At 49.0% G+C, this 57,671-nt stretch carries 54 protein-coding genes, 3 rRNA genes and 2 pseudogenes (2 of these 59 cut by a window edge); 25 read left to right on the top strand and 34 right to left on the bottom strand.

Annotated features, from left to right (window positions below):
* The 4 genes from EJO50_RS14995 to EJO50_RS14980 form a co-directional block, all read right to left on the bottom strand.
* Window positions 1–91, bottom strand: partial view of an ABC transporter ATP-binding protein gene (locus EJO50_RS14995; RefSeq protein WP_125975497.1) — the start only. 671 nt of this gene lie to the left of the window's left edge; only the first 91 of its 762 coding nucleotides appear in the window; it begins with the start codon at window positions 89–91; its stop codon lies off the left edge, out of view.
* A gap of 154 nt (window positions 92–245) precedes the next feature.
* Window positions 246–1,634, bottom strand: coding sequence for an alpha/beta hydrolase (locus tag EJO50_RS14990; RefSeq protein WP_164521525.1), 1,389 nt, complete (start codon window positions 1,632–1,634; stop codon window positions 246–248).
* A gap of 637 nt (window positions 1,635–2,271) precedes the next feature.
* On the bottom strand, window positions 2,272–3,576 hold the full coding sequence (locus EJO50_RS14985; protein WP_125975494.1) for a hemolysin family protein: 1,305 nt from the start codon (window positions 3,574–3,576) through the stop codon (window positions 2,272–2,274).
* Window positions 3,577–3,718: 142 nt separating this feature from the next.
* A complete protein-coding gene (locus EJO50_RS14980; RefSeq protein ID WP_125975492.1) occupies window positions 3,719–4,699 on the bottom strand; it encodes a patatin-like phospholipase family protein in 981 nt (326 codons plus the stop codon).
* A gap of 202 nt (window positions 4,700–4,901) precedes the next feature.
* On the opposite strand from EJO50_RS14980, the gene creB reads away from it, so the two are divergent.
* From creB to tyrS, 11 genes are all read left to right on the top strand, one after another.
* Window positions 4,902–5,585, top strand: a complete 684-nt coding sequence (creB, locus tag EJO50_RS14975; RefSeq protein ID WP_125975490.1) for a two-component system response regulator CreB — start codon at window positions 4,902–4,904, stop codon at window positions 5,583–5,585.
* Window positions 5,585–7,018, top strand: coding sequence for a two-component system sensor histidine kinase CreC (creC, locus tag EJO50_RS14970; RefSeq protein ID WP_125975488.1), 1,434 nt, complete (start codon window positions 5,585–5,587; stop codon window positions 7,016–7,018). Before creB ends, creC begins: the two co-directional genes overlap by 1 nt.
* A gap of 149 nt (window positions 7,019–7,167) precedes the next feature.
* Window positions 7,168–7,356: a hypothetical protein gene (locus EJO50_RS14965; RefSeq protein WP_125975486.1), complete on the top strand. Its 189-nt coding sequence runs from the start codon at window positions 7,168–7,170 to the stop codon at window positions 7,354–7,356.
* Between the two features lie 9 nt (window positions 7,357–7,365).
* Window positions 7,366–7,872, top strand: a complete 507-nt coding sequence (locus EJO50_RS14960) for a hypothetical protein (protein WP_125975484.1) — start codon at window positions 7,366–7,368, stop codon at window positions 7,870–7,872.
* A gap of 97 nt (window positions 7,873–7,969) precedes the next feature.
* The gene (gene creD / locus EJO50_RS14955; RefSeq protein ID WP_125975482.1) at window positions 7,970–9,382 is read left to right on the top strand and encodes a cell envelope integrity protein CreD; all 1,413 of its coding nucleotides are present in this window, start codon (window positions 7,970–7,972) and stop codon (window positions 9,380–9,382) included.
* A gap of 415 nt (window positions 9,383–9,797) precedes the next feature.
* Complete coding sequence (locus EJO50_RS14950) at window positions 9,798–10,514, top strand: 16S rRNA (uracil(1498)-N(3))-methyltransferase (RefSeq protein WP_125975480.1); 717 nt, start codon at window positions 9,798–9,800, stop codon at window positions 10,512–10,514.
* Window positions 10,515–10,648: 134 nt separating this feature from the next.
* Window positions 10,649–12,391, top strand: a complete 1,743-nt coding sequence (gene msbA, locus EJO50_RS14945; RefSeq protein WP_125975478.1) for a lipid A export permease/ATP-binding protein MsbA — start codon at window positions 10,649–10,651, stop codon at window positions 12,389–12,391.
* Window positions 12,392–12,669: 278 nt separating this feature from the next.
* Window positions 12,670–13,158, top strand: a complete 489-nt coding sequence (gene purE, locus EJO50_RS14940; protein WP_125975476.1) for a 5-(carboxyamino)imidazole ribonucleotide mutase — start codon at window positions 12,670–12,672, stop codon at window positions 13,156–13,158.
* A complete protein-coding gene (locus EJO50_RS14935; RefSeq protein ID WP_125975474.1) occupies window positions 13,155–13,415 on the top strand; it encodes a hypothetical protein in 261 nt (86 codons plus the stop codon). The genes purE and EJO50_RS14935 overlap by 4 nt, the downstream gene beginning before the upstream one ends.
* 4 nt (window positions 13,416–13,419) lie before the next feature.
* Complete coding sequence (locus EJO50_RS14930; RefSeq protein WP_125975472.1) at window positions 13,420–14,559, top strand: 5-(carboxyamino)imidazole ribonucleotide synthase; 1,140 nt, start codon at window positions 13,420–13,422, stop codon at window positions 14,557–14,559.
* A gap of 247 nt (window positions 14,560–14,806) precedes the next feature.
* A complete protein-coding gene (tyrS, locus tag EJO50_RS14925; protein ID WP_125975470.1) occupies window positions 14,807–16,072 on the top strand; it encodes a tyrosine--tRNA ligase in 1,266 nt (421 codons plus the stop codon).
* Between the two features lie 69 nt (window positions 16,073–16,141).
* On the opposite strand, the gene pssA is transcribed toward tyrS, so the two are convergent.
* Both pssA and pncB read right to left on the bottom strand, forming a co-directional pair.
* Window positions 16,142–17,479 (bottom strand): CDP-diacylglycerol--serine O-phosphatidyltransferase, encoded by a 1,338-nt coding sequence (pssA, locus tag EJO50_RS14920; RefSeq protein ID WP_125975468.1) that lies wholly within the window; start codon window positions 17,477–17,479, stop codon window positions 16,142–16,144.
* Between the two features lie 120 nt (window positions 17,480–17,599).
* A pseudogene (gene pncB / locus EJO50_RS14915) lies at window positions 17,600–18,807 on the bottom strand (nicotinate phosphoribosyltransferase).
* A gap of 665 nt (window positions 18,808–19,472) precedes the next feature.
* Here pncB and EJO50_RS14910 point away from each other — a divergent pair.
* From EJO50_RS14910 to fabI, 3 genes are all read left to right on the top strand, one after another.
* Window positions 19,473–20,849: a bifunctional enoyl-CoA hydratase/phosphate acetyltransferase gene (locus EJO50_RS14910; RefSeq protein WP_125975466.1), complete on the top strand. Its 1,377-nt coding sequence runs from the start codon at window positions 19,473–19,475 to the stop codon at window positions 20,847–20,849.
* 33 nt (window positions 20,850–20,882) lie between these two features.
* Entirely contained in the window at window positions 20,883–22,064 is a 1,182-nt protein-coding gene (locus tag EJO50_RS14905; protein WP_125975464.1) for an acetate/propionate family kinase, read from the top strand.
* Between the two features lie 76 nt (window positions 22,065–22,140).
* On the top strand, window positions 22,141–22,929 hold the full coding sequence (gene fabI / locus EJO50_RS14900) for an enoyl-ACP reductase FabI (RefSeq protein ID WP_125975462.1): 789 nt from the start codon (window positions 22,141–22,143) through the stop codon (window positions 22,927–22,929).
* A gap of 225 nt (window positions 22,930–23,154) precedes the next feature.
* Here the strand turns inward: fabI and rrf are convergent.
* From rrf to EJO50_RS14870, 6 genes are all read right to left on the bottom strand, one after another.
* Window positions 23,155–23,267, bottom strand: a 5S ribosomal RNA gene (gene rrf, locus EJO50_RS14895).
* Between the two features lie 133 nt (window positions 23,268–23,400).
* Window positions 23,401–26,693 (bottom strand): 23S ribosomal RNA (locus EJO50_RS14890).
* 306 nt (window positions 26,694–26,999) lie between these two features.
* Window positions 27,000–28,533: ribosomal RNA gene (locus tag EJO50_RS14885) — 16S ribosomal RNA — on the bottom strand.
* Together the 16S, 23S and 5S rRNA genes form the textbook arrangement of a ribosomal RNA operon.
* A gap of 463 nt (window positions 28,534–28,996) precedes the next feature.
* Complete coding sequence (locus EJO50_RS14880; protein WP_125975460.1) at window positions 28,997–30,703, bottom strand: proline--tRNA ligase; 1,707 nt, start codon at window positions 30,701–30,703, stop codon at window positions 28,997–28,999.
* A gap of 108 nt (window positions 30,704–30,811) precedes the next feature.
* A complete protein-coding gene (locus tag EJO50_RS14875) occupies window positions 30,812–31,492 on the bottom strand; it encodes an N-acetylmuramoyl-L-alanine amidase family protein (RefSeq protein ID WP_164521524.1) in 681 nt (226 codons plus the stop codon).
* On the bottom strand, window positions 31,467–31,808 hold the full coding sequence (locus tag EJO50_RS14870) for a hypothetical protein (RefSeq protein ID WP_125975456.1): 342 nt from the start codon (window positions 31,806–31,808) through the stop codon (window positions 31,467–31,469). Before EJO50_RS14870 ends, EJO50_RS14875 begins: the two co-directional genes overlap by 26 nt.
* Window positions 31,809–32,179: 371 nt before the next feature.
* Between EJO50_RS14870 and EJO50_RS14865 the strand changes: the two genes are divergently transcribed.
* From EJO50_RS14865 to EJO50_RS14855, 3 genes are all read left to right on the top strand, one after another.
* Window positions 32,180–33,499: a sodium-dependent transporter gene (locus EJO50_RS14865; protein ID WP_125975454.1), complete on the top strand. Its 1,320-nt coding sequence runs from the start codon at window positions 32,180–32,182 to the stop codon at window positions 33,497–33,499.
* A 73-nt stretch (window positions 33,500–33,572) separates the two neighbouring features.
* On the top strand, window positions 33,573–34,250 hold the full coding sequence (gene tsaA / locus EJO50_RS14860) for a tRNA (N6-threonylcarbamoyladenosine(37)-N6)-methyltransferase TrmO (RefSeq protein WP_125975452.1): 678 nt from the start codon (window positions 33,573–33,575) through the stop codon (window positions 34,248–34,250).
* Window positions 34,247–35,122: a patatin-like phospholipase family protein gene (locus EJO50_RS14855; protein ID WP_125975450.1), complete on the top strand. Its 876-nt coding sequence runs from the start codon at window positions 34,247–34,249 to the stop codon at window positions 35,120–35,122. Before tsaA ends, EJO50_RS14855 begins: the two co-directional genes overlap by 4 nt.
* Before the next feature lie 121 nt (window positions 35,123–35,243).
* Here the strand turns inward: EJO50_RS14855 and dinB are convergent, their stop codons facing one another.
* From dinB to rplM, 11 genes and pseudogenes are all read right to left on the bottom strand, one after another.
* Window positions 35,244–36,317 carry a DNA polymerase IV gene (dinB, locus tag EJO50_RS14850; RefSeq protein ID WP_233702112.1) on the bottom strand — a complete coding sequence of 358 codons (1,074 nt, stop codon included), beginning with the start codon at window positions 36,315–36,317 and terminating at the stop codon, window positions 35,244–35,246.
* A 140-nt stretch (window positions 36,318–36,457) separates the two neighbouring features.
* Window positions 36,458–36,607, bottom strand: a complete 150-nt coding sequence (locus tag EJO50_RS17200; RefSeq protein ID WP_164521523.1) for a hypothetical protein — start codon at window positions 36,605–36,607, stop codon at window positions 36,458–36,460.
* A 35-nt stretch (window positions 36,608–36,642) separates the two neighbouring features.
* The gene (locus tag EJO50_RS14845) at window positions 36,643–37,539 is read right to left on the bottom strand and encodes a hypothetical protein (RefSeq protein ID WP_125975448.1); all 897 of its coding nucleotides are present in this window, start codon (window positions 37,537–37,539) and stop codon (window positions 36,643–36,645) included.
* Window positions 37,540–37,650: 111 nt separating this feature from the next.
* Complete coding sequence (locus EJO50_RS14840) at window positions 37,651–38,253, bottom strand: malonic semialdehyde reductase (protein ID WP_233702110.1); 603 nt, start codon at window positions 38,251–38,253, stop codon at window positions 37,651–37,653.
* Window positions 38,250–39,745: pseudogene (pap, locus tag EJO50_RS14835) on the bottom strand (polyphosphate:AMP phosphotransferase). Before pap ends, EJO50_RS14840 begins: the two are co-directional and overlap by 4 nt.
* Before the next feature lie 149 nt (window positions 39,746–39,894).
* On the bottom strand, window positions 39,895–40,245 hold the full coding sequence (gene erpA, locus EJO50_RS14830; protein WP_125975446.1) for an iron-sulfur cluster insertion protein ErpA: 351 nt from the start codon (window positions 40,243–40,245) through the stop codon (window positions 39,895–39,897).
* A gap of 86 nt (window positions 40,246–40,331) precedes the next feature.
* Entirely contained in the window at window positions 40,332–40,736 is a 405-nt protein-coding gene (locus EJO50_RS14825) for a bactofilin family protein (RefSeq protein WP_125975444.1), read from the bottom strand.
* Window positions 40,737–40,738: 2 nt separating this feature from the next.
* The gene (locus EJO50_RS14820) at window positions 40,739–41,446 is read right to left on the bottom strand and encodes a DUF6776 family protein (RefSeq protein WP_125975442.1); all 708 of its coding nucleotides are present in this window, start codon (window positions 41,444–41,446) and stop codon (window positions 40,739–40,741) included.
* On the bottom strand, window positions 41,447–42,475 hold the full coding sequence (gene argC / locus EJO50_RS14815; RefSeq protein WP_125975440.1) for an N-acetyl-gamma-glutamyl-phosphate reductase: 1,029 nt from the start codon (window positions 42,473–42,475) through the stop codon (window positions 41,447–41,449). It abuts the gene before it with no gap.
* Between the two features lie 183 nt (window positions 42,476–42,658).
* Entirely contained in the window at window positions 42,659–43,051 is a 393-nt protein-coding gene (gene rpsI / locus EJO50_RS14810; protein ID WP_125975438.1) for a 30S ribosomal protein S9, read from the bottom strand.
* A 34-nt stretch (window positions 43,052–43,085) separates the two neighbouring features.
* On the bottom strand, window positions 43,086–43,514 hold the full coding sequence (rplM, locus tag EJO50_RS14805) for a 50S ribosomal protein L13 (RefSeq protein ID WP_099399337.1): 429 nt from the start codon (window positions 43,512–43,514) through the stop codon (window positions 43,086–43,088).
* 328 nt (window positions 43,515–43,842) lie between these two features.
* On the opposite strand from rplM, the gene EJO50_RS14800 reads away from it, so the two are divergent.
* The gene (locus tag EJO50_RS14800; RefSeq protein ID WP_125976554.1) at window positions 43,843–44,262 is read left to right on the top strand and encodes an OsmC family protein; all 420 of its coding nucleotides are present in this window, start codon (window positions 43,843–43,845) and stop codon (window positions 44,260–44,262) included.
* A 46-nt stretch (window positions 44,263–44,308) separates the two neighbouring features.
* Here the strand turns inward: EJO50_RS14800 and EJO50_RS14795 are convergent, their stop codons facing one another.
* Both EJO50_RS14795 and coq7 read right to left on the bottom strand, forming a co-directional pair.
* A complete protein-coding gene (locus EJO50_RS14795) occupies window positions 44,309–45,121 on the bottom strand; it encodes a formate/nitrite transporter family protein (protein ID WP_125975436.1) in 813 nt (270 codons plus the stop codon).
* A gap of 126 nt (window positions 45,122–45,247) precedes the next feature.
* The gene (gene coq7 / locus EJO50_RS14790) at window positions 45,248–45,883 is read right to left on the bottom strand and encodes a 2-polyprenyl-3-methyl-6-methoxy-1,4-benzoquinone monooxygenase (protein ID WP_125975434.1); all 636 of its coding nucleotides are present in this window, start codon (window positions 45,881–45,883) and stop codon (window positions 45,248–45,250) included.
* 176 nt (window positions 45,884–46,059) lie between these two features.
* Between coq7 and EJO50_RS14785 the strand changes: the two genes are divergently transcribed.
* From EJO50_RS14785 to EJO50_RS14775, 3 genes are all read left to right on the top strand, one after another.
* Window positions 46,060–46,629, top strand: coding sequence for a peptidylprolyl isomerase (locus EJO50_RS14785; protein ID WP_125975432.1), 570 nt, complete (start codon window positions 46,060–46,062; stop codon window positions 46,627–46,629).
* Window positions 46,630–46,648: 19 nt separating this feature from the next.
* Window positions 46,649–47,152: a peptidylprolyl isomerase gene (locus EJO50_RS14780; protein ID WP_125975430.1), complete on the top strand. Its 504-nt coding sequence runs from the start codon at window positions 46,649–46,651 to the stop codon at window positions 47,150–47,152.
* Window positions 47,153–47,216: 64 nt separating this feature from the next.
* Window positions 47,217–47,948 (top strand): UDP-2,3-diacylglucosamine diphosphatase, encoded by a 732-nt coding sequence (locus EJO50_RS14775; protein WP_125975428.1) that lies wholly within the window; start codon window positions 47,217–47,219, stop codon window positions 47,946–47,948.
* Between the two features lie 9 nt (window positions 47,949–47,957).
* Here the strand turns inward: EJO50_RS14775 and EJO50_RS14770 are convergent, their stop codons facing one another.
* Genes EJO50_RS14770 through rnhA form a run of 5 tightly spaced genes read right to left on the bottom strand, consistent with a single transcriptional unit; the run spans window position 47,958 to window position 50,993 of the window.
* A complete protein-coding gene (locus EJO50_RS14770; protein WP_125975426.1) occupies window positions 47,958–48,668 on the bottom strand; it encodes a hypothetical protein in 711 nt (236 codons plus the stop codon).
* 14 nt (window positions 48,669–48,682) lie between these two features.
* Complete coding sequence (ispF, locus tag EJO50_RS14765) at window positions 48,683–49,156, bottom strand: 2-C-methyl-D-erythritol 2,4-cyclodiphosphate synthase (RefSeq protein ID WP_125975424.1); 474 nt, start codon at window positions 49,154–49,156, stop codon at window positions 48,683–48,685.
* A 3-nt stretch (window positions 49,157–49,159) separates the two neighbouring features.
* Window positions 49,160–49,837 carry a 2-C-methyl-D-erythritol 4-phosphate cytidylyltransferase gene (gene ispD / locus EJO50_RS14760; protein WP_125975422.1) on the bottom strand — a complete coding sequence of 226 codons (678 nt, stop codon included), beginning with the start codon at window positions 49,835–49,837 and terminating at the stop codon, window positions 49,160–49,162.
* On the bottom strand, window positions 49,834–50,550 hold the full coding sequence (gene dnaQ, locus EJO50_RS14755; protein ID WP_125975420.1) for a DNA polymerase III subunit epsilon: 717 nt from the start codon (window positions 50,548–50,550) through the stop codon (window positions 49,834–49,836). Before dnaQ ends, ispD begins: the two co-directional genes overlap by 4 nt.
* Window positions 50,550–50,993, bottom strand: coding sequence for a ribonuclease HI (rnhA, locus tag EJO50_RS14750; protein ID WP_125975418.1), 444 nt, complete (start codon window positions 50,991–50,993; stop codon window positions 50,550–50,552). The genes dnaQ and rnhA overlap by 1 nt, the downstream gene beginning before the upstream one ends.
* Window positions 50,994–51,018: 25 nt before the next feature.
* Between rnhA and EJO50_RS14745 the strand changes: the two genes are divergently transcribed.
* Window positions 51,019–51,303 (top strand): hypothetical protein, encoded by a 285-nt coding sequence (locus EJO50_RS14745; protein ID WP_125975416.1) that lies wholly within the window; start codon window positions 51,019–51,021, stop codon window positions 51,301–51,303.
* An 8-nt stretch (window positions 51,304–51,311) separates the two neighbouring features.
* Here EJO50_RS14745 and EJO50_RS14740 read toward each other — a convergent pair whose 3' ends face one another.
* The gene (locus EJO50_RS14740) at window positions 51,312–52,085 is read right to left on the bottom strand and encodes a class I SAM-dependent methyltransferase (protein WP_125975414.1); all 774 of its coding nucleotides are present in this window, start codon (window positions 52,083–52,085) and stop codon (window positions 51,312–51,314) included.
* Window positions 52,086–52,091: 6 nt separating this feature from the next.
* Between EJO50_RS14740 and gloB the strand changes: the two genes are divergently transcribed.
* The gene (gene gloB, locus EJO50_RS14735) at window positions 52,092–52,844 is read left to right on the top strand and encodes a hydroxyacylglutathione hydrolase (protein WP_125975413.1); all 753 of its coding nucleotides are present in this window, start codon (window positions 52,092–52,094) and stop codon (window positions 52,842–52,844) included.
* Window positions 52,845–52,988: 144 nt separating this feature from the next.
* Window positions 52,989–54,500: a LysM peptidoglycan-binding domain-containing protein gene (locus EJO50_RS14730; RefSeq protein WP_164521522.1), complete on the top strand. Its 1,512-nt coding sequence runs from the start codon at window positions 52,989–52,991 to the stop codon at window positions 54,498–54,500.
* Window positions 54,501–54,563: 63 nt separating this feature from the next.
* Here EJO50_RS14730 and EJO50_RS14725 read toward each other — a convergent pair.
* Together EJO50_RS14725 and EJO50_RS14720 are read right to left on the bottom strand one after the other, a co-directional pair.
* A protein-coding gene (locus EJO50_RS14725; RefSeq protein ID WP_125975409.1) for an IS3 family transposase occupies window positions 54,564–55,930 on the bottom strand; the annotation gives its coding sequence in 2 pieces (ribosomal slippage) (window positions 54,564–55,409 and window positions 55,412–55,930; 1,365 coding nt in all).
* A gap of 76 nt (window positions 55,931–56,006) precedes the next feature.
* The gene (locus EJO50_RS14720) at window positions 56,007–56,723 is read right to left on the bottom strand and encodes an LOG family protein (protein WP_125975407.1); all 717 of its coding nucleotides are present in this window, start codon (window positions 56,721–56,723) and stop codon (window positions 56,007–56,009) included.
* Between the two features lie 306 nt (window positions 56,724–57,029).
* Between EJO50_RS14720 and EJO50_RS14715 the strand changes: the two genes are divergently transcribed.
* On the top strand, window positions 57,030–57,506 hold the full coding sequence (locus tag EJO50_RS14715; RefSeq protein ID WP_164521521.1) for an SRPBCC family protein: 477 nt from the start codon (window positions 57,030–57,032) through the stop codon (window positions 57,504–57,506).
* On the opposite strand, the gene EJO50_RS14710 is transcribed toward EJO50_RS14715, so the two are convergent.
* Window positions 57,503–57,671 carry the final stretch of an HAD-IIA family hydrolase gene (locus EJO50_RS14710; protein WP_125975403.1) on the bottom strand. Its footprint extends 605 nt past the window's final position, so the window shows 169 of its 774 coding nt (coding positions 606–774); its start codon lies off the right edge, out of view — the gene reads right to left on this strand; its stop codon occupies window positions 57,503–57,505. The two genes, EJO50_RS14715 and EJO50_RS14710, sit on opposite strands and share 4 nt — an antisense overlap.

Genomic DNA, 57,671 nt, shown 5'->3' with positions numbered 1-57,671 from the left:
CCTTCACTGCCTGCACCACACTCTTAGAACGCCGCCAGCCCAGGCCCGCTTCACGAACAAATTGCTTAGATAATTGCTCGACAATAATCATGCTGTTTTCGCAAACATTGAACCATTCCTTTAAGAACCCAAACCTTGAACCACTGAGGTCACAGAAAACACAGAGTTACACGAAGAAAAGCATTCCAGGTTTTCTCCGTGTCCTCCTTTACTCCGTGTTTCAAGGTTTGGGTTTGGCACTTGGTTTAACCTTTAGGCAAGACCCACACCACAGGCCTTGGGATAGGTTTTACGCAGCTTAGGTCAGTTTTTTGCGCATCTTCTGCGTTTATAAAGCGATACACCAGATCATCCACGCAACTTTGCATCAGCATGCCGTGGCCGGATTTGCCCAGCACCACATGCCTCGCCTTAGCGCCCAGCGCTTTGGCAACGTGGGTCGCGTGCTGAGGCGGCGTCACCGGATCCAGCCCGCCACTCAGCAGCAAAACCGGGGATGCGCTTTTAGCCAGAGTATAAAAAGCCGCAGGCACAGCGCCGCGCGGCCAACTGGCGCAGACTTTGCGGTAGGTTTCACTGCGAAAGCGGCCAAAATCATCATCCAGCACCGGCAGGCGGCCAGCCTCCTCAGCGCACCAGACCGAGTAATGCATGCCTGCGAAGATCTTGCCCGCATTGGGTAAAGCCGTCTGCCCGCTAAGCGCCAGCAGCGGGTTAAACCGCCCGGCCTTTGCTTCGGTAATAGCAAAAGGCAGGCCTGCGCTGTTCACCGGTGAGTAAAGCACGGCCGACACCATGCCCAGCACGCTGTCGCGGCTGATGGTCACATTGGCTTCGGTATTTAAACGGGGATGTTTTAACACGGTAGCTTTAGGCGTACTGGCCAGCAAATCACGCCAGCTCTGTGCCAGGTTTGGGTATACGCGTTGGCAACGCGCATCACTTTTACAATCAGTAAACAGGCTGTCCAGCGCCTTTTGTATATCGCTGCCCGATATGGCGTAATCAGGCGGCAACACGCCATCGAGCACCACACGCCGCACCGCTTGCGGATATTGGCGTAAATACTCCAGCCCTACCCGGGTACCGTAGGAAACGCCAACCAGATTAACCGCAGGATAACCTTCGGCCAGACGCACAGCTTCTAAATCCTGCACGGCAATCGAAGTGGTAAAAAAGCGCAGATCACCATAAGGCAGTTTTTGAAGAGAGGCCTGGCAGCGCTTAATTTCGTGCAGCGCCCCCTCGCTATCAGTCAGCTTGCTTAAATCTTGCGACTCCGGGCATTGCAGCGGTGCAGAGCGGCCCGTGCCACGCTGATCGACAAAGACCACATCACGGCGTAATTGCAATTTACTGAATAAGTGCTCAGCCCAGCCTGCCACATTGATCGCACTCTGCCCAGGCCCGCCAGCCAGAAAGAAAACCGGATCGGCCAGCTGATTTCTATCCTGCGCACGCAGCACCAGATAATGAATCTGGATTTGCCTACCCTGAGGATCCGCAGGATCAAGCGGCCTGGCAATCTGCCCGCATTGTACTTCCTGAGGAAAGCCATCAATGCGGCAAGGCTTGGTGGCAGCTTGTGCTGAAGAAAGTAAACCAAGAAACAGCAGAAAGACAAAAGCTTGCATCGGCATCTAGATGGGTTAATAAGATTGATGCAAGCATGTCAAAGAAACGGAGGGAAGTCTAGGGCAGGTGCCAGCTAATACAATGGGGCAGCGCAAAACCCACATCTTGAAACACGGAGGGCACGGAGAACGCGGAGCTTCACGAAGAAAAATATTTCTTGAACTCAACTCATTATTTTGAGTTTTGAGTATTTATCAAATCTGACCATCTGAATTGTTGCCACTGCTCGTGGCGCGGAGCTTTTACTCCCCCTGAAAACGCGCCGAGGCGGGGTTTCTTTGATGTCTATTTGAGCGAGCCTGCGAGCAAGTTTCGCAGCAGCCAACTCGCTTGGGCCGCCACAGGGGCTTTCGTGCTTTGCTATTGTCGCTTGGCTTCGTTTCTTGACGAAGCAAGAAGGAAGGCCCCTCAGTGGCTAACCGCCCAAAAATCAACGTGCCGAGGGCACTAAAAAGGTCTTTTTGTCTTTTTGCCTGGTGGCAATGACGCTTCATGATAAAAGCGCAAATCTTCACTCAATTATGTTTCAACATTTAACGCAGACAGAGCCTTTACCAAGGGGAAGCCAAGGTCAAAATCACTTAAGTGAACGGCATTACGGTTAGGGAGGGCACGTTTTTTGTACCCCCCCATCAATCAACTCACCATTTCCCGCGGATAAATCCTCACCAGCACGATTCTTGGCCCGTTCATTTTTTTAACCACGGCGTCAAAATGTTCGAACTGAACCCGCTGGCCTTCCGAGGGCAAATCACCCAACTGCTGCATGATCAGGCCACCTACCGAATCGACATCGGTGTCTTCAATATCAATGCCTAAGGCACGCTCCAAAGTAAAGATGGTTAAGCTGCCTTTGCCGATCATCGAGCCGTCATCCAGCTTGGTCCATTCATTTTGTGCCTGACGAAATTCATCGCGAATCTCGCCAACCAAAGCACCCAGCAGATTGTCCAGCGTGATAAAGCCCAGGGGCTGGCCATCCTGATAAGCCACTACCGCAAAATGCGGTGCACCCTGCTGAAAACGCTTAAATAGCTCGGACGCAGATAAGCGTGGTGATACGGTTTGCACTGGGCGCGCCAGCTTTTTCAGCCGATCAGGCATCTCTCCCTTACGCATAGCAAAGAAAATATCTTTTAAGTGCACCACCGATTGCACCTGACCATTTTCATCCAGCAAGGGATAGCGGCTGTAACGATGCTGCACAATTTTATCCAGGCTGGTTTCGATATCGGCGCTGGCCGACAAAGCCACCGCCTCGCTGAAGGGATGCATTAAATCGGCCACATCCAAGTCGCGGAAATCCAATGCCTGCGCCAGTACCCGCCAATCGTCTTCGGTATATTGGTCATCCGACTGCGAGGTACGCAAAATCAGCTTGAGTTCTTCTGAAGAATAATGGCTGTCGTGGCCGGGCGCAGCATCCAGGCCCACCTTACGCAGCACCCAGTTGGCACTGTGATTAAGCGTCCAGATTGCGGGATACATTAGCCAGTAGAAGCCATACAGGGGCACGGCAGTCCACATACTGACTTTACCCGGCATACGAATCGCCATGGATTTAGGGGCCAGCTCGCCCACCACAATATGCAAATAGGAGATAATAAAGAAGGCCACAGCAAAGGCAATGGTATGCACCAGGGCCTCGTTCACAATGCCCAGAGCGCCAAATAAAGGCTCTAACACCTGAACAAAGGCAGGCTCACCAATCCAGCCAAGACCAAGAGATGAGAGGGTAATACCAAGCTGGCAAGCTGAAAGATAGGCATCTAAATCGCCATGAACCTTCAGTAAAATACGCCCGCGCCAGCCCATTGTTTTAGCAATGGCTTTTACACGGGTAGAGCGTAATTTAACTAAACCAAACTCTGCTGCTACAAAAAAGCCATTTAGAAGCACCAGCAAAAAAGCAATAAAAATCAGTAAGATACTACTACCCATATCCGGAGTTTCAGGAAACTCCAATCCTTTTTTGTTGTTAAGTTAATTCGCATTATGCAGCAACAGCGCTACTTTTGCCGCATTGCTTGGGTAAATGACAAAAGTATATGCCAATTGCTGCAGCCAAAAACCAGACAGGCACTCAGGCAAACATACCGGATAAATCGATGCTGGATGACTTATCCAGCTTTAAATAATTTTCTGTCAACCACTTTTTACCGGCCTCCTGCCCCATATCCCTGAGAGTGACAAAAAATTTCAAATTAACTGTTAATTTGGATTCAGCATTAAATTGCCCTAAATCAGCCTCAATCAAATGAAAATGAGTGCGGGCAATATGCCGCTCTAACTTAGACCAGACAAATAAAGGCCGGCGTACTTTTAACCTTGTAAACATTTGCATTTCACGCAAAAAACCAGATTGAAAAGTGATATCCATAATTCTATTCTGAATTTCTCTAACTGAATCCGGCGTACTCTTTAAATAAAGAGGCTGCAATAATACCAGCAGGATTTCTCCTGAATCACAATATTCAAACAAAGGAAAAACAGCAGGATTTGCCGCATAAGCTCCGTCCCAATACGGCTCACCATCAATAAATACACTGCGGTAAATGGTGGGTAAACAAGCAGATGCAAGGATCACATCAATACTCATTTCATGATTTTGAAAAATTCTTAATTTGCCTGAATTAGCATGCGTTGTGGCAATAAATAATTTAACCGGGCTATGCTTTTGCAAAGCAGCAAAATCAATTTGATTTGCAACCAGATCACGTAGTGGATTTAAATCAAAAGGATTCATCTGGCTGGGCGACAAGTAACGCGTCCACTGCTGCATCACCTTGGCAATAGAGCCCCCCACATCACCATGGCTTAAGTCTGTTGGCATACGGTTTGCCAATGCCAGCCAGAATCGATCCAGCGCCCGCCTTGCACCACTCGCGCCCCCCTCCATCAGACCCTGGGCCAGCACCACCGCATTCATCGCTCCCGCGCTGGTGCCACTTACACCCTCAAACCGAATACGCCCGTCCTCAAGCAAAGCATCCAGTACGCCCCAGGTAAACGCGCCGTGTGCACCGCCGCCCTGCAAAGCAAGATTGATCACTTTCTTACCCATAGCCAGCCCTCTGCGGCGTAAACCTTGCCCATGCAGGATTCAAACCGTGATATTTAGCATTTGTACTGCAAAGCCTCCTCGGTAAAAAATTAACGCAGGAAGATTAAATTCATGCTGCATTGCAGCATAGCAGGAAATGCGTTGCCAACCGTGGCACAAAGTCACTTACAATCAAGGCCATCCAATAAGAGCGATCTCACTTATGTCATCCATCATCCTGATCGAAGACGAAGCGGCCATCACCGATACGCTGCGCTTTGCGCTGGAGCGGGAAGGCTTTAGCGTGAGCTGCTACAGCCTGGCAAGGGAAGGCGAGGCGGCGATTCAGGCGCAAAAGCCTGATCTGCTGATTTTGGATATCGGCCTGCCCGACGATAGCGGGCTGGAAGTGCTCAAACGCCTGCGCCGCTACAGCGAGCTGCCGGTGCTGCTGCTCACCGCCAGAAGCGAAGAGTTCGACCGGATTTTAGGTTTAGAGCTGGGCGCGGACGATTATGTGCTCAAACCCTTTAGCCCGCGCGAAGTGGCCGCGCGGGTGAAAGCCATTTTAAAACGCAGCAGCCCTGCTGCTGCCATCAGCCATTCGGCCATCCATAACGGTCTGTTTATTCACGATGCTGCGGCAAAAAGAGTGCAATATGCGGGCAATAATTTAACGCTTACGCCATCAGAATACCGCCTGCTGATCACCCTGCTTGCCCATCCCGGCCAGGTATTCAGCCGCGCCCAATTGCTGGATGCGCTTGGGGAGGCCGCTGAAGACAGCTTTGAGCGCACCATCGACAGCCATATCAAAAGCTTGCGCGCCAAACTGCGTACAGTACGGCCTGATCTCGACCCCATCGCCACCCACCGTGGCTTTGGCTATGCGCTGGAGCAGGTTTAATGCGCTTTTCACTGCGGATTTTCTTTGGCTACTTCTTGCTGGTCAGCCTGCTGGCGGCCTACGTGCTGAGCATCGTCAGGGATGAAATCAAACCGGCAGTACGCCAATCCAGCGAAGAAGTCTTGGTTGATACCGCCAACCTGCTGGCCGAGCTGATACAGCCTGATTTTGTGGCCGGGCGCCTCGATGCGGGCCGCTTTGCCAAGGCGATTAAGCTGTTTGCCGAAAGAAATCCGCAAGCCAAAGTGTGGGGCGTGCCACGCGATAAAACCTTTCTGCGCGTGTACGTCACCGATGCCCAGGGCAAGGTGATTATGGATTCCACCGGCCAGGCGCTGGGACAGGATTACAGCCAGTGGCGTGATGTTTACCTGACGCTGCGCGGCCAGTATGGTGCGCGCAGCTCGCTGGCCGATCCAAAAAATGAGCTATCCACCGTCATGCACGTTGCCGCACCGATTACCAAGGGCAAAGAGATTGTGGGCGTGCTCACCGTCGCCCGCCCCAATTGGGCCATGCAGCCCTTTATTGACCGCAGCGAAAATAAACTCTGGCGGGCAGGCCTCTTGCTGCTGGCCATTGGCCTGGTGATTGGAGCCGTGTTTTCATGGTGGCTAAGCCGGGGTATTAACAAACTCACCGGCTTTGCACTAGCCGTAAGCGAGGGCCAAAGCGTGACCGTACCCAGCTTCACCGCCAATCGTGAGCTCACCACCCTGGCCACGGCACTTGGCACGATGCGGGAGCGCCTGGAAGGCAAAGCCTATATCGAAAACTATGTGCATGATCTGACCCACGAGCTGAAATCGCCCCTGGCAGGCATACGCGGCGCAGCAGAAATTTTATTTGAAGAAGGCTTGACGCTTAAAGAGAACGATCACCACCGTTTTACCGGCCATATCCGCCAGGAAACCGCTCGTATGCAGCAAATTGTCGACCGCCTGCTGCAACTCGCCACGCTGGAAGCAAGGCACGGCCTGAAAGACGCTGAGCCTGTGGATATCGCCAAACTACTCGATGAAGTCATTAACGCGCTCTGCCCGCAAGCAGGTACACGGCAAATACTGCACGCGCCGTGGCCCGGCGCCATCATCCATGGCGAGGCGTTTTTACTCGCCCAGGCCATCAGAAATCTGCTGCAAAACGCACTGGACTTCACCCCTGAGCACGGCCAGATCCATATCGAGCTGACAATAGCAGCACAAAGCCTGCAAATTACCATCCACAATCAGGGCGAGCCCATCCCCGATTACGCCCTCAGCCGCCTGTTCGAGCGCTTCTACTCCCTGCCCCGCCCCGCCACCGGCCAAAAAAGCACCGGCCTGGGGCTGGCACTGACCCGCACCATGCTGGAATTGCATGGCGGAAGTGTGAGCCTGGCAAACCATACGGAGGGAGGTGTGGTGGCTAGGGTTTGCTTGCCGATGGATTGAACTACCAGTGCTTAACAGACAAGCAAATTTGCCATTAAAAAAATAATTCCCAATAGAAAAACCTTTGTTTATCAGGCATAAAAAGCTAGAACTACCAAGCGGCGCTTAAACATCCATCTTGCAATACTTCAATACGGGGAGCGTCGATAATGCTTAAATTAACAGTGACATTAGAGACTATCCGCCGAGTAAACCAAGACCGTGTAGAAGGTAAACGGATGGCGGATTACTCTTTACCTGAAAAAGTAAGGGCTGAGATTTTGCAAACTCGCTACTCAGAAAACCAAATCAACCAAGCTTTTGCCGCCATTACCCGCACGCACGCCACCGTCGGTTAAGCCCATTCAATGAGCAATCATCGAATCTATACCGATTTAGTCCAAGACCCTCAGGACTTTGTCGGTCGTGTAGCATATACGTTTTACAAAGAAGAAAAAATCAATTGGATAGAAACATTTAAAACCAATAATAACGTTGCAGAACCTCCACTCGATCAATTTCATAGTTTTGCCAGGAGCCCTCAAAAGATTCTCGAATACCGTGAACGAGCCGAGCGCGAAGTGAATGAAATTGTAGATCAAGTCGCTGCAGCAGAAATCCAACAGCAAGTCGCGCGATTACGTAACGATAAAATCGTCCAAACCGTCAATAAAGGCTGGGGACGATCCATTGCCGAAAATGTGATTGCCGGTTTAATTGGCTCTATTATTACAATCGCTTTTTCAATGTTTGCGTGGCTTTATCTGCAAATGCAAGATAGTGAAAAACGTGAGAAATTAAGCAGCGCCGCTATTGAACAACTTCACCAGCGAGGTGTTCCACCAATCGCGGCAAGCAGCGCTGCCAAGAAATAAGATATCCCATCTCCACACAATCTCCACATTCCCCGCATTTTCCCTCCACATCAGCCTTGCACAATGCCCCCATCACACAAGCGCACAGGGGAATATCATGAAGTTAAAGTGGAAAATCATCACCATCGGCCTGCTGATGCTGGGGATGATTGTGGTTTTAAATATGGTGCGGCATCTGGTTTTTGAGCGGCAGCAGCGTGCTCAGGAAGTACGCCAGGAGATTTCGCAATTCAGCGCAGGCGAGCAAACGGTGAAAGGGCCCTTCTTGGTGCTGCCGCTCACCGAAACCACCGGCAAACTCGTAGAGCAAACCACGCCCCAGGGAAAAATAAGCGCATGGGAAGAAAGCACAAGCAGCCGCAATATCATCATCAGCCCCGAGCAGTTTTCGGCTAAAGGGCAATTGGCGGTAGAAAGCCTGAAACGCGGCATTTTTGAAGCGCCCATTTACCGCAGCGATTTAATCCTGTCAGGGCGCTTTGCCGTCGCACCGCTCAATAGCTATGAGCAGCATCCCGGCTCCAGCCGTGAAAAAATCAGCAGCCGCTGGGGCAAACCTTATCTGGCACTCAGCCTGTCGGATGTACGCGGGATTCAAAATATGGGCGGCACGCTGGCAGCCGATACACTCAACTTTGAGCCGGGTACAGCCCAATCGACAATTCATACCACGGCAAACACGGCAGAAGACAGCGCTGCAGCCGTTGCCGTGGCAACACCCGCCACAAATCTGGGTAATGGCGTACATGCCATGGTTAAGCTGGCTGATTCCGGGCAATCACTGGATTTCAAACTCAACTTAAAACTCAGCGGCACCACGCAATTACTGATCGAGCCGGTAGGTAAAGAAAGCCATGTTGCACTCGCTGGCAACTGGCCACACCCAAGTTTTAGCGGCAATTTTGCACCGGTAGAGCGCAGTGTCACTGCCCAGGGCTTTAGCGCCCGCTGGCAAACCAGCCAGCTGGCCACAGGCGGCGCTCAAACCAGCAAATGCAGCAGCTCCGAATGCTCATCCGCCTCGCTAGGATTGCGCCTTGTAGACCCAGTTGATAGATATGTCTTAAACGAGCGCACCATCAAATATGCCGAGTTATTTGTACTGGTGATTTTTGGCGCGGTGTTTTTAATGGCGCTGATGAAACGAATCGAAATCCACCCCGTGCAATACGCCTTAGTCGGCGCAGCACTGGCACTGTTTTTCCTGCTGACCTTATCGCTATCTGAACACCTTGGCTTTGCCAAAGCCTACTGGACTGCCGCAGCGGCATCGGTGTTATTGCTTGGCTATTACGTCAGCTTTGTACTGGCCGCATGGCAGCGCGGCCTTGGTTTTGCAACGGTGCTGGCCACGCTGTATGGCTTGCTATATGGCATCTTGCAATCAGAAGATATGGCGCTGCTAATGGGAAGTATCACGCTATTTGCCTTACTCAGCTGCGTGATGGTGCTGACCCGTAAAATAGACTGGAAAGCTTTACGGCCAGCGAGTACAGAGACCTCAGTTTAAAAATCTGCAAGGTGGCTGATCTGCACTGAATTCATTTGCAGACTGGGTGAAATCGCTTGAGCAGGAAGACTCCGTCAATCTCACCCACCGCCGGCTCAATTGGACCACAGACATGAGTCACACTTGTGCGATATTTTTATAGTTGCCCGGGGCAGCCGTAAACCAAGGACGATTATAAAGTTCAAAGTGTCCAATTCCTTACACCGTTTACCTACCACACTGCGCCAGATAGCCCGGGCAATGAGATGCTTGAGCTCTATTTTTGCTATCAGCGCCTCGGGAGAATCGATTTGAAGCTGAATCAGCATGCCAAAAACACTTAAAAAATGATCTCCAAGAAGCATCACCTACCCAGTAGTACTTGAATCCCCTGCCCCCTTGCGGTATACCAACGCCTCAAATGCACGAGGTGGATATGCCCAGATTTTTCCTTGATATGCCGCTGGCCGCTGGCCCTCACTTTAACCTGCCAGAAAGCGTTGCCCGTCATGTGCAAGTGCTGCGCCTGCAGCCTGATGACGACATCATTTTATTTAATAGTCAGGGCGGCGAATATGCCGCACGCATTACCGAAATGGGTAAACGTCATGTGGTAGTTGAAGTATTAGCGTGGGATAAGCAAGACCGTGAGTCACCACTGGATCTCACCCTGATTCAGGCGATCTCGGCCAGCGATCGCATGGATTACACCATCCAGAAGGCCAGTGAACTGGGGGTTAGCCGTATTCAGCCGATAATTTCAGAATATTGTCAGCAAAGACTCAATGGCGAGCGTGCCGAGAAACGCCTTGCCCACTGGCAGGCCATCGCAGTATCAGCCTGCGAACAATGCGGGCGCACCCGGGTGCCGCTTATTTTGCCCACCATCAAGTTTGAACAGGCGCTGATACAAAAAGCCGAGCTCAAACTGCTGCTATCGCCCATTGGTGCAATCAGGCAAAACGAGCTGCCTGCCAGCGCCAGTAGCGTCGCCGTATTAATTGGCCCTGAAGGCGGATTTTCTGCCGCCGAAGAAACACTGGCCGTGGCCGCAGGCTACACCCCGCTTATTCTTGGCCCAAGAATATTTCGCACCGAAACCGTGGCACCAGTGATTGCAGCTCTGTTACAAAGCCGGTACGGAGATTTGTGAGCTGAGCTGCCAGGTGGAAGGGTGCCATAATGAGCATTAAATACCCCATAAGCAGCGGATTCCTTCCACCCATGAATAGTCTGCTACAGCGTATAATCCGCCCCTGTCTGTAAAATCCGAACCAAGGCACGCCGATGTCAGCGACGAATAATCGAGCTCTTTATATGCGCATCTTGGGCGAAATTCGCCCCTACTGGAAAATCGTCGTCATTTCTGTGGTTTGCCTGACCGTTGCTGCAGCCGTCGATGCAGGCTTAACACTCTTACTCAAGCCGCTGGTTGATCAAAATTTACAAACATCGGCACTGGCCCGTAATCTGGCCTGGATATTGCCCGCACAAATTTTAGGGCTGGCGCTGCTACGGCTGGTTTCCAACTTTGGCAATGAATACACCACAGCGTGGGTTTCATCCAGAGTGATGCACGATTTACGCGGCAAAATGTTTGCTCGCATGCTAAGCCTGCCGGTGCAATTTTTTGATCAAACCTCGGTTGGGGTTTTACTGTCGCGCATTACTTTTGATGTTAATCAGATCATGGATGCGGGCACAAAAGTGCTCACAGTGCTGATCAAAGACAGCTTACTACTGATCTTTTTACTAGCCTCCATGCTGTATTTAGATTGGCAGCTCACCCTCTTGTGCCTGATTTTGCTACCCGGTGTCGCCATCAGTATCAGCGTGGTAGGCAAGCGCCAGCGCAGGCTTTCACGTGAAACACAGGCCGCCATGGGCAATATGACACAGATCCTGGACGAAAGCCTTTCCGGCCAGCGCATCATCAAAATATTCGGCGGTTTTTCTTATGAAACGAATCGCTTTGGCAATACCAACAATAATGTGCGCCGCTTATCGATCAAGCAGGCCATTACCTCCAGCATTAACTCCGGCCTGATCATGTTTTTGATTGGTATCACGCTGGCTGTCATTATTTATTACGCCAGCTTGCGTGCTCAGGATGGTTTACTGACAGCAGGTGCATTTGTTGCCTTTATGGTGCAAATGATGGCCTTGCAACAACCTATCAAAAACCTCACCAAAATTAATGAAAGCCTGCATAAAGGCTTAGCTGCTGCTGAATCTGTATTTGCCATTTTGGATCAGACTCCTGAAGCCAGCCGGGGCTTGTACCAGCTTCCCCGCGTGCAAGGCGCAATATCACTGCAAGATATTCGCTTTGCCTATGGAAATGATGGAAAACCCGCTCTGGATGGCATTTCACTGGATATTTTGCCAGGTGAAACCATTGCCTTAGTGGGCAGCTCCGGCAGCGGCAAAACCACGCTGGCTAATCTGTTACCACGCTTTTATGAACTAAATGCCGGGCAAATTTTAATCGATCAGGTGCCGCTGGCCGATTACCAGCTGGCTAATTTACGTCAGCAAATTGCCCTCGTTTCGCAAGATGTGATTCTATTTAACGATACGGTAACAGCTAATATTGCTTACGGTAGTGAAGTTGATATGAATCGTGTACGTCAGGCCGCGATCGCCGCACATGCCTTAGAGTTTATCGATGCCATGCCAGACAGAATGAATACCCTGCTGGGTGAAAACGGCATGCGTTTATCTGGCGGACAGCGCCAGCGCCTCGCCATTGCTCGCGCCATTTATAAGGATGCACCGATTCTGATTCTGGACGAAGCCACCAGTGCACTGGACACCGAATCCGAGCGCAAAGTACAGGATGCTCTGGAAAACCTGATGCAAGGCCGCACCACGCTGGTCATTGCCCACCGGCTGTCTACCATCGAAAACGCCAGCCGTATTGTAGTAATGCAACAGGGCAAGATTGTTGAAAGCGGCACGCACCAGGCACTCATGGCCAGCAATGGGATGTATTGCCGAATGCACGTCGCACAATTTGCAAATAGCTGACCAAAAAAACGCTGGAGGGCAAGCCTTCCAGCGTATCAACTCATTGTGAATTACACGGACTTGCGCCGCAGTAAGTAGAATGCCCTAGCAAAATGAGAGGGTCAACTAAAATATTAGGCTTTTCTGATATTTTGGTAAAAAGGACGAATTTCTTTAGCCATTAGCCATTCACAGCATAAAAGTACAGTACTCTTAGGGCCTTAGGGCAAAGGGACTATTGAAACGGTCCCTTATTCTCATTTTTTCGGTAACATTCATTCTTTACTCGGGGGAAACCCATGATTCAAGTCGGCGTTGTAATGGGTAGCAATAGTGACTGGGAAGTCATGCAGCATGCCGCTAAGCAGCTAAAAGCCTTTGGCGTGGCATTTGAATGCCGCGTTGTCTCTGCGCATCGCACCCCTGATCTCTTGTTTGAATACGCCGAAACTGCTGCCAGCCGCGGTTTGCAATGCATTATTGCGGGTGCAGGCGGCGCGGCGCACCTACCAGGCATGATTGCAGCCAAAACAACAATTCCGGTGCTGGGCGTGCCTGTTCCTTCCAAATATCTGCGTGGCGAAGATTCACTGCTTTCCATCGTACAAATGCCCAAAGGCATTCCGGTCGCCACATTTGCGATTGGCGAAGCGGGTGCTGCAAATGCGGCACTATTTGCAGTTTCTTTACTTGCCAACGTCATCCCGGAGCTAGCTGCTAAGCTGGCCACTTTCAGGACAGCACAAAAAGAGACCGTACTGGCAATGGAATTGCCCGAAGTAGAATGAAACCCACCAAAGATCTGCTGGCAGAACTGGAAAAAAAAGGCTTTTTATTCAGCGTTTTCTACCGGGGAGCCCTCTGCTGGGGATTGCCTTTTGGTTTGCTTTCTTCTTTAGCCATCAGCTTTTTTGCACGCACATCATATATCGCCACCATGATCCAGATCCTGCCTATTGCGCTTATTTTTGGCGCTGTTTTTGGTTGGGGACTCTGGGGTGTTGCCCTATTACAGGGTGTAAAAAACAGACAAGACAAGGATTAATAAAATGCCCGTTAAGCCAATTTTGCCACCTGCTATGCTGGGCATTCTGGGCGGAGGCCAACTCGGACGTATGTTTGCCATGGCAGCAAAAACCATGGGCTATAGCGTAACCGTGCTTGACCCGGACCCAAATGCACCTGCTGCCGAGATCGCCGATATCCATCTTTGCAAGCCTTATACTGACCCGGAAGCACTGGCAGCGCTGGCGGGGCAATGCGCTGCAGTAACAACCGAATTTGAAAATGTTAATGCTGAAAGCATGCGCTGGTTGGCGGCCCAAGGCGTAAAGGTGAGCCCGTCCGGTGATTCAGTTGCAATTGCCCAGGACCGGATGAAAGAGAAAAACTTTATCCGAGATGCCGGCCTTGCCACAGCGCCCTTTTTAGTAATTGCGAATTCCGGTGATCTGGAACAAGACCTTACCCCCTACCTGCCCGGCATTTTAAAAACCGCCCGTAACGGTTATGACGGCAAGGGACAGGCACGGATCAACAACCTGGAAGAAGCCCGCTACGCCTTATCAGAGCTAAAACACCAGCCCTGTGTGCTCGAAAAAATGCTGCCGCTTAAGGCCGAAGTGTCCGTGATTGTAGCCCGCAGTGCCGCCAATGAAATCGCCTGTTTTCCGCCTGCAGAAAATATCCATACCAACGGTATTTTGGATATCTCCATTGTGCCAGCCCGCATCAGTGCAGAAATCACCGAACGCGCCCGCAGCATGGCGATCCAGCTGGTAGAAAAACTCGATTACATCGGCGTGATTGCCGTGGAATTCTTTGTACTGGAAGACGACTCGCTGGTGATCAATGAAATGGCACCGCGCCCGCACAATAGCGGCCATTACACGCTGGATGCTACATTGAGCAGCCAGTTTGAGCAGCAAGTGCGTACCATGTGTGGCCTCTACCCCGGCAAGCCGGATCTGCACACGCCTGTGGTGATGGTGAATCTGCTTGGGGATGTCTGGCATGATGATGGCAGCGATCCGCACTGGGAAGTCATGCTCACTGCCCCCAACACCAAACTGCATCTTTACGGTAAAAAAGAAGCCCGCGCTGGCCGCAAAATGGGCCATTACAATGTGCTGGCCAGCAATGTGGATGCCGCTTTAGAGCAGGCTTTGGCACTGAAAGAAACACTGTAATCATAAAACCCAGGTCTTGAACCACTTCGGCCCCAGAGAACGCGGAGTTCCACAGAGAAAACCATTGAAATAACAATCACCAGGAAAATAGCAATGTGTACCTGAGTTTGCTTAGTCTTTGTAAGTTGATTGTTTGCCTTAAGGTTTTCTCTGTGATCCTCTGTATCCTCCTTTACCCCGTGGTTCAAAATTTGGGTTTAAAAATCTTTACGTAGATCCAAATAAAATAAACCGGAGCAATAGCGAAATGAATTTAATCAGCGATTTACAAGCACGGGGCCTGATCGCCCAACTGACTGATGGCGAGAGCTTAGAAAAACGGCTGACTGAGAAATCCATTACCCTCTATTGCGGTTTTGACCCTACGGCAGACAGCTTGCATATCGGCAGCCTGGTACCGATTTTAGTGCTCAAACGCTTCCAGGAAGCGGGCCACAAGCCGATTGCCTTGGTGGGTGGCGCCACCGGCATGATTGGCGACCCTAGCTTTAAAGCCACCGAGCGCAAACTCAATACTCTCGATATCATCGATAGCTGGGTAGGCAAAATCCGCAGACAAGTTGAGCCTTTTTTAAGTTTTGAAGGCAGTAACGCCGCCATTATGGCCAATAACCATGATTGGTTTGGCAAGATGGATGTGCTCACTTTTCTGCGCGATATTGGCAAGCACTTCTCGGTGAATGCCATGATCAAAAAAGAAGCCGTGCAGCAGCGGATTAACCGTGATGATTCCGGCATCTCTTTCACCGAATTCACCTACAGCCTGCTGCAAGGTTATGATTTTGTAGAGTTGAATAAGCAGCATGGCTGCGAGCTGCAAATTGGCGGCTCAGATCAATGGGGCAATATCACCGCCGGAACCGATCTCACCCGCCGCATGAATCAGCAGCAGGTGTTTGGCCTGACCATGCCGCTGGTGACCAAATCGGACGGCACTAAATTTGGCAAAACAGAAACTGGCACCATCTGGCTGGATGCTAAAAAAACCTCACCCTATAAGTTTTATCAATTCTGGCTGACCACCGCCGATGCAGATGTGTATAAATTCCTGCGCTACTTCACTTTCCTAAGCATGACAGAAATTAATGCTATTGAAGCGGCTGATATTGCAGCAGCGGGCAAACCGGAAGGCCAGCGCATTCTTGCCGAACAGGTGACTGCTTTGGTACACGGTGCAGATGCTGTTGTTGCAGCACAGCGCATCAGCCAGAGCCTATTTTCAGAAGATCAGAATTCACTAACGGTTGATGATTTTGAGCAGCTAGCACTGGATGGCTTGCCCCACGTAGCAATCACCAAAGACCAAAGCGGCCTGCTGGACGTGCTGGTGGCTGGTGAGCTGGCCACATCCAAAAGTCAGGCACGCGGCTTTATCGAAAGCGGTGCGGTGATTATCAATGGCGCTAAAATCAGCGATGTAGCTTATAACATGAGCGACGCAGACCGCCGCTACGGCAGCTACACCCTGCTGCGCCGTGGCAAGAAAAACCATTGTCTGGTTATCTGGAAATGAGTGAAATTATATGAAAACAATAAAAAACCACGGTAAACAGGCCGTGGTTTTTTATTAGGAGCAAACAATCTACAGCAGTCTGGAAATCAATCGGTCTGCCCTAAAGCGCGATAAGCGGGTCAATAGTTTTTTAACCGGCGGCGGGTAATCCAGCACGGTTTCCAGCTCACGATAATAGGCAATACGTGTAGAGTTTTTAGCAATTTCAGCTTTTTCCTGCTGTAATTGATCTTTTAACTCATGCTTTGGATCATGAATTAACAAAGCATTTTCTAAATCCAGACTAAATGCACGTGGGTTCAGATTATTACCGGTGAGTAAAATATAATCATCATCAACCCAAATGCCTTTCAAATGGTAGCTATGTCCGGGGTCATTCCAGAGCATTAAATTTAATTGCCCGCGATGAATCTCCAGCTGATGTACTTTGGCAAAACGGCGTAAATGTGTTTCATACAGATAAGGCAGAGCACCAATTGTTTTAAATGGCTCGCTTTCCGGAATGTAAAAATCATTGGCTTTTTTCTCGCCAACAATAATATCAACCTTTACGCCTTTTTGTAGCAAACGGTTTATTTCTTTAATGACCATGCGGGGCAAATTAAAATAAGGGGTGCAGATTTGTACATGATGCTTTGCTCCACCCAGTAATTTAATAATAAGACGATTAAGCGGATTACGCTTGCCTACCCCCACCACAGGGGTAATTCCCAAACTAGAAGCCTCCTCCTGTGCATGTGCATAATGAACCGATTTCAGGCGCTGGCGGAACTGGCGAATATCAGGGCCGATTTGCTTGGTGCCAGGAATAAGATCTAAATCAAGACGATGTACTGCACTGCTATTTAAAAACTCTACCTGCAAATAATTAACCATACTGTCGGCTAATGCCGAGTTTCTAATTACATGATACCGGTCATAACGATAGCGCTCACCCACAGACAAATACACATTATTTAAACTGGCTCCGCTATACACTACAGTATCGTCAAAAATAAAACCCTTCAGATGTAATACACCGAACAGCTCACGCGTTTGTACGGGTACACCATAAATTGGCACATTAAGATCATGCTTTAATCGTTCCTGCTGATACCAGGCGGCATTACCTGCTTGCGCGCCCGCACCAATCAGCCCTCGCTGCGCCCGGTGCCAATCTACAAAAACCCGGATATCCAAATCGGGGCAACGGGCACGGGCTGCGTAAAGTGCTTCCAAAATCTGGGCACCAGCCTCGTCCTGCTGTAAATACAATGCTGCAATATAGATTCGTGTTTGGGCCTTACCAATCAACTCCAGTAGCTTTTCGCGAAAGCTAGCCGTTGTCAGTAAAGTTTGAAAAAGAGCCGGATCCTGTGCAAAACGCGGCAAAGAGGCGAGATATGAGCGATTAGTTTCAAAAAGCATAAATGATCTGCAAAAAGCAGAGTGACCTATCAAGCGGATCGAAGCCTGCTATCTTAGCACTATGCCTTATAAGAAAGGAGATGTATTAATTGCCAGTAATTATATTTCAAAACCCGGCGGCTAGTGACGGCTTATCTGAAAAACATCACAGAGATAATTAAGGAAATTTTTATCCTCACACATTCCCTTACCCGCAGTATCACTCACTTTGGCCACCGGCTGCCCGTTGCATGACACCAGTTTCATCACAATTTGCAAAGGAGCTTGCCCACAATCATTCGACAGATGTGTGCCTATGCCAAACCCGGTACGGGTGCGTGATGCAAAATGCCGGTATAAAGCAATCGATTTGTCCAAAGTTAAACCATCACTAAAAACCAATTGCTTGGTACCATAATCAATATTCATTTTTTTATAATGAGCAATTACTTTCTCGCCCCATTCAAATGGATCACCCGAATCATGACGCAGTCCATCAAATAGTTTACAAAAATACAAATCAAAATCACGTAAAAAAGCATCTGTTCCCACAACATCAGTCAGAGCAATGCCTAAATCCCCCGATATTCACGCACCCAATGCTCCAGTGCGTTGGTTTGAAAATCGCGCAAACGCGATCCAAAGCATTGAAAAGCCTGCATATATTCATGTGCCATTGTTCCTATGGGTGTGACGCCATATTGCATCGCCAATAAAACATTACTGGTGCCGCGAAAATACGGGCAGGCCTCTTTAACCAGTAAACCAACCATTTCAGCATGCCATACACGGGAAAATCGTCGGCGCGTACCAAAATCAAAAAATAGAAATGGATTTACAGGCAGATCCTGTAACGACAAATTTTTTAAAGTATTTAATTTTACCTGCAAATGCTCGCGGCCAATCGCCAAAGCCGGTCCTTCCGGAAATTGCCGAAAATAAACTTCATTCACAATCGACAACACATAAATTTCAAACAACATACAATGCAGCATAGGGCCAACCACACGAATATCTAAAAAATCAGGATTGACCTCAGATATAGAAACGCAAATAAACCGGCGTTGTAGCTGAAACAAACGCAAGAAATCAACAAAATCCGATTTAATAAACCGCAATTTACCCAGATAAGTCAATTCTTCTTCACTAAAATGCAAAGAACAGAGATGATCCAGCTGAATATCTATTTCATCTTTCAGTAAAACCAAAGGCAATACCGGTACATTACGGCATTTAAATGCATAAATGGCTTGGGTTTCTGGCTGATGATGCAAAATTTCCTGCATCATCGTGAACTTATAAAGATCTGTATCCAATAAGGATTCGATCACCGGCCTAAAGCCACTCATGAAAACTCCATTGCAGGCACACGTCCTTTAAATAATATCGAAGACTCCGAGCTTACCAACCACTCAAAAGTGGCCACAGTAAACGACTTTAGTGGCGCCTGCGTCAAGCTTTCCGGTCAAGAGCGTTGCTCCTTAAAACATTAAATAGATGCTTAAAAATAAATCTGACAACCTGCCTATTTATCATCGTCTGCCACAAGTGATGCAATAGTAAAACAATTCTTCCATCCCCTTTATCCCTAATCGAACAAGTCTAGAAACATTACTTGAATACAAGCAAGCTGCACCATCAGCGGTAAAGGCCAGAATACCCGTGAAAAGCTCGCCAATACCGCCGCCCGGCACCTACAAAGCGGCGTTTTTCTAAGCATAAAAACAGACTTCCAAATTAGCACATTGAATACATGCCAGAATCTGCACAACGCTGCTGCGGCATGCTATGTTAAAACGGTATATACCGCTGATTTAGGATCACGCCACACAGCTTCAATGATTAACCCCCCTTAAAAATGTAAACATGCACTGAATATAGCCAGCACAGCACAATGCGGGCTCCAGAACTCAAAGATACAAACACCTCACCTGCCTTCAAGATCTGAGAGTTGTAAGCATCAAGGCCAATCGAAAAAATAGCAGCAAAAAAGCTTCATAGGAACCATAAGCAAATGATTACCTTACAAAATCGCTGTTTTGATGAAATTGAAATAGGCGATTGCGCCCGTATTCAACACACTCTATCCATACGGGATATTCAGCTATTTGCTACAGTAGCTGGCGATTTTAACCCCACACATCTTGAAGCTGCTTTTGCAAACCAGGCAGGCTTTAGCGGGGCAACCGCCCCCGGCATGTGGTTGGGAGCACAGATTTCCGGCATTTTAGGCAGCCAGTTACCCGGTCCAGGCACCGTCTATGTTGGCCAGAATCTGCAATTTCATAGCGCTGCTATTTTGGGCGACACACTGGATATCAGTGTCACTGTGCGAGAAAAACATCCAGAAGAACATATCATCAGCTTTGATTGCCTCTGCCTGAATCAGCATGGCCAAACCATTATGAGCGGCGTTGCCAAAGTTGTTGCACCGACGAAAAAAATCACCCTGGCACGCCCCGACGCCGGGCTTGTCAGCGTACAAACCCATAACGCATTTGAGCTTTTGCTAGAGCGCTGCAATAAACTGCCGCCCTTCTCTGCCGCCATTGCACACCCATGCGATGAATCCTCGCTCAAAGTGGCCATTGCTGCAAAGGCACAGGGCATGATGCAGCCCATTTTGGTAGGGCCAAGAAATAAAATCATCACAATAGCAGAGCAATATAATTTAGATATTACCGGCTTACGTATCGAAGATGTGCCGCACAGCCACGCGGCGGCCAATCGCGCCGTAGAATTGGTCACCAGTGGTGAGGCGCTTATTCTGATGAAGGGCAGCTTACATACCGATGAGTTAATGAGCGCCGTGGTAAAAAGCAGCCTGCGCACCGAGCGCCGCATTAGCCATGTTTTTATTATGGATGTGCCAACTTACCATAAAACGCTATTAGTCACCGATGCCGCAATCAATATCTACCCCGATCTGCAGGATAAGCTCGATATTTGCCAGAACGCTATCGATCTTGCCCACACCCTTGGAATACCCAAACCTAAAGTAGCTGTTTTATCGGCAGTTGAAACCATTAATCCCAAAATTCTCTCTACTCTTGAGGCTGCCAGCCTGTGCAAAATGTCCGACAGAGGGCAAATCACAGGTGCGATTCTTGATGGTCCGCTGGCCTTGGATAACGCCATTAGCTATGAATCGGCCCGCATCAAAAAAATAGAATCAAGCGTGGCAGGAGATGCGGATATCCTGCTCGTCCCAGACCTGGAAGCGGGCAATATCCTAGCCAAACAGCTTACCTTCATGAGTAATGCAGACGCAGCAGGGATTGTGCTGGGCGCAAGAGTGCCGATCATTCTCACCAGCCGTGCCGATAATGAGCGCACCAAGCTCGCGTCCTGCGCCATTGCCTGCATCATGGCCGATGCACGGACAAAATAGTCTTACACCCCTTGCTGACATAGGATCAAAGCAATGACAAAGGCCATTCTGGTTTTAAACGCGGGCTCATCCAGCCTTAAATTTGCTTTATTTGAACATGAAGCAGCAAGCGATCTACATCTGATGGCCCAAGGACAGATAGAAGGCATTGGAACAAAGCCATATTTTCTGGCAAAAAATCACCGCAAACAAATTCTTGCCGATAAAGAATTAGCAATAAGTGACACCAATCATGCCGATTGCCTGCAAATCATCGCCACCTTACTGCGTGACAATTATACCGATCTGAAACTACTGGGAGTGGGTCACCGCATCGTACATGGCGGTGCTCACTACACAGCCCCTCTGCGGCTGACACCGGGCACAATAGGGGCACTAGAAGCACTCAGTCCCCTGGCACCGCTACACCAGCCCCATAATCTGGCGGCAATTCGTGCCGTTGCGGATATACAGCCAGATTTGCCCCAGGTAGCCTGTTTTGACACAGCTTTTCACCGCTGCCAAAATCAGATCAATCAGCTATTCGGGCTACCTTACCACTGTTACGAGCGCGGGATCCGCCGCTATGGTTTTCACGGGCTGTCTTATGAATATGTCTCTTCGGTCCTGAAGCAACGAGAACCGGAAATTGCATCGGGCAAGGTTGTTATCGCTCACCTGGGCAACGGAGCCAGTATGTGCGCCATTCAAAATGGTAAAAGTGTAGCCAGTAGCATGGGCTTTACAGCACTGGACGGCCTGATGATGGGTACCCGCACCGGCAATTTAGATGCAGGTGTAGTTCTGTATTTACTTCAGCAGGAAAAACTTAGTATTCTGCAGGTCGAAGAGCTTCTATATAGACGCTCTGGCCTTCTGGGACTTTCCGGCATCAGTAGCGATATGCGCGTATTGCTAGAAAGTTCAGAGCCACAAGCAGCGCTGGCCGTCGATTATTTCGTGCACCGCATCAGCAGGGAGCTCGGCTCGCTGGCCGCAAGCATGAATGGTCTGGACGCGCTAGTTTTTACTGCAGGTATAGGCGAAAACAGCTCAATCATCCGTCAGCGTGTATGCGAGCAGGCCCGCTGGTTAGGCATAGAAATTGACACCCATGCTAACGACGCCCATGAGTTCTGTATCAGCACCATAGACAGTCCCACGACAGCGTGGCTCATTCCCTGCAATGAAGAACTCATGATTGCTCGTCATACTCGAACCCAGCTGGGACTATGATCAAGCCACCCGCACTCGGCCCACCAACACTGCCATTGCCGTAGCTCCATTTCAACCAACTTTTTAAGGACGTAAGATGATCCAACCCAGCCTCTCACCGTATAAAACACTGGCGGGGAAAAAAGGCATTATCATCGGTATTGCCAACCAGCACTCCATCGCCTACGGCTGCGCTAAAGCGTTTAAGCAAAGAGGAGCCGAGCTTGCCATTACCTATATCAACGAAAAAGGCCGCCCCTTTGTAGAGCCACTAGCTACCGAACTGGAAGCCTCCCTTTTTCTGCCTATGGATGTGCTGCAAGCCGGACAAATGGAAGCAGTATTTGAAGAAGTTCGCAAAAAATGGGGACGTCTGGATTTTGCTATCCATTCAATTGCCTTTGCGCCAAGAGAAGCCCTGCACGGCCGGGTGGTCGATGTCACCGGAGAAGACTTCCATACCGCGATGAAAGTCTCCTGCTACTCCTTTATCGAAATGGCCCGTCTGGCCGAACCCCTAATGGATGAAGGCGGCACGCTGTTTGCCATGAGCTATTACGGCGCAGAAAAAGTGATCAAAAATTACAACATCATGGGGCCTGTAAAAGCCGCATTGGAATCCGTCTGCCGCTACACCGCTGCCGAGCTGGGCCCCAAGGGAATTCGCGTGCACGCTATATCTCCCGGACCACTCAAAACCCGTGCAGCCTCAGGTATTGCGGAGTTTGATGAGTTACTCGATAAAGCTGCCGCCGAAGCACCGGCTCGCTCACTGGTAAGTATCGAAGATGTAGGCGCAGCCTGCGCTGGCCTTGCCTCAGATAGTGCCAAGCTAATTACAGGAGGCACGATCTACATTGATGGTGGCTTTCATATCATGGGCTAATCGGGCCCGTTTTACTGCAGGCCGGGTTAGCAGTCTGCGACGAGGTTTACCTCGCTCAACGATAATCGCGTAGCCCGACCCACAGGAGTCGGAGGGCCAGGAGTCGTTTTTACGCTCCACTCCCCCTCTCAACATTTCTTCCACACAAAGCAAAACCCCCGCCTCTTTCGAGTACGGGGGTCTTGTTTACATCACGTGCGAATCTTTGATTCGCTCAGTAAAGGTGTCTGGCAATGACCTACTTTCACACAGGTATCTGCACTATCATCGGCGCTAAGGTGTTTCACTGTCCTGTTCGGGATGGGAAGGAGTGGGACCACCTCGCTATGGTCGCCAGACTTTAACGGGTTAACTCGTTGTGTGTATTGCTCCACAACGCGTTCAGTTCAATAGAAGAAGTAATTCAATACTCAAACTTAACTCTTAATCTGGGTAGATTATATACCGTCGCACACACGCGTCTCAGGTTATAGGATCAAGCCTTACGGGCAATTAGTATCGGTTAGCTTAATGCATTACTGCACTTCCACACCCGACCTATCAACGTCCTGGTCTCGAACGACCCTTTAAAAGGCTTAAAGCCTTGGGGAAATCTCATCTTGAGGCGAGTTTCGCGCTTAGATGCTTTCAGCGCTTATCTCTTCCAGATTTAGCTACCCGGCGATGCCACTGGCGTGACAACCGGTACACCAGAGATCTGTCCACTCCGGTCCTCTCGTACTAGGAGCAGCCCCCCTCAAATTTCCAACGCCCACTGCAGATAGGGACCAAACTGTCTCACGACGTTTTGAACCCAGCTCACGTACCACTTTAAATGGCGAACAGCCATACCCTTGGGACCGGCTACAGCCCCAGGATGTGATGAGCCGACATCGAGGTGCCAAACTCCGCCGTCGATGTGAACTCTTGGGCGGAATCAGCCTGTTATCCCCGGAGTACCTTTTATCCGTTGAGCGATGGCCCTTCCATTCAGAACCACCGGATCACTATGTCCTGCTTTCGCACCTGCTCGACTTGTCTGTCTCGCAGTTAAGCCGCCTTATGCCATTACACTATCAGTACGATGTCCGACCGTACCTAGGCGACCTTCGAGCTCCTCCGTTACAATTTGGGAGGAGACCGCCCCAGTCAAACTGCCTACCATGCACGGTCCCCGATCCGGATAACGGACCAAGGTTAGAACCTCAAAGGGGTCAGGGTGGTATTTCAAGGTCGGCTCCACGCAGACTAGCGTCCACGCTTCATAGCCTCCCACCTATCCTACACAAACCACTTCAAAGTCCAATGCAAAGCTACAGTAAAGGTTCACGGGGTCTTTCCGTCTAGCAGCGGGGAGATTGCATCTTCACAAACATTTCAACTTCGCTGAGTCTCAGGAGGAGACAGTAGGGCCATCGTTACGCCATTCGTGCGGGTCGGAACTTACCCGACAAGGAATTTCGCTACCTTAGGACCGTTATAGTTACGGCCGCCGTTTACTGGGACTTCAGTCAAGAGCTTGCACCCCATCATTTAATCTTCCAGCACCGGGCAGGCGTCACACCCTATACGTCGTCTTTCGACTTTGCAGAGTGCTGTGTTTTTGATAAACAGTCGCAGCCCCCATTTCTCTGCGACCCATTTCTGCTCCATTCGCGAAGAACTTCACATACTCTGGGCTCACCTTCTCCCGAAGTTACGGTGATAATTTGCCGAGTTCCTTCTCCTGAGTTCTCTCAAGCACCTTAGAATTCTCTTCCTACCCACCTGTGTCGGTTTGCGGTACGGTCAATATAAAGCTGAAGCTTAGAGGCTTTTCTTGGAAGCATAGGATCAATCACTTCAGTCCGAAGACTTCGTCGTCACGTCTCAGCGTTATAGCAGCCCGGATTTGCCTAAGCCACACGCCTACTCGCTTAAACCACCTATTCCAACAGATGGCTGACCTACCTTTCTCCGTCCCCCATCGCACTTCATATCGGTACGGGAATATTAACCCGTTGTCCATCGACTACGCATTTCTGCCTCGCCTTAGGGGCCGACTCACCCTGCGCCGATGAACGTTGCGCAGGAAACCTTGGGTTTTCGGTGTGCGGGCTTTTCACCCGCATTATCGCTACTCATGTCAGCATTCGCACTTCCGATACCTCCAGCATCCTTCTCAAGACACCTTCGCAGGCCTACGGAACGCTCCTCTACCATTTAGGAGCCAGCTTTCAGGGTTCGGGTTTCAGTGATTTGCCTAAACCATGCAACATCTTGGCGATCTCTTCATATTGATCGCGCCAACGTTGCCAGTCTGTTTCACTGATGTATCCTAAATCCATGCTATATCGTAGCCAAACTCGCACTTCATCTGCACTGCCTAAGGCAATAAAAATGAAGCGTAAAAATTCTCCTTTCAAGTAGCCTTGTTTGCCAAATCCTTCTGCAAGATTTGCAACAATGCTTTTACTCGATCGTCGTATTTGATCACCCAACGCGTATTGTTCAATCTTTGGAAAGCTTAAGCTCATCCGATGAATCTCTAAGGAGACCACATAGGCTTTCTTAAACACGTCCAATTCTTCTACACGTTGAACCATCGTTTGACTCCTGAAGCCTGAAAGCTGACTCCTAAATTCGCGTCTTCGGTTATCAGTTTGAGCCCCGTTACATCTTCCGCGCAGGACGACTCGACCAGTGAGCTATTACGCTTTCTTTAAATGATGGCTGCTTCTAAGCCAACATCCTGGCTGTCTATGCCTTCCCACCTCGTTTTCCACTTAACTGATTATTTGGGACCTTAGACGGCGATCTGGGTTGTTTCCCTCTTGACCATGGACGTTAGCACCCACAGTCTGTCTCCCATGCTCGCACTTGACGGTATTCAGAGTTTGCCATGGTTTGGTAAGTCGCGATGACCCCCTAGCCATAACAGTGCTTTACCCCCGTCAGTGATACATGAGGCACTACCTAAATAGTTTTCGAGGAGAACCAGCTATTTCCAAGTTTGTTTAGCCTTTCACCCCTATCCACAGCTCATCCCCTAATTTTGCAACATTAGTGGGTTCGGACCTCCACTGCGTATTACCGCAGCTTCATCCTGGCCATGGATAGATCACTTGGTTTCGGGTCTACGCCCAGCAACTATGCGCCCTATTCGGACTCGGTTTCCCTACGCCTCCCCTACTCGGTTAAGCTCGCTACTGAACGTAAGTCGCTGACCCATTATACAAAAGGTACGCAGTCACCCCATTTTGCAAGGGCTCCCACTGTTTGTATGCATCCGGTTTCAGGTTCTATTTCACTCCCCTCCCGGGGTTCTTTTCGCCTTTCCCTCACGGTACTGGTTCACTATCGGTCGATGATGAGTATTTAGCCTTGGAGGATGGTCCCCCCATCTTCAAACAGGATTTCTCGTGTCCCGCCCTACTTCTCGCATGCTTAGTACCAACCAATCTCTTTCGTGTACGGGGCTATCACCCACTATCGCCAGACTTTCCAGACTGTTCCACTAAAGTTTGATCTATCACATGCAGGCTCTTCCCATTTCGCTCGCCACTACTTTGGGAATCTCGGTTGATTTCTTTTCCTTCGGCTACTTAGATGTTTCAGTTCGCCGAGTTCGCTCTACACCACCTATGTATTCAGTGATGAGTGACCCAAAAGGGCCGGGTTTCCCCATTCGGATATCGATGGATCAAAGCTTATTTGCCAGCTCCCCATCGCTTTTCGCAGGCTAACGCGTCCTTCTTCGCCTATCATCGCCAAGGCATCCACCAGATGCACTTAGTCGCTTGATCCTATAACCTCAAACACGTATCAACAAAGTTAATACAATTCGAAGTATCTGATTTCGCTTTGTTTGCGACATCGATTATTCAGTTCTGACTTCGAATAATCAATTTTGATACAATCTACCCTTATTTATTTCTAAACTTGAGTATTACTTCTTCTATTTTTTTAAAGATCAATTTACTGTCTTGCTGATTTTAGAAACCAGAATTAATGTGACTTTTGTTCAGCCCGATTAATTCTGCATCCTAAACCAACAATCCCTAAACCTACAGTCGATGAGTGTGAGTACTCAATCCAAAAGTCTTCTCTTGAAAGGAGGTGATCCAGCCGCAGGTTCCCCTACGGCTACCTTGTTACGACTTCACCCCAGTCATGAATCCCACCGTGGTAAGCGGCCTCCCGAAGGTTAGCCTACCTACTTCTGGTGAAACCCATTCCCATGGTGTGACGGGCGGTGTGTACAAGGCCCGGGAACGTATTCACCGCGACATGCTGATCCGCGATTACTAGCGATTCCGACTTCATGGAGTCGAGTTGCAGACTCCAATCCGGACTACGATCGGTTTTATGAGATTAGCTCCACCTCGCGGCTTGGCAACCCTCTGTACCGACCATTGTATGACGTGTGAAGCCCTAGCCATAAGGGCCATGAGGACTTGACGTCATCCCCACCTTCCTCCGGTTTGTCACCGGCAGTCTCCTTAAAGTGCCCAACCAAATGATGGCAACTAAGGACAAGGGTTGCGCTCGTTGCGGGACTTAACCCAACATCTCACGACACGAGCTGACGACAGCCATGCAGCACCTGTGTTCAAGTTCCTTGCGGCACCCCCCAATCTCTCAGAGGTTCTTGACATGTCAAGGCTAGGTAAGGTTTTTCGCGTTGCATCGAATTAATCCACATCATCCACCGCTTGTGCGGGCCCCCGTCAATTCCTTTGAGTTTTAGCCTTGCGGCCGTACTCCCCAGGCGGTCTACTTCACGCGTTAGCTGCGTTACTAAGGAACGAATTCCCCAACAACTAGTAGACATCGTTTAGGGCGTGGACTACCAGGGTATCTAATCCTGTTTGCTCCCCACGCTTTCGTGCATGAGTGTCAGTATTAGCCCAGGGGGTTGCCTTCGCCATCGGTGTTCCTCCGCATCTCTACGCATTTCACTGCTACACGCGGAATTCCACCCCCCTCTGCCATACTCTAGTTCACCAGTTTGCAATGCAATTCCCAGGTTGAGCCCGGGGCTTTCACATCACACTTAATCAACCACCTGCGCACCCTTTACGCCCAGTAATTCCGATTAACGCTTGGACCCTACGTATTACCGCGGCTGCTGGCACGTAGTTAGCCGGTCCTTATTCTTCCGGTACTGTCATCCCCAAAAGATATTAGCTCTTAGGATTTCCTCCCGGACAAAAGCGCTTTACAACCCGAAGGCCTTCTTCACGCACGCGGCATTGCTGGATCAGGCTTGCGCCCATTGTCCAAGATTCCCCACTGCTGCCTCCCGTAGGAGTCTGGACCGTGTCTCAGTTCCAGTGTGGCGGATCGTCCTCTAAGACCCGCTACAGATCGTCGCCTTGGTGAGCCTTTACCTCACCAACTAGCTAATCTGATATCGGCCGCTCTAATAACGAGAGGTCTTGCGATCCCCCTCTTTCCCCCTCAGGGCGTATGCGGTATTAGCTATCCTTTCGGATAGTTATCCCCCATTACTAGGTACGTTCCGATATATTACTCACCCGTTCGCCACTCGTCAGCGGTGCAAGCACCCTGTTACCGTTCGACTTGCATGTGTAAAGCATGCCGCCAGCGTTCAATCTGAGCCAGGATCAAACTCTTTAGTTTAATCACTAAGCTAGTACTTACTGGCTTACAAAACTCAAGCCATTCCGAAAAATGACTCTTACTATGCAAGCACTTGTTTCGCTTCCGAATCAAGCACTCACACTCATCGACTGTATTTTTTTAAAGATCGTTTCGCTTGCCCAAACACTGTGTTGCCGTGTGTGCTGCAGCGAGAGGCCGAAATATACGGACCTTACCCGGGAAGGTCAACCACTAGCGGGATATAAAACCACTGCAATGCGCTAAGCCATTGATTTAAAGAAAAAGCTATTTTTGAATTTTGCTACAAAACCAGCATCACCTCTCAGCAAGCACAATCGGAGCAAATGCTTGAATAAGCAGGACCACACACAAAAACCCAAAAAATCTATCTCAAGCCCCCCAAAAAAAAACTCAAGATCTCATTAAAGGACAAAGTATATAAAAAAGGCACTGTGTATATACAGTGCCCTCATCTAACAATTTACTTTTCGCTCAACACGCGAACCACATCAGTAAGTGCGATTTTTTTCATCTCACCGCCAGCACGGGCAATGTATTCAACCATGCCTTCCGCCAAGCCTTTTTCACCGATGGTAATACGATGAGGAATGCCGATTAATTCCATATCAGCAAACATGGAGCCCGGACGCTCATTACGATCATCTAACAAGACATCCACGCCTGCGGCAGTAAACTCGGCATACAGCGCATCGGCCGCTGCTTTAATCGTTTCTGAGCGGTGATAGCCCATAGGCACAATTGCTACAGTAAATGGAGCGATAGCTGCGGGATATTTAATCCCGCGTTCGTCATGGTTTTGCTCAATAGCAGCGGCAACGATGCGCGACACACCGATACCATAGCAGCCCATTTCCATGGTTTTTAATGAGCCATCTGCATCAGTAAACTGACATTTCATCTTTTCTGCGTAAGTAGTGCGCAGCTGGAAAATATGGCCCACTTCGATGCCACGGCAGATTTCTAATGTGCCTTTGCCATCCGGGCTGGCATCGCCATTCACCACATTACGAATATCGGCAACGATATTTGGCTCTGGCAAATCACGGCCAAAGTTAACACCAGCCAGGTGAAACTTAGGCTTATTTGCACCACAAACAAAATCGCTCATCGCGGCAACGGTGCGATCTGCAATCACGCGCACGCCAGCTGGAATGCCAACCGGCCCAAGAAAGCCTGGCGGACAATTAAAGGCAGCACGGATTTCTTCGTCACTGGCAAAGCGAAAATCGGCCATACCTTCGACCTTACCCAGTTTTACTTCGTTTAAGTTGTGATCGCCGCGCAGCAGGGCAATGACCAGCTCATTGGCGGATGTCATCAAGGCCAGTAATTTAACCGTGCGCTCCATGCTGATATCCATCAATGCAGCAACGGCTTCACAAGTGGTCTGCTTAGGGGTATCGATATCACGCATCGCTTCGCCCGGTGCGCGGCGTGGCTCGGCTGGAGCCAAGGCTTCGGCCAGCTCGGTGTTGGCCGCATAATCTGAATCTGGACAGTAGGCCAACAGATCTTCACCGGCATCCGCCAGCACATGGAACTCATGGCTGCCCGAGCCGCCAATTGCACCGGTATCGGCGGCCACAGCACGGAACTTCAAGCCCAGGCGAGCAAACACATTGGAATAACTCTGATACATCGCACCATAAGTAGCTTGCAAAGATTCAAAATTAGCATGGAAAGAATATGCATCTTTCATAGTAAATTCGCGCGCACGCATCACACCAAAACGCGGCCGAATTTCGTCACGAAATTTAGTTTGTATCTGATAAAAGCTCACCGGCAATTGTTTGTAGCTGCGTAATTCCGAGCGGGCGATGTCAGTAATCACCTCTTCGTGCGTCGGGCCAAAGCAAAACTGACGCTCATGACGGTCAGTAATTTTAAGCATTTGCGGGCCAAAAACATCCCAGCGCCCCGTTTCCTGCCACAACTCTGCAGGCTGCACCGCAGGCATCAGCATTTCCTGCGCACCTGCTTTATTCATTTCATCGCGGATCACGGCTTCAACTTTACGCAGTACACGCAACCCCAGCGGCATCCATGTATAAAGGCCGGAACCAAGGCGTTTGATTAAACCTGCACGCAGCATCAGCTTGTGCGAGATCAGTTCGGCCTCGGAAGGCGCTTCTTTTAGAGTTGAGAAATAAAGTTGTGACGTGCGCATGGCGGCAACCGAGTTCATTAAAAAACAAAGGAGGGATTTTAGACGATAGATCCGCCCCTGTGCCAACCTTGCATAAAGATTTCGCAAATGAGCACTCAGGCAAGCACTTTACTTCAGACAAGCAAGACCTTTTAAAATGGCTTCGGCCATATGAATTTGGGTAGCGGGCTCTTGCAAAGCAAGTGCCTCTGCCCGATTCACAATCACACCTGCTTCAAACAGAATGGAAGGGATTTTACCAAGGCGCACCACGACAAAATCTGCATCATAAATACCTAAGCGAGGATCAAGCTGTACACGTTCCTCCCCGGCAATGCCCGGTGCATGATGGTTCGTCGGCTTAAAGCCCTGACTCAGTAAAGACTGTGACACCGCCTGGGCACAGGCGAAAGAGCGGCTAAACTGCAAGGCTTGCGAATGAATAAACAGGGAATAACCACTAAATTGATCCGCATAGTGCTGGCTTTTACCTGCCACATCCCATGCCTGTAAATACTGCGGCTGTACCGAATCGTGATGAATAGAAATCAATAGATCAGCAGCCGCTGCAACCTGTACCCGATGACGTAATTCACGCATCTGACCATCTGCGTTAATTAAAACAACCTTATGCCCGGCTGCCAGCAAAGTGCTCTCTACCTGGCGGGCAAGTGCCAAGTTGTAGCTCAACTCGCTCACCCCATAAGCACTCACAGCACCGGGCGCGCCCAAGTGATGGCCAACATCCACAGCAATAGTGGCAGCCTGTGCCGGGGCAGCACAACTAAGCAGCAGCAGGAGTCGCCACATTGGCTTTCTCAGCACGCTTAATTGCAATTTTTGGGCGCAGCACATTCATCATCACCACATCGCGTAGCCACATCAGCAGCAATAACCAAACCACCAATACGCCAGCATAGGGAATACTATTACTTTGAAAATCAGGCCACACAGAAGCCAAAACAGGATTAATTACAAATTGCACACTCGCAATCACCACAACAAGCAAAACCAAGGTCGACATGGCGCGCTCTTTCAAAAACGTGCCGCGCAGCAAAACACGCTGCTCCCAGCGGCTTAAACCATCAAGTTCCGGGACATTATCAGGGCGAAAATAAAATGACATGGTTACCTCACAAAAGAGCGGCTAGTGTCGCGTCTTGCTTCTGACTTGGCAAGCCTAAAACTTTTCTTACGCTTTTTATCTACAGGTTTACCACTACAAACACCCATTACGCACCATGCAAATAACATAAAAATAGGCAAAATCAATAAAATCAAGTAACTATTCAATGAAGATAAAAAATAACAAGTAAGGTTAAATAGATTCTTACCCAGCTTGAATCATCAAAAGCCACAAGCCTTTCTTGATTTATAAAGATAGCCTTTCAGCAAATCCGCTTATTGATGCAATCTTTTCGAAATCTGTCTTTCAAAAAAATGACGGGGTACTTCTATGTCTTTTTTTTCAGCAGTAATTATTTCGGAAAATGATCCATGTCTCGTGCAAATTGGGGCTCTCGCCTCGGCTTTATTCTGGCCGCTTCCGGCTCTGCAGTTGGCCTAGGTGCCATCTGGAAATTCCCCTATGTAGCAGGTAAAAATGGTGGCGGCGTATTTCTACTCGCCTACCTTGCCTGCGTTTTCACTGTCGGTATTGCACTCCTGCTAGCTGAAATGGTAATTGGCCGCGCGGCAAACCGCTCGGCAACAACGGCATTTCGTGATTTAAAAGGCGGCCTCTGGCCCTGGGCCGGGCGCCTATCTGTACTGTGCATTTTCATTGTGATGGCTTACTACAGCGTAGTTGGTGGCTGGGTGATTGCTTACATTGGCAAATCCATTACTGGCGAAGCACTGGGACAGGATACCAAGGCACTCGGTGCAGCCTTTACCCACTTTATTGCTGACCCTGCCAGCTCACTATTTTATACCGCACTCTTTTTAGGAGTCACCGTTGCCGTTGTACTAGGCGGCGTGCAAAAAGGTATTGAGCGCATGAGCAAAGTACTCATGCCTGCTCTCTTTCTTTTAATGTTGGTTCTTATTGCCCGCTCGCTCACCTTGCCCGGTGCACTGGAAGGGGTTCGCTACTTTCTTACACCGGATTTTAGCAAGCTGACTTCTGCCATGGTGGTTGATGCCTTAGGCTTGGCTTTCTTCTCTTTATCTCTGGGGATGGGGATTATTATTTCCTATGGCTCTTATGTGGAGAAAGAAACCAACCTGGCAGGTGCAACGCTCTGGATTTCTATCTTAGCAACCTTAGCCAGTGTCTTGGCTGGCTTTATGGTTTTACCAGCCGTATTTGCTTTTGGCGTTGACCCTGCAGCAGGGCCTGGCCTGACATTTATCACCATGCCAGCCATCTTTGCGCAAATGCCATTTGGCCAGGCATGGGCGATTGCCTTCTTCTTACTACTATTATTTGCAGCGCTCACCTCATCGGTGTCGATCGTTGAACCTATCGTAAGCTACTTTATTGATGAATTTGGCTGGAAGCGGCAATCTGCGGCTTACATCACAACTGTTGCCGTATTTATCGCCAGCATCCCTGCCGCGCTCTCTTTTGGCCCCATGGCGAAGAGCAAGTTATTTGGCAGAACGGCATTTGATCTGATGGACTACGCAACATCCAATATCATGATGCCTGCAGGCGGTATTTTAGTAGCTGTCTTCGCTGGCTGGATAATCTGGCCACGCATTCACAGCGAGCTGCTCAGTAATGGAGGCGGACACTGGATCCCGGCTTTTCGCGGTATTTGTGCCATCGTTGCGCCCATTATGATCGGTGTAATCTGGGTACATAACCTGTAAAGCAAAGGACGCTTTCGCATATAATCCAGCGGGGCCTCGGCTCCGCTTTTTTTCACTCTTTGTGGATGCCAGTGTGAGCAGTTTTACCTTTCAGCCCATAGGCTACTTGGCTACTCCCTTTGCAGATAAATTCGGCATTCCACGCCAGCCACGCCTAGCCCCTAATGCCCTGGGCACGCTTAAGCTACTGCAGCCCTACGATCGTGCCGAAGCAGTACGCGGGCTGGAAGACTTCTCCCATGTCTGGCTCACTTTTGTGTTTCACCAAAGCGCCGCAGGCTGGAAGCCCACCGTGCGCCCGCCCAGGCTGGGTGGCAATACAAGAATAGGGGTTTTTGCCAGCCGCTCACCTTTTAGGCCAAATCCAGTTGGCCTGTCTTTGGTTGAGCTGATTAAAATTGATACTCAATCAGGTGTCACCCTCACATTTAAAGGCATTGATTTAGTCGATGGCACACCCATCTTAGATATCAAACCTTATATTCCTTACGCAGAAAGCATTCCAGATGCACGAAGTGGCTTTGCTGACAGCCCCCCACCGGAACTCGCGGTTATCTTTAGTCCTGACATAACAGCACATCTGAAGCCGGAGCTGCGTGAGCTCATTAAAGACATATTAAAACAGGACCCTCGCCCAGCCTATGCAAGCGATGCAAAGCGCATCTACGGTGTAAGGTTGTATCAATTTGATGTTAAATGGCGCTGCGACGGGCAAACTGCCTATGTCGTCGCCCTGGAGAAAGTAATATGAAGAAATTATTTGCCAGCTTAATCGCACTGAGCTTTCTGGCCGCATGCACTACTCCGCCCCCAGCGCCCCCCAAGCCACTGCCTAAACTTAAAATTGGCCTCGCACTAGGCGGCGGAGCTGCTAAAGGCTTCGCCCATATTGGTGTCATTAAAATGCTGGAAGCCAACGGGATTGTGCCAGATGTGGTAAGTGGCACCAGTGCAGGCAGCGTGGTTGGCGCGCTTTATGCATCAGGCATGAATGGTTTTACCCTGCAAGAGCGTGCATTCGGTTTGGATGAGTCGCAAATCCGCGATTTAAGCCTTATGTCCGGTGGCTTAGTCAAAGGACAGAAATTACAGGATTACGTTAACAAACTCGTTGATAACCGCCCCTTGGATAAGCTCAACAAACCTTTTGCTGCAGTGGCTACGGAGCTGGACACCGGTACGCGAATTTCTTTTGCACGCGGCAACACCGGCCAGGCAGTACGTGCCTCATCCAGCATCCCCGGCGTATTCGAGCCTGTGATGATTGCGGGACGCCGCTACGTAGATGGAGGGGTAATTAGTCCGGTACCGGTTGATGCCGCCAAAGAACTAGGTGCTGATTTTATTATCGCCGTGGATATTTCATCCAAAGCCAATGGCAGCAACACGCCAAGTAATATGCTTGGAATAGTGAATCAGGCCGTCATGATTATGGGACAAAAACTGGGCGAGCAAGAAATGACACGCGCTGACTTTATCCTTCGTCCGAAAGTAGGCAAGATTGGTGCGGCAGATTTCGACCAGAAAAACATCGCTATTTTAGAAGGTGAAAAAGCAGCCATTGCAGCGATCACAGAAATAAAACGCCGTATGCTGGAAAAACAAAAGGCACTGGCTCAATAAACTAGCCATTTATTCACCTACGCGTGTTTGTCAGGCCAAAACGAGCCTGGCAGACACATGGAAAATACGCCAAGCCATTAATCAACAAACTTAATTCTGATTACTCAATTCTAAGCACGCCTCAGCCCGGCCATAAACAGAGCTGCTCTGGCTGAGCTCTTAACTCTTCAAACCTGGCCCCCACCCCCAGCAAACGCACTGGCTTTTTGCCTCGCTCAAACCCCTCTGTCAGCAAAAGGCCAAAGGTTTCTATGGATGGATTCGGGCAAATGCACTCCACCGTCGTCTGACTAAAATCACTGAACTTTATTTTTACGAAAGCTTTATGCTGGCGCTCACCAATAGCACGCTGCATACGACGCTGCCAATCATTCACCAAGGCAGGCAATGCGGCATGGCAGGTTTCCAGATCAGGCAGATCATGATCAAAGGTATTTTCAACTGATAACGATTTTCGCCGCTCACCAGTAGCGACGGGCCGTAGATCAACACCCCGGCACTGCTCAAATAACTGACTGCCAAATTTCCCGAATTCACGCAGCAATCGCTCCAAAGGCCAATCTTGTAAATCAGCACAGCAATGTGCCCCCTGCCTTGCCAGGCGAGCGGCAGTGACTTTACCAACACCCCATAGCTTTTTAAGCGGCAAACTCAGCATAAAAGCATCAATATCCTGAGGGCGGATAACAAATTGTCCATTAGGCTTATGCCAATCGCTGGCAATTTTAGCCAAAAGCTTATTTGGCGCAATACCAGCACTTGCAGTAATCCCGACTTCCGCAGCAATACGTTTACGAATTTCCATCGCCATGCGCGAAGCGCTGCCCTGACAGTGTGTCAGGCCCGTCACATCCAGATAAGCCTCATCCAGAGACAAAGGCTCGATATGATCGGTGTAATCAGCAAAAATAGTGCGCATTGCCTGAGATGCGGTACGGTAACGAGGGAAATCGGGAGGAAGTAAAACCAAATTGGGACATATTTGCTGGGCGCGATAAGTTGACATAGCCGAGTGCACACCAAACTTGCGTGCCGGGTAATTACATGTGGCAATCACACCACGCCGGTCGGCCTCGCCACCAATGGCCAACGGCACATCGCGCAATAAGGGCTGATCACGCATTTCTACTGCGGCATAAAAACAATCGCAATCAATATGGATGATCTTGCGCTGAGCGTACACGGTGTAATCCAAGGGGACTCTGTATCGTTATTGTACGATCGTTCTATAAAAATGTCAGTCAGAACATCTTATCTACTGATGTAAGGCTTGCAGAGTCTCCCTTTTTTAAAGATACAAACCCGTTTCGCTTCTAAGCCCCAAAGCCTGCCCCCTTACTCCTCTTCATGCTGATGTAAAGCAAGTAAATCAAAGAGTTGTGGCTCAAAATACTCACCTTTTTCATCCCACTGCCGTAGCTGAAAAGCGAGCTTTTCTAATGAAATATGCCCCACACCAAAACGATCACGGGTTCTTTTAAGCATCTGCGCCTGTCCCAGCAAAAATGCACGCCGGTCCTCTACCTCTTTTCTTTCCCGCCGGTGCCCCCCAGGGACAAATGCAGCCAGATCACCATCGGCACGGCCAGCCACCACCATTCCATAAATAAACTCACCAATGCCAGCAGCGATAAAGAGATGTACCAGCACTGATCGGCAAATTCGAATTGAGGCATCCAGCGGGATAAAGAAGGCCAGCGACGTTTGAGTAAAGAAGCGGTGAGTTGATCATCCAGGGCATCGCGTTTTTTACGTGCCAGGCCCGTATCCAGGGCAAGCGTGACATACCACTGGCTAATCAGCGGGCAGTGCAGCCAGGGAGAGACTAAATAGCTTTGCAAATGCTCGCTCAGCTGCGTTTTAAACGCTTCGCTTAGCAAAGGCGGCACGTTGTTATTTTGCATTTCTGCATGAGAGTGCTGCACCAAAAGCGGATAGCCCGCAATCTCAGCCAGTTCACGGCGACGATTGGATAATAAATCAGGGGGAAGTGCTAATGTCGGATGATCCAGACGCACATAATTAAACAGTAAAGCTTCCAAATCAGTGAAATCCAGCGTTTTCCCCTGCTCATTTTTAAGCTGGCCACGTAAACGTGCTATTTCGGCGGAAATCAGCGCGCCAATAGGCAATGCTTCTGGTACCCAGGCAAAACGAAGTAAATTTTCTGCCTTATAAAAGGCTTCTTCATACTGGCGCGCATAGCCTTCGTAATACATATCCATTGCTTCGGCATCACGCGTTTTATCACCAGTAAGCAAAGGCATTGTTAGTGGAGAACGTTTTAAATCCAAACAAATCCGGTTGGCAATAGTTGTCAGCTCAGGCGCAATACCTGCACGGGCAAATAGGGGATCGAGCTCGCGCTTTTTTTGCCGAACCTGCTCCAAAGCCTTCCAAACACTCCATTCCGCCATTATTTTCCTGAAATACCGATTACTGTGAGATACCTAAATCTAAAAAAACACGGGGTAATAAACCCACGAAATATCAAAAAGAGTTTATTTCCGTGTTTTTTTCAAAACAGACTACTCAATACGACAAGTTTGTGAAAAATCTAAGCGCGGGTTTCTTGGATAAAGCTGGGTATCATCGCCATACCCCAAATTAATCAAGAAATTTGAACGCCATTGACTGCCAGCAAAGAAAACCTCATCCACTTTAGACTGATCAAAACCAGACATTGGCCCGCAGTCTAAGCCTAATGTGCGGGCAGCCATAATTAAATAAGCGCCTTGCAAACTGCCATTTCTTTGCACCGTGCTATTAATTGCCGCCTCATTACCTGCAAACCAGCTTTTTGCATCTGCATGTGGAAATAATACGGGCAGTTTTTCGTAAAATTCTAAATCATGAGCAACAATCACCGTGACCGGTGCTTTCATGGTTTTTTCAATATTACCTTCACTCAAGCAGGGCAATAGCCTGCCCTTAGCCTCAGCGGACTTAACAAAAACAAACCGGGCTGGTGCTGCATTAACCGAAGTAGGCGCCCATTTTAATAAATCATAAAGCTGATGCAGTAATTCATCACTGACATCACGATCCTGCCAGGCATTGTGCGAGCGTGCTTCAGTAAATAATTGGGCCTGAGTTTTTTGATTTAAAACCGAGTCCATTATTAAAGTCATTTTTTCTTCTCCTTACTTTGTAAATGAGACTCTAAAGCCTCACAAAGTTTTTCTAGAATACTGATTCGGGCCTGATATTTATTATTTGCACCAATCATATGCCAAGGCGCACGCAAGGTATTGGTACGGTCAATCATATCGCTGGCAGCCACAATATATTCATCCCACTTATCGCGGTTACGCCAATCTTCATCCGTGATTTTAAAGCGTTTAAATTCAATTTTTTCACGCTCTTCAAATCGCTTTAATTGCTCTTCCTTGCTAATTGCCAGCCAGAATTTCAACACAATGCTATTTGCAGCATCAAGCTCCGCTTCAAAATCATTAATTTCGTTATAAGCGCGCATCCAGTCCGCACGCTGGGCAAAGCCCTCCACCCGCTCAACCAGCACACGACCATACCAGGAACGATCGAAAATAGTCATCCGCCCATGCTGGGGCACATGTCGCCAAAAACGCCAAAGATAAGGCTGGGCGCGCTCTTCTTCCGTCGGGGCAGCAATAGGGACGACCCGATACTGGCGCGCATCCAGCGCAGCCGTAATCCGCCGGATGCTCCCCCCTTGCCTGCAGCATCCATGCCTTCAAAAACTAAAGAAACTGACGTATTTTTAAACTTGGGATGGCGGGTCAGCAGATTCAAACGACCTTGTAATTCTTCAAGCTTAACGGCGTAATCTGCCTTACTTAAATCACTGTCTAGCTCTAATTTATCCAAAAGACGCAAACCATCAATCGATGCCAGCAAGGGTGCAGTTTCAACACGGTTCGGCCTGGAGCTTGCCCTGGAAAAATGATGCTTAATGGCTTCTTCAACCTGCCTGCCCACAGTCAGCGAGCGGTAGTTAGCATCACTTCCTTCAATCACCCGCCACGGTGCATCTGCCAGATTGGAACGCATCACCATCGCAAGTTGCGCTTCCATGATTTGGTCATAATTTTTTAAAAATTGCCTATCCTGATCTGTCACACGCCAGGCAGTGCGATCATCAGCCTCAAGCTTCTTAATGCGTTTTTTTAACTCATCTTTGGGTAAATGCAGCCAAAACTTCAAGAGTAATACGCCTTCATCAGAGAGCATTTTTTCGAAACGGGCAATACGTTCCACTTCATGCTCAAAGTGATCGGCATAACCACCTTGCAAATAGTCCCACATTGGCCCCGCGTACCAGCCACCAAACATGAGTGCAATTTTTCCCTTGGGCGGAAGGGCACGCCAGAAGCGCCACATGGCAGGCCTTGCCTGCTCTTCGTCACTTTTCAACCCAAAAGCATGGCTTTCAATCAGCCGTGGATCCAGCCACTCCAGTAATAAATTGGCCGTTTCTGCCTTACCCGCAGTAGGCACGCCACCCAATAGAATCACGACAGGGAAATCTGCCTGCTCTTTTAATTGGTATTGCACTGCGAGCAACGCTTCACGCAATAAAGGCTCTTGCTTTTTATAAACGGCTTTATCCACTTTGTGGCCTAACTGTGCAGATTCAAACATACCCTATCCCCAGTGTTGAAAGCTCATTATCAGCCAGGAGCACAGAATTACACCAGCCCCAATATGATTTAATGCAAATGATGCGCTGACAAAGCTGCGGACGAAAAAAAAAGGAAGCAAGCTTCCTTTTTTTAAAATTACAAAGTAACTTAAACAGAAAATGATGAACCACAACCACAAGTAGTCGATGCATTTGGATTTTTGATAGTGAACTGTGAGCCCTCAAGGCTTTCAACATAATCAATCTCAGCGCCAACCAGATATTGATAGCTCATTGGATCGACCAGCAGTGTTACACCATTTTTTTCAACAGGCGTATCGTCTTCATTGGTAATTTCATCAAAAGTAAACCCGTACTGGAAACCAGAGCAGCCGCCCCCGGTTACAAACACACGAAGTTTCAGGTCCGGATTGCCTTCTTCGATAATCAGATCGCGAACTTTTTCTGCCGCAGAATCAGTGAAAACAAAAGGGATTGGCATGTCGGTCACAGTGCTCATGGGACACTCCAAAAATAGTTGACTAAAAAGATAAGGTATTATCTACCGCGCATGCTGCAACGGTCAATATTCCACAGAGCTAACGATCAGCCTTGCACTGTAGCAACACTGGCCGGATCGACTTCTTCACGTTTGCCATTGTTTAAGTACAATAACTTACCTTCGATCATTGCACCTGCATGCATTTCCAATGTTTTATAACTTAAATCGCCGATAATGCGTGCTTTTGCCTGCAATTCAACATACTGAAGCACTTCTATCGGCCCTGCAATCTCGCCATTGTGAATCAGGTGAGAGCACTGCACACTGCCTTCAATACGGGCTTTTTCGCTGATAACCAAAGTACCACTTTTAGGATCACTAGCAGAAACCCGGCCAACAACCGTACCATCAATTCTTAACCCCCCGGCAAAGCTAATATCGCCCTTCACCGTCGTACCCTGGCCAATCAGGCTATCAATTTTGGTTGAACCTTTTTTACTTTTAAACACGTTCACCCTCCTTTTTTCTGGCAGCTGGCTACTGCCTGTTTATTACTATCTGTAAAAATACGCGCTTCAAATAATTGTGGCTGTACGCCAGGAGGTAAAGTCAACTCACCTTCTTGCCGAAGATAATGGCTAAATTTCACAGGCAATGGCTCAATCTGTACATTCTGACGTTTACCATGTTCCTGGTATTGCACACTGGCCTGCAATCGCCCCACAAACTCAGTACTGCGATCCATCCCCTGCACCAGTAACAAACGATAACGCCAGCGCCCGCCACCAATAGATTGCAGCTCACAGGCACTGAAACTCACTGCCCGGTTGCGATCATTGCTTTGTAATAAAGATTCAAAAAAAGACAGTGTTTCCTGCTTTATCGCCAGCTCACTTTGCGCTGCGCTTAAAGCCCGCACCAGACCATCACGTTCGCCCTGGCCCACTTTAATTTGCTGCTCAAGCAATTGCAGCCTCGCCCGTCCCTCTCCAAGCTGCTTTGTCTGAGAGGCTAAGCGCTGCATTGCCGCACTCACCTCATAACTACTTAAAGCATGTTGATAACCTATATAAGCACCAAGGGCCAGAAAACTCGCAGCCAGGCAAAGCAAAACAACAAGACGCAACAGCCTTCCCCGCCAGCCAATAACGGGCTGCAGCGACAACCGCGCAGTCATCAGCCGCGCGCGTTGCAAACGGGAAAAGCGTTTAATAGGCACTTAAGGAAGCAAAGGCACGATATCGAGACCGGTGCCTTCGGGTAAATCAAAGAGGATATTCATATTTTGCACGGCCTGACCTGCCGCCCCTTTAACCAGATTATCGATTACAGACAGAATGACCACTGTATCACCACCTTGCGGGCGATGCACCGCAATCCTGCACACATTTGCACCACGCACCGAGCGAGTCTCAGGATGAGAGCCAGCAGGTAGCACATCAACAAACTGCTCCCCCAGGTAGCGCTGCTCAAACAGCGCCTGCAGATCCACATCCTGTGTGATTTTTGCGTACAGCGTGGCATGGATACCACGAATGAGCGGCGTCAGATGAGGCACAAAAGTTAAACCCACATCTACACCAGCAATACGGGTTAAGCCTTGACGAATCTCTGGTAAATGCCGGTGCCCTGCCACACCATAAGCCTTAAAATTATCCCCTGCTTCAGCAAATAAAGCACCCACTTCGGCTTTTCGCCCGGCCCCCGATACGCCTGATTTACAATCGGCAATCAGGCTACCAGCATCAATCACCCCGGCCTCAATCAGCGGCAGAAAACCCAGCTGCACCGCTGTTGGATAACAACCGGGATTGGCAATAAGACGCGCGTCTCTAATTGCAGCGCGATTAATTTCTGGCAGACCATACACGGCCTCTTCAACCAGATCAGGGGAGGCATGTTGCATGCCATACCATTTGGACCATTCCGAGAGATCTTTAATGCGGTAATCTGCAGCCAGATCAATCACTTTAACACCTGCATCCAACAACTCACCGGTCTGTTGCATTGCAATACCATTGGGCGTTGCAAAAAACACCACATCACACTCGGTAAGACGGGCATCTTCTGGTGTAGAGAAAGCCAAATCCACCCAGCCGCGCAGACTGGGATACATTTCGGCAACTTTCATGCCCGCTTCTTTTCGCGAGGTCACAGCTTGCAGTTTCACCCCTGAATGACGTGCCAACAAACGTAATAGTTCTACGCCGGTATAGCCTGTTCCGCCAACAATCCCCACCTTGATCATGCTGTGCCGTCTCTTTTAGTTAGGTATGCCGAATCTTAAAACAAAAAAGGCACTACTCGCCCAGACATTTCAAAAAATATAAGGAAAACCACCTGTTCAATCAAATTTCGTAAGCAGTTCACCAGGCTGAGATAACACAAAAGCCACCCGAGGGTGGCTTTTGTAGAAAGCAGTACCAGCGAATTAACGCTTGGAGAACTGTTTACGACGACGAGCGCCGTGCAGACCCACTTTCTTACGTTCAACTTCACGAGCATCGCGAGTAACAAGACCTGCGGCTTTGAGGCTGCCTTTAAGAGCTGCATCAAATGCAATCAGAGCACGAGTTACGCCATGACGGATCGCACCGGCTTGGCCAGTTTCACCACCGCCAACAACATTAACCATAATGTCGAAGGACTCGAGGTTTGCGGTCAGTTCCAGAGGCTGGCGAACAACCATGCGACTGGTTTCGCGAGGAAAGTAAGAATCAACCGGCTTGCCGTTGACTATGATATTGCCGCTACCTTTGGCTACGAACACACGAGCAACTGCGCTCTTGCGACGGCCGGTACCGTAATAGTATTTACCTACCATGATACAAATTCCTTAGTAGAAAACGCGTTAACGCTTAGATAGAAAAGGTTTTAGGCTGTTGCGCGGTGTGCGGATGTTCGCTACCTGCATAAACCTTCATCTTTTTGATCATAGCGTAGCCGAGAGGACCCTTTGGAAGCATGCCCTTAACAGCCATTTCTAGCACGCGTCCCGGGAATTTTTCTTGCATCTCGGAAAAGGTGCGCTGGTAAATACCACCTGGGTGACCAGTGTGGCGGTAGTAAATTTTATCTGTTGCTTTGTTGCCGGTTACGCGGATCTTGTCTGCGTTCACCACCACGATGTGGTCACCACAGTCTACGTGAGGGGTGTACTCAGCTTTGTGCTTGCCACGCAGACGTTTAGCGACTTCAGCCGCGAGACGACCGAGAACCATATCGGTAGCATCAACAACGAACCACTCGCGCTTAACTTCGTGCGGTTTGGCAGAAAAGGTTTTCATGACTGCTCTTCCACGTTACGATTTTGAGAAAGTCGCGGATTATATCTGTACCCGCAATTACTTGTCAAATCTAGTGACTACCCATTTCAAAAATGGGCCTAGTCTAAAAAAAACGCAACCCGTCTGGATTGCGTGAAATCCCACCAAAAAGGAGGATGGAGGAGACAACAACAAAGTAAAAAACACTCTGATGTTAGGCCCATTATCACGTGAGGCAGAAAGCATGACAAGACATATTTTGCGATGCAAAATACCAGACTCGATATTAAGCATGCTGCTCAAACAATAAATCATGCCCGAAAAACCCCGCAAACACAGAGAAAACAAAATGAAAGTACGCGTTAAATGGGTGGAAGAAGTCAGCTTTTTAGCTCAGTCAGAATCAGGCCATGCAGTGCTCATGGATGGCCCTCCGGAGGGAGGAGGAAGAAATTTAGGCCCCAGACCCATGGAAATGGTACTGATGGGCACCGCAGGCTGCTCGGCCTATGATGTCATCCACATCCTCAAAAAAGGCCGTGCAGACGTGAGAGACTGCGTTGTAGACGTGGATGCTGAACGTGCAGAAACAGAACCTAAAGTTTTTACAAAAATTCATTTGCACTACACCGTAACAGGTAAAAATTTAAAAACCGAGCACGTTGAGCGCGCCATCAAATTATCCGCAGAAAAATATTGCTCTGCATCGATCATGCTGGCAAAAAGCGTAATTATTACGCATGACTTTGTGGTGATTGAAACCCAATAAAAAACGCGCCTCTGGCGCGTTTTTACAAGCAGCTTCGTTTTATATTTTACTTTGTAACAGCCGAAGGTTTTTGCGATTTGGCATAAATCCACGCATAGGGAAGCCCTACAAAAACAGCTCCCCCCACTATATTACCCAGAGTAACCGGCAATAAATTAGCGGTAAAAAAGTGCCCCCAGGTGATATCCAGCCCAGCCAGCATCGCTGCCGGAATAAAAAACATATTGGCAATGCTGTGCTCCATGCCCAGCGCAACAAATGCCATCACGGGGAACCAGATCCCCAGCATTCTGCCCAAAGTGTCTTTTGCTGAATAACCTTGCCAGGTTGCAATACAAACCAAAAGATTAGCCAGAACGCCTCGCATAAAACTCACCATAAAGGGGTTTGCCAGTTTATGCTCCGCCACACTAATCAAATACTGGGTGCTAGGCTGCCCGGCAGGAAAAAGCTGCGTCATATGGGTAAAAGCCCATGCGGCTAAACAGGCTCCAACAAAATTACCCGAATATGAAACACACCAGACACGAAGCACCTGCACTGGCTTAAGATTTTTCCTCCACAGCGAAACCACCTGAGTTGCGCAATTTGAAGTAAACAGATCTGCCCCCGTAAGTACAACAGCGATAAAGCCTAATGGAAAAAGTGCACCAAACAAAAGTTTGGCCAGGCCGGGATTACTGGCCAGTAATTCTGTAGAGCCCCCGGTTACCACAATCGCAAGTAACCCTCCCAGCCCGATGAACGCACCGCCCAACATCGCCATCACAAGTAAACGGGAAAAAGGCAGCGCTGCTTTATTAAGCGCAGCATGATCAACATAATCAACAATCTGTTGTGGCGAATTTATTTCAGACATAGGAGGCCTCAGAGCAAAATAACGTAAATCGTGAACCAGCGTTATATCTGTAAGCCTAAATACAAATCTGTAAACAATTTACTCGTCATACATTCTATTTTAATTTGCTCTGATTTAGCTCAACCTTTAGAGCCGATAAGAAAGTGAAGTCATCACAATTGAGCTGATTTTCATGGCTTTCACAATTGGAAACGGCAAAGGGGCAGCTCCCAACTCTTCTGCTTTTTCTGCGTGATGCGTTTCATCAATATGCATCTGAGCAACAATGGCCCTGCTCTTTGCGTCCTGCTCAGGCAGCTCACGTAAATGAGATTGCAAATGAGCAGCAACCTGGCGCTCAGTCTCCGCCAAAAAACCCAAATTCCATTTATCCCCGATCACGCCTGCTGTCACACCGATCGCCAAAGAGCCTGCATACCACAACGGGTTCAACAGGCTTTTATGGCCACCTAAATCTGTGATACGCGCCTCGGTCCACGCCAGATGCTCGACCTCCTCATGAGCAGCTTCACGCAAAGCATCACGGGTAGCCGGATCACGCGCCGTTAATGCCTGCCCTTGATACAAAGCCTGCGCGCACACTTCACCACAATGATTAACCCGCATCAGGCCCGCAGCATGCTGCTTTTGCGCCGTACTCATTTCAATATCAGCAACAGCTGCATCAGGGTGAGGCCGCACGCTCTGGGCAGAAGCTGCCAGGGTACGTAAAACGGTATCAAACTCGGAAATAAGCCGGTCTAGAGAAGGTAATTTCAACATGAGGGTATCGATCCATAGAATGCTGCGATTTTACCCCATAAACAGGCATAAACCACGATAATTACAGAGTAAACCAAAGGGCAATACTGGATTTGCGCGGGGTAACGAGCGCTAACGGCGCGTGCTATAATTGCGCAAAATTTCGCCCTTTTTAATCACACACTTGGGAAAACACGATGAAACGTCTTGTTGTTGCAGCAAGCCTTGTTCTGGCCAGCGTAAGTGCTTTTGCCGCCAACCCGCAGGTTGAATTAATCACATCTAAAGGCAAAGTAGTGATCGAGCTTTATCCGGAAAAAGCCCCGCTCACTGTGGCAAATTTCTTGCGATATGTTAAAGACAAACAATATGACGGCACTATTTTTCACCGCGTAATTCGTGATTTTATGATTCAAGGTGGTGGCATGGATGAGAAAATGGCCGAAAAGCCAACTCGCCCGCCGGTTAAAAATGAAGCAAAAACAGCATTTGAAAAAGGTTTAAAAAATGATCGCGGCACCATCGCGATGGCCAGAACAGCCAATCCTGATTCAGCCACAGCACAGTTTTTTATTAATTCAAAAAATAACGACTTTCTAAACTACCCGGGCCAGGATGGCTTTGGCTACACCGTATTTGGCAAAGTCATTTCCGGCCTGCCGGTGGTCGATCAAATCAGCGTTAGCCCGACAGCCGCTGGCGATGTACCAGTAAACACCATTACGATTCAATCAGCCCGCGAGCTTGGCAAAAAGTCAGGCCAATAACCCTTTAAAAGGAAACATCATGAGCAATGTAAAACTCACCACCACTTTTGGCGATATTATCGTTGAGCTGAACGCTGAAAAAGCTCCGATTACCGTAGCTAATTTCTTGCAATATGTTGAAGAAGGCCATTACGACGGCACGATTTTCCACCGCATCATTAATGGCTTTATGGTGCAAGGCGGTGGTTTTGCACCGGGCATGGACGAGAAGAAAGAAGGCCGTGCACCGATTAAAAATGAAGCCGCTAATGGCTTGAAAAACGACGCCTACACCCTGGCAATGGCACGCACTCCAGACCCGCATTCTGCTTCTTCGCAATTCTTTATCAATGTTGCTAACAATGATTTTCTGAACTACCAGAGTGCAACAGCGCAGGGGTTTGGCTACTGCGTATTTGCCAAGGTAATCGAAGGAAAAGAAGTGGTTGATCAGCTAAAAGCCGTCAAAACCGGCAGCAAGGGCTTTCACCAGGATGTGCCAAAAGAAGATGTATTGATCATTAAAGCTGAAGTTTTAGCTTAATGCTTTTAGGTGCTGGCCAAAGCCAGCACCTCCCACTGCTTCACCTCGCAAGCCATCAAATTTAATGCCATCTTCCATTTTATTTATTTCCGACCTTCATCTCTCCCCAAACGATCCGGCAACGACAGCGGCTTTTCACGCTTTTTTACAGGGGCCAGTATGCGCAGCCGGCGCCTTGTATATTCTGGGGGATCTATTTGAATTCTGGATTGGCGACGATGGCCTGAATGAAGCATTTAATACCGAAATTGTAACGGCAATTGCCCAATTGGCCAGTCAAGGCATCAAAGTTTTCTTTTTAGCAGGCAACCGTGATTTCCTACCGGGCGCACGCTTTGCATCTGCGGCAAAACTGAGCATACTGCCTGATCCCAGCCTGATTCATCTTCATGGACAAACGCTGCTGATTAGCCACGGAGATGCGCTTTGCACTGATGATCTCGCTTACCAGCGCTTTCGCCGCATTGTCAGGCATCCCCTGGTACAAACCCTGTTTCTGGCCCTGCCGAAACGCTGGCGGCAAAGCCAGGTTAAAAAACTGCGCCAACGCTCTAAAGCTTCCAATCAAATAAAGCGCAGTGACATTATGGATGTTAACCCGAAAGCTACAGAGCAACTGATGGCACAGCACCACGTCCGGACACTGATTCACGGCCATACCCACCGCCCCGCCATGCACATACTCCCGCAAGGACAGCGCTGGGTCTTACCGGACTGGTATCAGGGGCAAGGCGGCTATTTAAAGCTGGAGAACAACACGATCAGTATGCACCGACTGGATGGTTCGCCATTTTGATGGGCTGACTTAATCTGCATCAACCTTAAGCCACACCTGATACTGCCGCTGCCCTTTAGAAAGCGAAACTGTTGTGGCTATCTCGCCAGCCAATACCCACTCCCCCAATCGGGCAGAAACATCACTGCCCATCTGATGCATAACGACACTCCCATCACGCTCAAACCGGCTGCTTTTTGGGTAAATGCGTATGTGAATGGTATCACCCACTAAACGGGGCTCTGCCCAAAACCCGCTCGCAGCCGTTTGCCACTCTCCCGTAAAGCCTGAGTGCCAGACTGGCACAAAGCGCCCGCTTCCCAGCTCTATCATGGCCCTGCCACCATCCATTACACGCAGGGTTTGCAAAAGCTGCTGAGAAGATGCCTGATCATAAGCAGAAACGTGTACGCCGCCTTTTATTCCCTGACCAGATACAACCACCCGCCCATCCAGCGCCAATTGTGCGGATGACGCGCTATCCCGCTGCTGCACGCTGATTTGTAAACGGCGGCTGGGCTGATCCAGTTTGCGCGCCATAGCGGCAATCCGATCAAAGCTGGCCTGGTCTGCGGCACGAATCAATAATTGCCCTTGAATCCCCTGGATTGATGCCTCAGGGAAAGCTGCACGTAATGCAGGCACAAGTTCATCAGGCACTTTATGCTGCAAGGCCAGCGTATCAAGCTGATCTGCAAAAGCGAGAGATGACAACAAACCAGCCAGCAGACAAAAACGCATAAGCCCTCCTTGCATCACAAAGGCAGGAGTAAACACACAGCCTGAGCCTCAACCGCTTCTGAAGCACCAACAGGACCCAGTTTCTCGTACGTTTTCGCTTTAACATTAACCAGCCCAATTGCCACACCCAAATCACTGGCAATATTGGCCACCATCGCGGCAATATGTGGCGCCATTTTGGGCTGCTGGATTAAGATAGATGCATCCACATTGCCAATTTGCCAGCCCGCCTCCCGTACACGGCGCACAGCTTCCCGCAGTAAAACACGACTATCAGCCCCTTTAAACTCAGTAGCTGTATCAGGAAAATGGCGGCCAATATCACCCAAGCCAGCCCCCCCCAGAACCGCATCGGTAATGGCATGCAGCAGAGCATCAGCATCTGAATGACCCAACAAACCCTTATCAAAAGGGATATCCACCCCACCCAGAATTAATTTACGCCCTTCTACCAGACGATGTACGTCCCAACCCTGACCTATTCTCATTTTTTATCCTAACCGGCCTGCCGCCAAGATTAACTCGGCCAGGCGCAAATCTTGCGGGTAAGTGACTTTTAAATTCCACGGGCTGCCCATAACCAATTTAGGCTGTAAACCAAGTTTTTCTAAAGCACTGGCTTCATCAGTAATATCCGGCCCCATCCCTATCGTCAAGGCATGAGCCAATTGCGCTATGCGAAACATTTGCGGTGTCTGGGCCTGCCATAAGCCCTCCCTTGGATGGGTATGTGCAATATGCTGACCCGCCTGTGCCAGCTTTAAGGTATCTGCCACCGGCACAGCCAGAATACCACCGACAGGATGATTAACCAGCTCAACAATCATTTGACTGACCAGGGCAGGATCCAAACAGGGCCGAGCAGCATCGTGCACGAGAACCCAGTCATCAGAGCCCTGCAAAGCAAGTAGGCCATTCAGGACCGATTCAGCACGGCTGGCCCCGCCACAACGCAATACTTCTAGCCGCTTAAATTCGCACCAATCAAAACTATCCCACCATTCATCCTCAGGCGAAATCACCACCACAATCTGATCCAGCTCGGCCACCTTAGATAAAGCAGATAAGGTGTGCCAAATCAGCGGTTGACCCGCCAGATCAAGGTATTGCTTGGGCGCCACTGATGCCATCCGTGAACCACTGCCTGCGGCGGGAATCAGCGCAATCATTCGCCCTTTTCCATCTGCCGCCACAGGCACTCGCCCTTTACGCTTTTATCCAGTGCCGCAAGATAAGCCTCATGCTCGGCCCGCTCTTCCGCCGTTGCCCTGACAATGCGTAAGGGCTTACGATTACTTTTGGCAAAAGCCAAGGCCGCGTCATTTCCTGCGTAGGGATCAAAATCAATGAGCAGGCTATCTTGGCCACGGGTCAGGCCCAGATAAACTTCAGACAATAATTCGCAATCGATCAGCGCGCCGTGCAGCGTACGATTACTACGATCGATATCAAAGAAATCACACAGAGCATCCAGATTATTACGCTTGCCCGGCCGCTGATCTTTGGCCATCACCAGCGTATCAATCACATTGTCCACATAATCGCTAAACTTGCCACGCCCAATTTGGCCCAGCTCCATATTCAAGTAGCCCACATCAAAGGGGGCGTTATGGATAATAATTTCGGCGCCACCTACAAAATCAAGAAATTCATCAGCAATCTGGGCAAAAGTAGGCTTATCCGACAAAAACTCGGTGGTTAAGCCGTGCACATTCAAAGCGCCTTCTTCACTATCCCGGCCCGGATTGATATAGCAATGAAAATGCCGGTCTGGCGATGATAAGCGCCGGTCTATCATTTCTACTGCAGCAATTTCCAGAATACGGTTGCCGTCTTCAACCCGCAGGCCGGTTGTTTCGGTATCAAGAATAATTTGCCGCATCAACCACGCCCCTGCGCAATTTCCACGCCCTTATTGGCCAATTGATCTGCACGCTCATTGCCTTCGTGCCCAGCATGCCCTTTTACCCAGCACCATTCGATCTGATGCTGAGCCTGGGCCACATCCAGCTCACGCCATAAATCGGCGTTTTTAACCGGTTGCTTGGCTGCCGTTTTCCAGCCGTTTTTCTTCCAGCCATGAATCCATGTGCTGATACCATTTTTAACGTACTGCGAGTCAGTCCAGATCACTACTTCACAGGGGCGGCTTAAAATGCCCAGTGCTTTAATCACGCCCATCAATTCCATGCGATTATTAGTCGTGTCTAACTCACCGCCACATAATTCTTTTTGTTTATCGCCATACTGTAACCAAGCTCCCCAACCACCGGGGCCGGGATTACCTTTACACGCACCATCGGTGTAAATCACTACTTTATTCATTCTTTCTATCCTGGAAAATCGCAGCATGAAACAACCATTAATGATCATCACGGCACTATTATTAAGCCACAGCTGTTTTGCAGCCCCCTTTTGCCCCTGGCCAGTGCCGGGCAACGAAACAAAACGCTTTATCAACCTTACCGTGGTGCAAACCATCGATATCGGTAATGAAGAGCTGCGAATTGCTTTTGGCGGTGGCAATTTGGGTAGCGGCCATGAAATCAAACTTGCCATTAAAAGCCACGCAGAGGGGCTTAAAACCCTGCAAGAGATGACTGAAACAGCGCGCCGCTGTGATCAGCATAATTAATTGCCCGCTTATTTTTTTAGCTGTTTTCTCCCTCGCAGCAGCTCTTTTTCTAATATATTACGCTGGTCAACCCCGGTGGCGGTGACGGCGCCTGCCACCGCTGGTGCCTTACGCCACTTGGGGCCAATTAGGCGCATCCCGTGTACACGCTTAACCATATCAAGGCAATACACCCCACCTGCAGCGGGCCACCAACGGTCCCCTGCATTTTCTAAAAACCGGCTTCTGGATAACCATTTTTCTCTTTGCACCGGCAGACCATAACAAAGAAACTCACCCCGCATCGTTTCAAAACCCAGTGAGGCTAACCAATCTTTCAGTCTGGGCAAAGACACAAAATTGCCACGCCAGGGAGCAGGATGAGTACCATTTTTTAAGCGGCGCAATCCCCATAAACTCCACGGATTAAACCCTGTAATTAGTAAACGCCCTTCCGGCATTAAAACACGCTCCGCCTCACGTAACACGGCTTCCGGGTTTGCGGCAAAATCCAGCACATGGGGCAAAACCAGTAAATCAATACTCTGATTTGCAAAGGGAAGTGATTCACTCATGCAACGTAAAGCCACACCAGCAGTTTGCCCGGCCCGTAAACGCCAGGCCATACGATTAGCACGCAGGCAATCGAGCTGTGGCAGTTCAAGCTGCACTGCCTTATAGCCAAAGATATCGGTAACAGTACGGTCGTACCAATCCATCTCTGCACTTGCCAAATAGTGACCTAATGGCGTAGCAAGCCAATCTGCAAAGTGGTTCAATCGAGCATCAACATTTAAAGGCATTCTTGTATGATCCGCATCAGCGCCGTGCCAATTTTCGAAGACAATTATATCTGGGTTTTGCAAAAAGGCCGCCATGCCATTGCAATAGACCCGGGCGATGCTCTGCCTTTGATTCATCATCTCAAAGAAAATCAGCTAGAACTGGCGGGGGTTTTAATTACTCACCATCATCATGATCATGTCGATGGCCTGCCTGTACTCTGGTCTCACTACCAGATGCCTGTATTCGGACCTGCCAGCATCAAAAATGTTTCCAACCCGGTGCAAGAAGGCGAAACACTACAAATGCTTGGCACAGATTTTAAAGTAATGAGCGTGCCGGGACATACCCTTGATCATTTAGCCTATGTCGGTGCAGGTGCCCTTTTTTGTGGAGACACCCTGTTTGCAGCAGGCTGTGGCCGGCTTTTTGAAGGCACGGCAGAGCAGATGTATGCGTCACTTCAGCGCTTTGCCACACTGCCTGATCACACTCTTGTTTGCTGTGCCCACGAATACACACTGACTAATCTCAGATTTGCTCTTACCGTAGAGCCTGATAATACAGTCCTGCTTGAGCGGATACAAAGCGATGCCGCTCTGCGTGAACAAGCACTTCCCACCTTGCCATCAAGCATTGCTAAAGAAAAAGCCACTAACCCCTATCTGCGCTGCGATCAAGCCAGTGTCGTTCACTCCGCCAAGAAGCAAAACCCCCAGGTAGAGAATGCTCTAGATGTTTTTGCCACACTGCGCAAGTGGAAAGATAACTTCCGTTGATTTCAAAGCAATATCCGCCATCAAGCATAAACATATTGACAAGATCAGACAGCAGCGGCAGCATCGCTCGATTATTGTGTGTTTTTAACGTAGGTACCCATGAAGCAAAGCATCCTTGTTGGTCTTATCTCAGGTCTATGTTCCTTGGGTTCGTACGCAGATACTACTGCCCCTGCAAAACTAGATTACCAGCTGCATAATCCCAGTTTCACCCCTCAAGATGACACATATCGCACTATCGATGCGCTGTTTTCTGAAGTAGTCAGCACTCCGGAGTACGCCGATTTATGGGCGCGTGTCCGCACCGGGTTTACTATTCCGGAACTGGATCATCAATTAGTCAGCAAATGGGAAAACTACTACGCTAGCCGCCCAGAATATCTAAATCGTATTATTAAACGTGGCACCCCATACTTATATTATGTAGTGAATGAAGTTGAAAAACGCGGTATGCCCATGGAAATCGCGCTTTTACCCATGATCGAATCAGCCTTCAATCCACGGGCAGAATCATCGGTAAAAGCCGCAGGAATGTGGCAATTTATGCCTGCCACCGGCAAAGACTACGGCTTAGAGCGTACATGGTGGTATGACGGGCGTCGTGACGTAGTCGCGGCCACCAGTGCCGCTCTGGATTACTTAAGCGGCAGCTATAACCAGTTTGGTGACTGGCAGCTTGCACTGGCTTCCTATAACTGGGGTCCAACAGCCGTAGCACGTGCCGTGGCTAAAAATGAAGCAGCCAGCCTTGGCACTCAATTTATTGATTTACGCACGCCAGATGAAACGCGTAACTACGTGCCCAAGCTGCTGGCAGTACGCAATATCATAGCCAACCCTGATGCCTATGGTGTCACGCTCGAATCTCTGCCTAACAAGCCTTACTTTGCCACACTCACCGTCGGCAAGCATATGGATGTTAAAGTTGCTGCCGAGCTGGCCGAAACGCCGGTTGAAGAACTGCTAAAGCTAAACCCAGGCTTTATCCGCCCGGTTATTGCCTATAAAGACGATCGCTCGCTCGTTTTGCCAATTGCCAAAGTAGCCGCTTTCCAGAAGAACCTGGCCAGCTACGACAAACCGCTGCTTAACTGGCAACCCTATGTAACCAAGCAAGGGGAGTCATTCGAGCAGCTGGCAAGCGCATTTGGCGTTGCCGCGAGTGAGCTAAAAGAAATTAATGATATTGGAGGCCGCGAGCGTACCGCGCGTGGCCAGACCATTCTGGTACCTAAAATCACTGGTCTGGATGTCTCTGATCGACAAACCCTCATGGCCTTAGCTGCAAACCGTGCCGCCGAGCCGGTCGATACCGGAGCAAACGACAAGCCTCACACTCCGGTGCTCGCCAGCGCCGAGCATAAAGTGATCAAAGGGGATACGGCCTACAATATTGCAAAACGATATGGAATGAATGTCGATCAACTTCAGTCCATGAATAAAACTGCTAATGCCCAAATAAAAATCGGCCAGGTTCTGCGTGTCTCAGCACGCCCCGGAAAGATAGCAACAGGAAATGATGGCCGTGAATATATCGCCAAACGTGGCGATACATTCACCTCTATTTCCAAGCGCTACAAAGTAGCCACTGCCGATCTAAAAAAATGGAATAGCAGCAAATCAATCCAAGCGGGTACCAAGCTAGTCATTTACTAACACCCGACCAACAAAAAGCCTCTGAAAAATGAACTGACCCCAATTAGTTGGACAGTATAAAAGCTAGGTGCTCAAGGGCTGGGTTCTATATTGAACAGGACTCAGCCCTTTTAACTTCAACTTGATTCGGTCGTGGTTATAGTAATGAATGTAGTCCACGATGCCTTGCTCCAGTTGCTCAATACTAGTGAATTTTTCCTGGTAGAAAAACTCTGACTTCAACGTACCAAAGAAGCTTTCCATCGTTGCATTATCGTGGCAATTGCCCTTTCTTGACATACTTTGTACCAGTCCTTTCCCTGCCAATTGCTGCCGATACTTTGCCATTTGATACTGCCAACCCTGATCCGAATGCAGTAGTGGTTTTTCATCCGGGCTCAGCTTAACGATCGCTTTCTTTAGCATTTGACTGACCAGCGCAAATACTGGGCGGCGCGCCATTTCAAAAGCGATAATTTCTCCATTGTATAAATCCAAAACTGGCGACAGATAGAGCTTTTCTCCCTGTACGTTAAATTCAGTCACATCGGTTACCCATTTCTGATTCGGCTTATCTGCACTAAATTGTCGCTGCAATATATTTGGCGCGATTTTGCCGCATTCACCCTTGTATGAACGGTACTTTTTAGGCCGAACGCACGACTTCAAACCCAGCTCTTGCATTAAACGCTGCACCGTTTTGTGATTAAGCCATTCGCCCTTATTACGCAGCGCCAGCATGATGCGCCGGTAGCCATAGCGCCCTTTATGCTCTGCAAACAGCGCTGTAAGCTGTGTTTTGACGTTTTGATACTTGTCGCTCACCGCCAAAGCCTGCTTCTGGTAATAGAAGGTGCTACGCGGCAACTCGGCTTGTTTCAACAAATCAGCCAAGGGAAACTGCGGCCTTAATTCAAGCACTATTTGTGCTGTTTCTGCTGTGCCGATTGGGCTTTGGCTTGAACTAAGGCATTGTACTTTTTTATGTAGGCCACCTCTAAACGGAGGCGTTTGACTTCTGCAATGAGTTCTTCACGGCTACGGGTTTCATCATCAATCGGCAGGGGAGCAGTGTTATTTTCGGCAACGGGCATGGGTGATTTCTTTCGACCTTTAGGCGCAGGTTCAAGGGCAGCAATTCCGCCTGCGCAATACTGCGTGCTCCATTGGCTCAAACAAGTGGGGCTACGAATATCAAAATAAGCGGTAGTTTCCTGCTGGGAAAGATGATTGTCCCACATGTGCTGGAGCACGGAGAGTTTGAACACGGCATCGTAATGACTGTATTTGGGGGCTAAACCCGATTCACCATGCTGGCGAAACGACCTCACCCAGCGACGAAACATGGCCTGCTCGATGCCATATTGGTTAGTAATCGTTTTAATACCTGCTTCGCCCGTTAAATATTGCTGAACGACAGAAAGCTTGAATTGCGTTGTGTACTTGGACATAAAAACACCCCAAAAATATGGACGGGTGTCCAACTTTTGGGGTGCAGTTCAAAATTCAGAGGCTTTTTTTGTACCTTTATAAGGAAGAACCAACAATCTGCCACTTTTCATGATGCTCACGAATCAGCTGTACTGCGTCTTCAATCGTGTCGACCACAACCGGAATCTGCATATCCACATCACTGGCTAAGCCCGCATTATTTTCAACCATATAGCGTCGCGCCCAATCAACCTGCTCATGCCACATTTCGCCAACCAAAATCAAGGGCGTGTTGTAGAGCTTACGAACCTGAATCAATTGCCACACCATTGCCAGCTCTAATAAAGTACCGATCCCGCCTGAGGTCACAATAAATGCATTTGAGCGCAAAATAAAATGGTGCAAGCGGGAAAAGAATGTTTTGTGCTCGTAAACCTTACCCACGAAATCATTTACATTCTGTTCAAAATCCAAATCAATCCGAATCCCTACCGATGCTTCCGGACGATCTGGCGCACCTTCTCTTGCTCCTTCATTTGCCGCCTGCATTAAGCCTGGCCCACCCCCTGTCACAATACGGCATCCCATCGCGGCTAATTCACTAGCCAGCTGTTTAACCGCTTCATAGGCAGCGGAGCCATCCTGAATACGTGCTGAGCCGAAAATAGTAACATGATAATCTGGAGTATGTGCAGGCCGTAAACGCGCCAATTCATCAACGACATCCCAAAGCTTAAGTACGGCATCACCCACAATATCAAGAGCCTGCTCATCATCAATTATGCCAATGGGCTTGTTGTTTGGATTTATCATTTTTTTATCCCATGCAATATATTAAAGGTATAGAACATATTATCTCCACAGCACATCAATGAAACAAAAATCATTTGATAAGCCAGTATTTATTTTGCATCATAGCAAATGGATTTTTATAAAAAGAAAATATCTACTCTAAAGCATGCTCACACAAAAATAATTACTCACAATACCACTCAAATTTATATTCTTTGATCATAGATCAATACAACATAAAGCATATCTACAGCAACAGAAATAAATGTTACTGTTCAATAAATAAAATACAGCATTCGCTATACTGACCGTTTAAGGAGAGTTATTTTGCAACTAGAACACTTGGTCGCGGTTAATGCCCCGTCTAATGATTTTATCCTAAGCAGAGCAAAACTCTGGCAAGGCTTGGTACTGCGCGCAGAGGCACCCGATCTATTCATGCCCCATGTAGACAGCGTAAAGATTATTGAGCGCAGTGATGTGCACTTACTTAGAGAAATCACCATTGGTGCAATGCATATTCAAGACCGCATCCATCTGGCCAATAACATGCATGTGCGTTATGACACCGAACCTGGCCAGCAACATGCAGGTGGCACTTTGCTGATGAAAATCGAAGAGCCTGAAGCCAATATGCTGTTTGTGCGTTTTCACTATCAAACCCCCATGGATGAGCAGGGTGAAGATGAGGAATACGCAAAGTTTCTAAAAGCAGCCTGGCAGCAAACAGATCTGGAAACCATCCAGAAAATTCGTGAATTTGCCGCAAAAGGCCGCTTTGATGCACCGGCTAATCTGGCTTAGAGCAAAGTAAAATCAATTTCACCGACATGATTAAACACATAATCTGGCTTGTACGGAAACTGTCTGATCATCTCGGTGTCTGACACCCCGGAAAGCACCAGGGCTGTCTTCATTCCAGCTTCAATCCCTCCCACAATATCCGTATCCATTCTGTCGCCAATCATC

It is taken from the genome of Iodobacter ciconiae (genome assembly GCF_003952345.1).
GTDB classification, from domain to species: domain Bacteria; phylum Pseudomonadota; class Gammaproteobacteria; order Burkholderiales; family Chitinibacteraceae; genus Iodobacter; species Iodobacter ciconiae.
The sequence above is the reverse complement of the archived record's forward strand: the minus strand, read 5'-3'. Positions and strand labels throughout refer to the sequence as shown.

Bases quoted from the DNA above. Each gene is read 5' to 3' on its own strand.
- EJO50_RS14990 (WP_164521525.1), bottom strand. From the start codon at position 1,634: ATGCAAGCTTTTGTCTTTCTGCTGTTTCTTGGTTTACTTTCTTCAGCA.
- EJO50_RS14985 (WP_125975494.1), bottom strand. From the start codon at position 3,576: ATGGGTAGTAGTATCTTACTGATTTTTATTGCTTTTTTGCTGGTGCTT.
- EJO50_RS14980 (WP_125975492.1), bottom strand. From the start codon at position 4,699: ATGGGTAAGAAAGTGATCAATCTTGCTTTGCAGGGCGGCGGTGCACAC.
- creB (WP_125975490.1), top strand. From the start codon at position 4,902: ATGTCATCCATCATCCTGATCGAAGACGAAGCGGCCATCACCGATACG.
- creC (WP_125975488.1), top strand. From the start codon at position 5,585: ATGCGCTTTTCACTGCGGATTTTCTTTGGCTACTTCTTGCTGGTCAGC.
- EJO50_RS14965 (WP_125975486.1), top strand. From the start codon at position 7,168: ATGCTTAAATTAACAGTGACATTAGAGACTATCCGCCGAGTAAACCAA.
- EJO50_RS14960 (WP_125975484.1), top strand. From the start codon at position 7,366: ATGAGCAATCATCGAATCTATACCGATTTAGTCCAAGACCCTCAGGAC.
- creD (WP_125975482.1), top strand. From the start codon at position 7,970: ATGAAGTTAAAGTGGAAAATCATCACCATCGGCCTGCTGATGCTGGGG.
- EJO50_RS14950 (WP_125975480.1), top strand. From the start codon at position 9,798: ATGCCCAGATTTTTCCTTGATATGCCGCTGGCCGCTGGCCCTCACTTT.
- msbA (WP_125975478.1), top strand. From the start codon at position 10,649: ATGTCAGCGACGAATAATCGAGCTCTTTATATGCGCATCTTGGGCGAA.
- purE (WP_125975476.1), top strand. From the start codon at position 12,670: ATGATTCAAGTCGGCGTTGTAATGGGTAGCAATAGTGACTGGGAAGTC.
- EJO50_RS14935 (WP_125975474.1), top strand. From the start codon at position 13,155: ATGAAACCCACCAAAGATCTGCTGGCAGAACTGGAAAAAAAAGGCTTT.
- EJO50_RS14930 (WP_125975472.1), top strand. From the start codon at position 13,420: ATGCCCGTTAAGCCAATTTTGCCACCTGCTATGCTGGGCATTCTGGGC.
- tyrS (WP_125975470.1), top strand. From the start codon at position 14,807: ATGAATTTAATCAGCGATTTACAAGCACGGGGCCTGATCGCCCAACTG.
- pssA (WP_125975468.1), bottom strand. From the start codon at position 17,479: ATGCTTTTTGAAACTAATCGCTCATATCTCGCCTCTTTGCCGCGTTTT.
- EJO50_RS14910 (WP_125975466.1), top strand. From the start codon at position 19,473: ATGATTACCTTACAAAATCGCTGTTTTGATGAAATTGAAATAGGCGAT.
- EJO50_RS14905 (WP_125975464.1), top strand. From the start codon at position 20,883: ATGACAAAGGCCATTCTGGTTTTAAACGCGGGCTCATCCAGCCTTAAA.
- fabI (WP_125975462.1), top strand. From the start codon at position 22,141: ATGATCCAACCCAGCCTCTCACCGTATAAAACACTGGCGGGGAAAAAA.
- EJO50_RS14880 (WP_125975460.1), bottom strand. From the start codon at position 30,703: ATGCGCACGTCACAACTTTATTTCTCAACTCTAAAAGAAGCGCCTTCC.
- EJO50_RS14875 (WP_164521524.1), bottom strand. From the start codon at position 31,492: ATGTGGCGACTCCTGCTGCTGCTTAGTTGTGCTGCCCCGGCACAGGCT.
- EJO50_RS14870 (WP_125975456.1), bottom strand. From the start codon at position 31,808: ATGTCATTTTATTTTCGCCCTGATAATGTCCCGGAACTTGATGGTTTA.
- EJO50_RS14865 (WP_125975454.1), top strand. From the start codon at position 32,180: ATGTCTCGTGCAAATTGGGGCTCTCGCCTCGGCTTTATTCTGGCCGCT.
- EJO50_RS14855 (WP_125975450.1), top strand. From the start codon at position 34,247: ATGAAGAAATTATTTGCCAGCTTAATCGCACTGAGCTTTCTGGCCGCA.
- EJO50_RS17200 (WP_164521523.1), bottom strand. From the start codon at position 36,607: ATGCTTAAAAGAACCCGTGATCGTTTTGGTGTGGGGCATATTTCATTA.
- EJO50_RS14845 (WP_125975448.1), bottom strand. From the start codon at position 37,539: ATGGCGGAATGGAGTGTTTGGAAGGCTTTGGAGCAGGTTCGGCAAAAA.
- EJO50_RS14840 (WP_233702110.1), bottom strand. From the start codon at position 38,253: ATGACTTTAATAATGGACTCGGTTTTAAATCAAAAAACTCAGGCCCAA.
- erpA (WP_125975446.1), bottom strand. From the start codon at position 40,245: ATGAGCACTGTGACCGACATGCCAATCCCTTTTGTTTTCACTGATTCT.
- argC (WP_125975440.1), bottom strand. From the start codon at position 42,475: ATGATCAAGGTGGGGATTGTTGGCGGAACAGGCTATACCGGCGTAGAA.
- rpsI (WP_125975438.1), bottom strand. From the start codon at position 43,051: ATGGTAGGTAAATACTATTACGGTACCGGCCGTCGCAAGAGCGCAGTT.
- rplM (WP_099399337.1), bottom strand. From the start codon at position 43,514: ATGAAAACCTTTTCTGCCAAACCGCACGAAGTTAAGCGCGAGTGGTTC.
- EJO50_RS14800 (WP_125976554.1), top strand. From the start codon at position 43,843: ATGAAAGTACGCGTTAAATGGGTGGAAGAAGTCAGCTTTTTAGCTCAG.
- EJO50_RS14795 (WP_125975436.1), bottom strand. From the start codon at position 45,121: ATGTCTGAAATAAATTCGCCACAACAGATTGTTGATTATGTTGATCAT.
- coq7 (WP_125975434.1), bottom strand. From the start codon at position 45,883: ATGTTGAAATTACCTTCTCTAGACCGGCTTATTTCCGAGTTTGATACC.
- EJO50_RS14785 (WP_125975432.1), top strand. From the start codon at position 46,060: ATGAAACGTCTTGTTGTTGCAGCAAGCCTTGTTCTGGCCAGCGTAAGT.
- EJO50_RS14780 (WP_125975430.1), top strand. From the start codon at position 46,649: ATGAGCAATGTAAAACTCACCACCACTTTTGGCGATATTATCGTTGAG.
- EJO50_RS14775 (WP_125975428.1), top strand. From the start codon at position 47,217: ATGCCATCTTCCATTTTATTTATTTCCGACCTTCATCTCTCCCCAAAC.
- EJO50_RS14770 (WP_125975426.1), bottom strand. From the start codon at position 48,668: ATGCGTTTTTGTCTGCTGGCTGGTTTGTTGTCATCTCTCGCTTTTGCA.
- ispF (WP_125975424.1), bottom strand. From the start codon at position 49,156: ATGAGAATAGGTCAGGGTTGGGACGTACATCGTCTGGTAGAAGGGCGT.
- ispD (WP_125975422.1), bottom strand. From the start codon at position 49,837: ATGATTGCGCTGATTCCCGCCGCAGGCAGTGGTTCACGGATGGCATCA.
- dnaQ (WP_125975420.1), bottom strand. From the start codon at position 50,550: ATGCGGCAAATTATTCTTGATACCGAAACAACCGGCCTGCGGGTTGAA.
- rnhA (WP_125975418.1), bottom strand. From the start codon at position 50,993: ATGAATAAAGTAGTGATTTACACCGATGGTGCGTGTAAAGGTAATCCC.
- EJO50_RS14745 (WP_125975416.1), top strand. From the start codon at position 51,019: ATGAAACAACCATTAATGATCATCACGGCACTATTATTAAGCCACAGC.
- EJO50_RS14740 (WP_125975414.1), bottom strand. From the start codon at position 52,085: ATGCCTTTAAATGTTGATGCTCGATTGAACCACTTTGCAGATTGGCTT.
- gloB (WP_125975413.1), top strand. From the start codon at position 52,092: ATGATCCGCATCAGCGCCGTGCCAATTTTCGAAGACAATTATATCTGG.
- EJO50_RS14720 (WP_125975407.1), bottom strand. From the start codon at position 56,723: ATGATAAATCCAAACAACAAGCCCATTGGCATAATTGATGATGAGCAG.